General features: G+C 42.5%; 48 protein-coding genes, 2 pseudogenes, 2 riboswitches and 1 other annotated feature (2 of these 53 running past the window's edge). Of the genes and pseudogenes, 42 read left to right on the top strand and 8 right to left on the bottom strand.

Annotated features, from left to right (window positions below):
- Positions 1–593 carry the final stretch of a C4-dicarboxylate transporter DctA gene (dctA, locus tag ABR335_RS15400; RefSeq protein ID WP_061566194.1) on the top strand. The gene continues 676 nt to the left of window position 1, outside the view, so only the last 593 of its 1,269 coding nucleotides appear in the window; its start codon lies off the left edge, out of view; its stop codon occupies positions 591–593.
- A gap of 139 nt (positions 594–732) precedes the next feature.
- Positions 733–1,413, top strand: a complete 681-nt coding sequence (locus tag ABR335_RS15395) for a Crp/Fnr family transcriptional regulator (RefSeq protein ID WP_350346369.1) — start codon at positions 733–735, stop codon at positions 1,411–1,413.
- 501 nt (positions 1,414–1,914) lie between these two features.
- On the opposite strand, the gene ric is transcribed toward ABR335_RS15395, so the two are convergent.
- From ric to ABR335_RS15380, 3 genes are all read right to left on the bottom strand, one after another.
- Complete coding sequence (ric, locus tag ABR335_RS15390; RefSeq protein WP_265114482.1) at positions 1,915–2,619, bottom strand: iron-sulfur cluster repair di-iron protein; 705 nt, start codon at positions 2,617–2,619, stop codon at positions 1,915–1,917.
- Positions 2,620–2,814: 195 nt separating this feature from the next.
- The gene (locus ABR335_RS15385; protein WP_350346368.1) at positions 2,815–3,351 is read right to left on the bottom strand and encodes a YceI family protein; all 537 of its coding nucleotides are present in this window, start codon (positions 3,349–3,351) and stop codon (positions 2,815–2,817) included.
- 701 nt (positions 3,352–4,052) lie between these two features.
- Entirely contained in the window at positions 4,053–5,171 is a 1,119-nt protein-coding gene (locus ABR335_RS15380; protein ID WP_350346367.1) for an NADH-dependent flavin oxidoreductase, read from the bottom strand.
- A gap of 143 nt (positions 5,172–5,314) precedes the next feature.
- On the opposite strand from ABR335_RS15380, the gene ABR335_RS15375 reads away from it, so the two are divergent.
- The 4 genes from ABR335_RS15375 to ABR335_RS15360 all read left to right on the top strand — a co-directional run bounded on the left by ABR335_RS15375 (position 5,315) and on the right by ABR335_RS15360 (position 11,840).
- Positions 5,315–5,788, top strand: a complete 474-nt coding sequence (locus tag ABR335_RS15375; RefSeq protein WP_350346366.1) for a hypothetical protein — start codon at positions 5,315–5,317, stop codon at positions 5,786–5,788.
- A gap of 135 nt (positions 5,789–5,923) precedes the next feature.
- On the top strand, positions 5,924–6,946 hold the full coding sequence (locus tag ABR335_RS15370; protein WP_350346365.1) for an HD-GYP domain-containing protein: 1,023 nt from the start codon (positions 5,924–5,926) through the stop codon (positions 6,944–6,946).
- A gap of 240 nt (positions 6,947–7,186) precedes the next feature.
- Positions 7,187–7,368, top strand: a binding site (T-box leader).
- 85 nt (positions 7,369–7,453) lie between these two features.
- Positions 7,454–8,836 carry a glycine--tRNA ligase gene (locus ABR335_RS15365; protein WP_026684984.1) on the top strand — a complete coding sequence of 461 codons (1,383 nt, stop codon included), beginning with the start codon at positions 7,454–7,456 and terminating at the stop codon, positions 8,834–8,836.
- A gap of 924 nt (positions 8,837–9,760) precedes the next feature.
- Positions 9,761–9,910, top strand: a riboswitch (cyclic di-AMP (ydaO/yuaA leader).
- 109 nt (positions 9,911–10,019) lie between these two features.
- The gene (locus ABR335_RS15360) at positions 10,020–11,840 is read left to right on the top strand and encodes an APC family permease (RefSeq protein WP_046722022.1); all 1,821 of its coding nucleotides are present in this window, start codon (positions 10,020–10,022) and stop codon (positions 11,838–11,840) included.
- Between the two features lie 174 nt (positions 11,841–12,014).
- Here ABR335_RS15360 and ABR335_RS15355 read toward each other — a convergent pair whose 3' ends face one another.
- Entirely contained in the window at positions 12,015–12,851 is an 837-nt protein-coding gene (locus ABR335_RS15355; protein WP_013858270.1) for an undecaprenyl-diphosphate phosphatase, read from the bottom strand.
- Between the two features lie 174 nt (positions 12,852–13,025).
- On the opposite strand from ABR335_RS15355, the gene ABR335_RS15350 reads away from it, so the two are divergent.
- The 8 genes from ABR335_RS15350 (at position 13,026) to ABR335_RS15315 (ending at position 20,410) form a co-directional block, all read left to right on the top strand.
- Entirely contained in the window at positions 13,026–13,211 is a 186-nt protein-coding gene (locus ABR335_RS15350; protein ID WP_017551739.1) for a twin-arginine translocase TatA/TatE family subunit, read from the top strand.
- Between the two features lie 623 nt (positions 13,212–13,834).
- Complete coding sequence (locus ABR335_RS15345) at positions 13,835–14,860, top strand: AI-2E family transporter (RefSeq protein ID WP_017551741.1); 1,026 nt, start codon at positions 13,835–13,837, stop codon at positions 14,858–14,860.
- 268 nt (positions 14,861–15,128) lie between these two features.
- Complete coding sequence (locus ABR335_RS15340) at positions 15,129–15,929, top strand: amino acid ABC transporter ATP-binding protein (RefSeq protein ID WP_372510097.1); 801 nt, start codon at positions 15,129–15,131, stop codon at positions 15,927–15,929.
- Between the two features lie 564 nt (positions 15,930–16,493).
- The gene (locus tag ABR335_RS15335; protein WP_014096261.1) at positions 16,494–17,309 is read left to right on the top strand and encodes a transporter substrate-binding domain-containing protein; all 816 of its coding nucleotides are present in this window, start codon (positions 16,494–16,496) and stop codon (positions 17,307–17,309) included.
- A 65-nt stretch (positions 17,310–17,374) separates the two neighbouring features.
- The gene (locus tag ABR335_RS15330; RefSeq protein WP_014096260.1) at positions 17,375–18,028 is read left to right on the top strand and encodes an amino acid ABC transporter permease; all 654 of its coding nucleotides are present in this window, start codon (positions 17,375–17,377) and stop codon (positions 18,026–18,028) included.
- Positions 18,029–18,053: 25 nt separating this feature from the next.
- Positions 18,054–18,761, top strand: a complete 708-nt coding sequence (locus ABR335_RS15325; protein WP_014096259.1) for an amino acid ABC transporter permease — start codon at positions 18,054–18,056, stop codon at positions 18,759–18,761.
- 174 nt (positions 18,762–18,935) lie between these two features.
- A complete protein-coding gene (locus ABR335_RS15320) occupies positions 18,936–19,337 on the top strand; it encodes a GntR family transcriptional regulator (protein ID WP_017551743.1) in 402 nt (133 codons plus the stop codon).
- Positions 19,325–20,410, top strand: a complete 1,086-nt coding sequence (locus tag ABR335_RS15315; RefSeq protein ID WP_046722009.1) for a DUF1648 domain-containing protein — start codon at positions 19,325–19,327, stop codon at positions 20,408–20,410. The genes ABR335_RS15320 and ABR335_RS15315 overlap by 13 nt, the downstream gene beginning before the upstream one ends.
- Positions 20,411–20,453: 43 nt before the next feature.
- On the opposite strand, the gene ABR335_RS15310 is transcribed toward ABR335_RS15315, so the two are convergent.
- Entirely contained in the window at positions 20,454–20,777 is a 324-nt protein-coding gene (locus ABR335_RS15310) for a winged helix-turn-helix transcriptional regulator (protein WP_046722010.1), read from the bottom strand.
- A 360-nt stretch (positions 20,778–21,137) separates the two neighbouring features.
- On the opposite strand from ABR335_RS15310, the gene ABR335_RS15305 reads away from it, so the two are divergent.
- The 7 genes from ABR335_RS15305 (at position 21,138) to metH (ending at position 32,204) form a co-directional block, all read left to right on the top strand.
- The gene (locus tag ABR335_RS15305) at positions 21,138–21,320 is read left to right on the top strand and encodes a hypothetical protein (protein ID WP_276210880.1); all 183 of its coding nucleotides are present in this window, start codon (positions 21,138–21,140) and stop codon (positions 21,318–21,320) included.
- A gap of 715 nt (positions 21,321–22,035) precedes the next feature.
- Complete coding sequence (locus ABR335_RS15300; RefSeq protein WP_014096254.1) at positions 22,036–23,310, top strand: VTT domain-containing protein; 1,275 nt, start codon at positions 22,036–22,038, stop codon at positions 23,308–23,310.
- A 31-nt stretch (positions 23,311–23,341) separates the two neighbouring features.
- Complete coding sequence (locus ABR335_RS15295; protein ID WP_014096253.1) at positions 23,342–23,941, top strand: DedA family protein; 600 nt, start codon at positions 23,342–23,344, stop codon at positions 23,939–23,941.
- Positions 23,942–24,781: 840 nt separating this feature from the next.
- Entirely contained in the window at positions 24,782–25,741 is a 960-nt protein-coding gene (locus tag ABR335_RS15290; RefSeq protein ID WP_017550886.1) for an LCP family protein, read from the top strand.
- 66 nt (positions 25,742–25,807) lie between these two features.
- Positions 25,808–26,227, top strand: coding sequence for a hypothetical protein (locus ABR335_RS15285; RefSeq protein WP_350346364.1), 420 nt, complete (start codon positions 25,808–25,810; stop codon positions 26,225–26,227).
- A 248-nt stretch (positions 26,228–26,475) separates the two neighbouring features.
- A riboswitch (SAM riboswitch) is annotated at positions 26,476–26,577 on the top strand.
- 67 nt (positions 26,578–26,644) lie between these two features.
- On the top strand, positions 26,645–28,480 hold the full coding sequence (locus ABR335_RS15280) for a bifunctional homocysteine S-methyltransferase/methylenetetrahydrofolate reductase (protein ID WP_350346363.1): 1,836 nt from the start codon (positions 26,645–26,647) through the stop codon (positions 28,478–28,480).
- 259 nt (positions 28,481–28,739) lie between these two features.
- The gene (gene metH, locus ABR335_RS15275) at positions 28,740–32,204 is read left to right on the top strand and encodes a methionine synthase (RefSeq protein WP_350346362.1); all 3,465 of its coding nucleotides are present in this window, start codon (positions 28,740–28,742) and stop codon (positions 32,202–32,204) included.
- 726 nt (positions 32,205–32,930) lie between these two features.
- Here the strand turns inward: metH and ABR335_RS15270 are convergent.
- Positions 32,931–33,116 (bottom strand): CsbD family protein, encoded by a 186-nt coding sequence (locus ABR335_RS15270; RefSeq protein WP_017550938.1) that lies wholly within the window; start codon positions 33,114–33,116, stop codon positions 32,931–32,933.
- Positions 33,117–33,605: 489 nt separating this feature from the next.
- Positions 33,606–34,082 (bottom strand): competence protein ComK, encoded by a 477-nt coding sequence (locus ABR335_RS15265; protein WP_014096247.1) that lies wholly within the window; start codon positions 34,080–34,082, stop codon positions 33,606–33,608.
- Positions 34,083–34,371: 289 nt separating this feature from the next.
- Between ABR335_RS15265 and ABR335_RS15260 the strand changes: the two genes are divergently transcribed.
- Entirely contained in the window at positions 34,372–34,965 is a 594-nt protein-coding gene (locus ABR335_RS15260) for a sigma-70 family RNA polymerase sigma factor (RefSeq protein ID WP_104851703.1), read from the top strand.
- Between the two features lie 7 nt (positions 34,966–34,972).
- On the opposite strand, the gene ABR335_RS15255 is transcribed toward ABR335_RS15260, so the two are convergent.
- Positions 34,973–35,785, bottom strand: coding sequence for a hypothetical protein (locus ABR335_RS15255; protein ID WP_350346361.1), 813 nt, complete (start codon positions 35,783–35,785; stop codon positions 34,973–34,975).
- Between the two features lie 293 nt (positions 35,786–36,078).
- Here ABR335_RS15255 and ABR335_RS15250 point away from each other — a divergent pair, with 293 nt between their 5' ends.
- From ABR335_RS15250 to ABR335_RS15155, 20 genes and pseudogenes are all read left to right on the top strand, one after another.
- Entirely contained in the window at positions 36,079–36,816 is a 738-nt protein-coding gene (locus ABR335_RS15250) for a YveK family protein (RefSeq protein WP_350346360.1), read from the top strand.
- Positions 36,806–37,501 carry a CpsD/CapB family tyrosine-protein kinase gene (locus tag ABR335_RS15245; protein ID WP_350346359.1) on the top strand — a complete coding sequence of 232 codons (696 nt, stop codon included), beginning with the start codon at positions 36,806–36,808 and terminating at the stop codon, positions 37,499–37,501. The genes ABR335_RS15250 and ABR335_RS15245 overlap by 11 nt, the downstream gene beginning before the upstream one ends.
- Positions 37,502–37,626: 125 nt before the next feature.
- The gene (locus tag ABR335_RS15240; RefSeq protein WP_350346358.1) at positions 37,627–38,391 is read left to right on the top strand and encodes a tyrosine-protein phosphatase; all 765 of its coding nucleotides are present in this window, start codon (positions 37,627–37,629) and stop codon (positions 38,389–38,391) included.
- A gap of 336 nt (positions 38,392–38,727) precedes the next feature.
- Positions 38,728–39,624 carry a UTP--glucose-1-phosphate uridylyltransferase GalU gene (galU, locus tag ABR335_RS15235; RefSeq protein ID WP_350346357.1) on the top strand — a complete coding sequence of 299 codons (897 nt, stop codon included), beginning with the start codon at positions 38,728–38,730 and terminating at the stop codon, positions 39,622–39,624.
- A gap of 12 nt (positions 39,625–39,636) precedes the next feature.
- A complete protein-coding gene (locus ABR335_RS15230; RefSeq protein WP_350346356.1) occupies positions 39,637–40,335 on the top strand; it encodes a sugar transferase in 699 nt (232 codons plus the stop codon).
- A 47-nt stretch (positions 40,336–40,382) separates the two neighbouring features.
- Positions 40,383–40,847, top strand: coding sequence for a PssD/Cps14F family polysaccharide biosynthesis glycosyltransferase (pssD, locus tag ABR335_RS15225; protein ID WP_258922023.1), 465 nt, complete (start codon positions 40,383–40,385; stop codon positions 40,845–40,847).
- The gene (locus ABR335_RS15220) at positions 40,844–41,320 is read left to right on the top strand and encodes a glycosyltransferase (protein ID WP_350346355.1); all 477 of its coding nucleotides are present in this window, start codon (positions 40,844–40,846) and stop codon (positions 41,318–41,320) included. Before pssD ends, ABR335_RS15220 begins: the two co-directional genes overlap by 4 nt.
- Before the next feature lie 20 nt (positions 41,321–41,340).
- Positions 41,341–42,441, top strand: a complete 1,101-nt coding sequence (locus ABR335_RS15215) for a glycosyltransferase family 4 protein (protein WP_350346354.1) — start codon at positions 41,341–41,343, stop codon at positions 42,439–42,441.
- Between the two features lie 299 nt (positions 42,442–42,740).
- Entirely contained in the window at positions 42,741–44,015 is a 1,275-nt protein-coding gene (locus ABR335_RS15210; RefSeq protein ID WP_350346353.1) for an O-antigen ligase family protein, read from the top strand.
- Positions 44,016–44,029: 14 nt separating this feature from the next.
- Positions 44,030–44,956: a glycosyltransferase gene (locus tag ABR335_RS15205; protein ID WP_350346352.1), complete on the top strand. Its 927-nt coding sequence runs from the start codon at positions 44,030–44,032 to the stop codon at positions 44,954–44,956.
- A gap of 150 nt (positions 44,957–45,106) precedes the next feature.
- Positions 45,107–46,048: a polysaccharide pyruvyl transferase family protein gene (locus ABR335_RS15200; protein ID WP_350346351.1), complete on the top strand. Its 942-nt coding sequence runs from the start codon at positions 45,107–45,109 to the stop codon at positions 46,046–46,048.
- A gap of 16 nt (positions 46,049–46,064) precedes the next feature.
- Entirely contained in the window at positions 46,065–47,483 is a 1,419-nt protein-coding gene (locus ABR335_RS15195) for an oligosaccharide flippase family protein (protein WP_258922017.1), read from the top strand.
- A gap of 39 nt (positions 47,484–47,522) precedes the next feature.
- A complete protein-coding gene (locus ABR335_RS15190) occupies positions 47,523–48,860 on the top strand; it encodes a UDP-glucose dehydrogenase family protein (RefSeq protein WP_350346350.1) in 1,338 nt (445 codons plus the stop codon).
- A 28-nt stretch (positions 48,861–48,888) separates the two neighbouring features.
- On the top strand, positions 48,889–50,871 hold the full coding sequence (locus tag ABR335_RS15185; RefSeq protein ID WP_350346349.1) for a heparinase II/III domain-containing protein: 1,983 nt from the start codon (positions 48,889–48,891) through the stop codon (positions 50,869–50,871).
- A 77-nt stretch (positions 50,872–50,948) separates the two neighbouring features.
- Positions 50,949–51,229, top strand: a pseudogene (locus ABR335_RS15180) (transposase); the annotation flags it as partial.
- A 254-nt stretch (positions 51,230–51,483) separates the two neighbouring features.
- Positions 51,484–52,821 carry a UDP-glucose dehydrogenase family protein gene (locus tag ABR335_RS15175; RefSeq protein WP_350346348.1) on the top strand — a complete coding sequence of 446 codons (1,338 nt, stop codon included), beginning with the start codon at positions 51,484–51,486 and terminating at the stop codon, positions 52,819–52,821.
- A 196-nt stretch (positions 52,822–53,017) separates the two neighbouring features.
- Positions 53,018–54,187, top strand: coding sequence for a nucleotide sugar dehydrogenase (locus tag ABR335_RS15170; protein ID WP_350346347.1), 1,170 nt, complete (start codon positions 53,018–53,020; stop codon positions 54,185–54,187).
- Between the two features lie 442 nt (positions 54,188–54,629).
- Positions 54,630–56,255 (top strand): ATP-dependent nuclease, encoded by a 1,626-nt coding sequence (locus ABR335_RS15165; protein WP_350346346.1) that lies wholly within the window; start codon positions 54,630–54,632, stop codon positions 56,253–56,255.
- Entirely contained in the window at positions 56,242–57,309 is a 1,068-nt protein-coding gene (locus ABR335_RS15160) for a UvrD-helicase domain-containing protein (protein WP_350346345.1), read from the top strand. Before ABR335_RS15165 ends, ABR335_RS15160 begins: the two co-directional genes overlap by 14 nt.
- Before the next feature lie 221 nt (positions 57,310–57,530).
- Positions 57,531–57,671: pseudogene (locus ABR335_RS15155) on the top strand (ADP-ribosylglycohydrolase family protein) (it continues 778 nt past the right edge of the window).

Here is a 57,671-nt window from a genome sequence, read left to right as displayed (position 1 = left end):
ACCTGACGATGATCATTTTTATCGTGCTTGTCCTCGGCGGGATTGCGAAAGCGTTTGGGTTTAATATTTTCAAATTCATCGCTTATATAAAGGAAGAACTTTTACTCGTGCTCGGGACTTCTTCATCGGAATCGGCGATGCCTTCCCTGATGAGAAAACTCGAAAAATTCGGCTGTTCAAAATCCGTTGTCGGCCTTGTCGTTCCAACCGGCTACTCGTTTAACCTGGACGGCACCGCCATCTACTTGTCAATGGCTTCCATTTTCATTGCGCAGGCGTACAATGTGCACCTGACGATCGGGCACCAAATCATGCTGCTGCTGATTTTAATGCTGACATCAAAAGGGGCGGCGGGCGTGACCGGTTCCGGTTTCATTACCCTTGCTGCGACTTTGTCTGCGTTCCCGGTTATCCCGGTTGCGGGGATCGCACTGTTGATCGGCGTGGACCGGTTCATGTCCGAATCGCGCGCGCTCACAAACATTATTGGAAATGCCGTCGCGACGGTCGTCATCTCCAAAACAGAGAAAGAATTTGACGAAAAGGAAGCACCGGAAACGGTTGCCCATCCTACAGAATCGATTCCTTCTTAATAAGAGGCGCTCCGATTGGGGCCCTCTTCTTTTTTTACATTGGCTTTGGGCAGTGTGCTTATTTTTGTGTACAATAGAGTGTGTTGAAGGGATTTGTCCTGCAGGCCGCCTGCAGCTGCGTAATGAGGAAGTGAGCGCTTTGGAAAACCTGCGTAAAATGCCGCTTTTTAAAGGACTCGGGGATGCGGATCTGGCTGTGATCGCAGAAATATCCGTTAAAAAGCATGTCGAAAAGGGTGCGCATATTTTTTTCCAGGGGGACCCGCAGGAGGCCGTTTATTTTATTGAAAGCGGGGAAGTGAAAATTTACCGCACCGATGCGAACGGCAAAGAGCAGGTTGTCACACTGCTTCGCGATGGCGACATGTTCCCGCATGTTGGTTTTTTCCGGAAAATAAGCTACCCGGCGAATGCGATGGCGGTTGTGGACACGAATCTCGTTGCCATCCGGATTGCTGATTTTGAAAGCGTGTTGCTCAACAATCCGCAGCTGACCATGACTCTATACGGTGTGATGAGTGATGAAATCCTTGACTTGCAGGACCGCCTCGAAGCCCAGATTTTAAACAACGCTTACGAGCAAGTGGTCAAACTTTTTCTGCGCCTCGCCCGTACACATGGCGTTCAGGAAAAAGACGGGCTGGTCCTCGTGAAAACCCCGCTCAACAACTCAGACCTCGCCAACATGATCGGCGTCACCCGCGAAACGGTCAGCCGCACGATCCGCCAGCTTAAAGAAAAAAACCTCATTCTCCCGCAGGAAAAAGGCACGTACTTCATTCACCAGGAAAAACTGACAGAGGAACTGCTTGGGGAATAAAGAACTTCCCGCCGGTAAGAATTAAAGCAAAGAAAGACATGGGAGCAAAACGTCCTTCATCCGGGGTGATGAAGGACAAAAGACTGGCACCTGTGCAACGGAATGTCCTTCATCGAGGGTATGAAAGACAAAAGAGAGTCGCCCAGGCAGCGAAATGTCCTTCATAGAGGTGATGAAAGACAAAAGAGAGTTGCCAGGGCAGCGAAATGTCTTTCATCGGGGTGATGAAAGACAAAAGAAACGCCCGTAAGCAGTGAAACGTCTTTCATCGAGGGTATGAAAGACAAAAGAAGGGCACCTGTGCAACGAAATGTCCTTCATCGAAAGTATGAAAGACAAAAGAAACGCCCGCGAGCAGTGAAACGTCCTTCATCAAGATAATGAAGGACAAAAGGGGAACGAACGCGCAACGAGTTGTTCTTCCCCGAGGCCAGAAAAGAAAAATGAAATGCAAAACCGTCCCTTTTTAAAAGGCTGTCCTCCCAGGCAGCCTTTTAAAAGTCAAACGGCTTCTTCGAGCAACCGCTTGAATAGAATATTATTTTCCAGGTGAATGTGCTGGAATGTATCATTTTCAAAATTTTCAAGGCGTTGGTACACGAGCTGGAATGTACGGCATGCCCCTTCCGGCAATGTATAGTTATTGGTAATTTCGCGAAGCCGGTGCAAAATTTCCCCGACAGCGGCATGTTCTGTTTCAAGATCGGCCAAACCGGCTGTCGCGGCTTTCAGGTTAGCGGCAGATGGATGGCTTTCGTATGCACGAATGGCCGGGAATTGTTCAGCGTCTTCTTTTTCAGTATGCGCCAGCAGTTCTGCCTTTAATTGGCTAAACAGTTCATGCACTTCGATGAGATGCGGGTGGTTGCCGCCGTGGACGCGCATCACTTTTGTCACATACGGGCTCAAATTTGGCAGCTCCTCGCGCAAAAACGCATGGTGGGTGGCCTGAATGTGGTTGACAATTTCCGTATAGCCCGCTTCATTCCAATTTTGCCCAACGGCTTTTCCGGCATATTGGCCATAAAGGTTGCAAATGGCATCAACCAGTTCATCTGCTGACAGGTTGCGCTTTTCCGCTGCTTCTTTCACAGACACATTGCCGCCGCAACAAAAATCGATACGGTTTGCTTTAAACAGATCCGCCGCTTTTGGAAATAAAGTTACAATTTCCCCGACAGTCTGGTTTGTTGTAAAACGTTCCATTGAATTCACTCCTCCATTCCATTGCTGTCTTCATCATAAACCATCAGCACCCGCTTATTTGTGATGCACATCACAAAAAATGAGACAAGTTCTTATTTAGAAAAAAAGCATCCCAAAATATCCGGGATGTTTTGGCCATAAGAAGCATGATCTGACCAAAGAAAAAAGCGCCAATTTAAATTGGCGCTTCCGCAATTATTCTGCTTTGCTTGCTTCTAATTCCACCGTAAATTTGATTTCATCGCCAACGAGGACACCGCCTGTTTCAAGGGCTGCGTTCCAAGTAAGGCCGTAATTGCTCCGTTTTACGGTCCCTTCTGCACTAAAGCCGGCTGTTTCCGCGCCGCTCATCGGGTTTTTCGAAATCCCTTCAAATGTGACTTTAAAGGTTTCTTCTTTTGTCACGCCATGAATCGTTAAATCACCGGTAACGTTATAATCATTGTCCCCTGCCTTTGTAACCGACTTGGAAACAAATGTAATATTCGGATATTGTTCAGCATCTAAGAAATCTGCAGAACGAAGATGATTATCGCGGTCATCATTTTTCGTATGAATGCTGCTGGCATCAACAATAAAAGAAACTTTTGCATCCGTTAAATCTTGGGGATCAGCTTCGATTTCGGCTTCGAATTTTTGAAAAGACCCTTTTACTTTTGAAATCATCATATGTTTTACTGTGAAATCAATGGTGCTATGTGCATAGTCAACTGCCCATTTTGTTTTTGTCATCATGAATTCCTCCTGTCTTTAAAACTTACTTTTCGTAACTTAGTTTAATATTGTAAGTGAAAAAAGTCAAGAAAACCGAACCCTTTTTTTAAAAGGGTTCGGTTTCTGAATCAGCAGGTAGGCAGAACCCTGCATGTTAACAGTGCTTTTTGCACTTTCTTTCGCAGTATAGTGGTTCTTACACCAGGCAGAATCCTGCGTTGTTAACGGTGTTTGCGGGAACCAATCCGGGTACGCCGTAAGTCGCGCAAAAGCCGCGTGCTGAAAACCCGCAGCAATACGTGCCAGTCAATAACTGGAGAAGGTAGGTAATTCCAGCCCAAAAATTGCATGCCAACTTATATATAATGATGCCCATTCCATCGCATCTATATACTCTGGCTTTAGCTCTAGGCCAGATTGGACAAGTGCAGCCATTCATTCCTTGACCATTACATATGCTTCAATTCAGTTGTCAACCGAGCTTCGCGGCGCAGCCATTCATTCCTTGGTCATTACGTATACTTCAATTCGGTCGTCAACCGAGCCCCGCGGCAAAGCCATTCATTTCTTGACAATTGCGTATGCTCAATTCGATCGCCAACTGAGCCCCGCAGTAAGCCACTCATTCTTTGGCAATTACGTATGCTTCAATTCGGTCGTCAACCGAGCCCCGCGGCGCAGCCATTCATTCTTTGACAATGCCGTGCAACATGCAGATGTCATTCTGCAAACGGGAACCAGCCCGGCGTTGAGATGATCATCTTCCACAGCGGTTCCGGAATAACGAGCCGTTCGCGGTCGCCTTTTTGTAACGCGGTTTGAATCGCATCCTTTTGTCCGGCTTTGATTTTTTCCACCCAATGCGGTTCCATGACAAGCTCACGGCCGAGGGCAATAAGTGGCACGCCGGTTTCCATTGCTTTCAAAACCTCGTCTCCTGTGTGCAGGGAACCGACGCCGATCAAAGGCACGCGGCCTGCAGTATGTTCCACGATCTGTTCCATGCGCGGACGGCCGGGTTCACCGCCGCGGCGGGCTTTAGACCAGAAATGCTGCAGGGAAATATGCACGTAGTCGAGCTCTTTTTCCATCAGCGCATCCAACAGCGCGAACGTGTCATCCATCGTAATTCCCGGTTCGTACGGTTCTTCCGGGGACAAGCGGTATCCGACTAAAAACGGCCGATCTGCATATTCCTCCACCGCTTTTTTCACAGCATCAACGACAGCAAGCGGGAATGCAAGCCGTTTTTCCAGGCTGCCGCCCCACTCGTCTTCACGCCGGTTCGTATACGGGGAGAAAAATTGCTGAATCAGATAACCGTTTGCACCGTGAATTTCAACGCCGTCAAAACCGGCTTCGATCACGCGGCGTGTTGCTTCGCCAAATGCTTTCACAATTTCAGCGGTTTCTTCTCCTGTCAACGCGCGCGCATGGACGCTGCCGTCTGACGAATCTGTTTCACTCGCGCTCACAACATCCCCGCCGGGCACGAGTTCAGCCGGGCATTCGCGGCCGCCATGGTGGATTTGCACAACCGCTTTTGCGCCGTTTTGCTGAATCGTTTGTGCCAGTTTTTTCATGCTCTCAACCATTTCATCTGTATGCACGCCGGGTTGCCCGGTAAACGCTTTTCCGTTTTCCGTAACATTGGCACATGCTGTCACGACCATCCCCGGTCCTTTGGCACGTTCCGCGTAATAACGCAGCTCAGCATCGGAAATCGTGCCGTCATCATTCGAGGAATAATGGGTCATCGGCGCCATCACGATGCGGTTTTCCGCCCTGACGCCGCTTTTAAACGTAATGGGTTCAAACAGTTTATCGTATTTGCTCATGGTAGTGCTCCTTTCCTGTTTGCTTTCGCTTTTTTATTATGCTCCAATCTGCAAAAAAACGAAAACGAAAAGCACCGATTCAACCATGCAGGCATATCATATAGGAAAGTATTTTTTACATCATGAATTGGGAGACGTGAATGATGAGTGATGTCCTTTTACTGCTTCAAATGGTGGCAAAAAGGTTGAGTATCCTTTCGTTGATTACAGCGGTATTGCTGTTGTTGTCCCATTTATGGCTGTACGCTGTATTTGCGTTCATCATAATGGGCGGCCTGATTTGCGTTGACCGGATCATCAGTGAAAAAGGCCATTCACGGGCAGCGGAAAACCAGCGCTATTATACTTTGATCGTTGTGACAGATGAAGAGTGGTATGAAGAAGAGCATGTGCCGTTTCTTGAAATGGATCATGTCTCCTTGGAGCTGCATTATCAGTATGAAGATATCCGCCGCATCAATCCGCTGATCCAGCTGCAGGCGTTTCCCGGATTTGTTCTCGTCGAAACGGATGATACAAAAAGAATAGAGGAATTGTTGCAAAACCCGGCGCTCGTTACGGGAAACTATGCGGAAGTCGTACGTTTTCTGAAACAGGAAAGTGCGGTGGAAAACTGATGCCCGCTTGCAATGGGATGCCTGGCAGGTAGCGGAACATAAATGAACTTTTTAAGAAAAATCGGAAAGGCTTCCTCTCACGAACAATTCCTGTGTTAAAATGTAAAAAAAGTACGTTCAAGGGGAGCTTTTTCAATGTTTTTTCAAAAAGGGGAAAAGTTAGAAGAAGATTTGTACTCCAATAGCGGCGTCCTGTTGCTGCGGAAAGGGACGTTTCTTACAGAAAGGCTCGCTGCCATTTTAAATAAATATGAAGTCCTGCGCGATCCGGAATTGGACGGCAGGCGCATTGCCACCGAAGTGCCCGGGATCTTCCATGACTTATTATATGAGAGTATTTACCATGAAATGGAAGAACTCCAGCGCATCATTCAAGTGAAAACAACCCTTTGTGATGCAGAAGTGGAGAGTATGGAAAAAAATTTTCGCAAGCTTTACAAAGAAGTGTTTACGACCCGGACGTCTATTTTGGAACTAATGGAGCATTTCTCCGCTGACGAATATTTGTTCAAACACTGTATCCATGTCGGGCTGATCGCTGCCAATATTGGGAAAATTTTGAAGCTGGATCCTGAAAAGCAAAGCCTGCTGGCGCAAATGGGGCTTTTCCACGATATTGGCAAGTTCACCATTGACCCGCAAATTCTCAATAAACCGGGAAGACTAACAGATGAAGAGTTTGCCTTGATCAAGAAGCATCCGGAAGCGGGTTACCGGCTGCTTGAGAAAACATCGCTCGACCCGATGATTTTAAAAGGGACCCTAATGCACCATGAACGGCTGGACGGCTCAGGCTATCCGGATGGCAGGAAAACCATTCCTTTTCTTGTCAGAATTTTATCGGTGGCGGATACGTTTGACGCCATTTGTTCCAACCGCGCATACCGCAGGAGGCAGCCGGTGTTTTTTGCAATTGACGAATTAATGGCGGACGCCGATGCTGGCCGGCTCGATCGGGAAATTGTCCTCCCGTTTGCCAACTTTCTGATGGAAAATTACCGGAAACAGCCGATTACACTGCGTAACGGGGTGAAAGGGAGCATTATCCGTATCCATCCGCTTCATCCAAACCAGCCTGTTCTTAAAGTCGAAGGTTACCCGGTTTTAAACCTGATGGAACAAAAACTGACCTTGTTTCAAATCGCCAATCCTTATTAATCGGGGATTCTTATGTACCCCATGTAAAAAAGACAAAGCGTGTCTTTTTGGAGCCGGAAAGGTGAACCGGAGAGTACGGTCCGGTCCGCCCCGGTAGTTCAACAAAACATTCCCGGAAAGAGCGAAGGGTTTGGCAAAGCGCGGAAGCCTCTGTCACAATAACGCGATTACTACATTCATTCCAAAGCAAGCCGGGCATTGACTTGTCCTGCCCGGTTTTGGTATAGTATTTCTATTCAAATAGCGACGATGAAGGATCAATAGTAGCCGGAACTTTTCCTTTTAAAGCGAGCCGGGGGCGGTGGAAGCCCGGCAAGGAACCCGGTGAAACGGCAGTCCGGAGTTTTTTTCATGGAAAGTGGGTGCGAAAATTTCGCATCAACTGGGGTGGAACCGCGGGAATTCAAGCTCTCGTCCCCAGGCTGTTGCCTGGAGCCGGGAGCTTTTTATATGGAAACATTCCCGTCCCCAGGGGAAACCATTTCAATGAAAAAAGGAGAGATGACAATGAGCGTCACGATGGATCAAATCGTCTCGCACGCGAAACACCGCGGGTTTATTTTCCCGGGTTCGGAAATTTACGGAGGACTTGCCAACACTTGGGATTATGGCCCGCTCGGCGTCGAATTCAAAAACAACGTCAAAAAAGCCTGGTGGAAAAAATTCATCCAGGAGTCGCCGTACAATGTCGGCCTTGATGCTGCCATTCTGATGAACCCGCGCACATGGGAAGCAAGCGGCCACCTCGGCAATTTTAATGACCCGATGATCGACTGCAAACACTGTAAAGCCCGGCACCGTGCCGACAAACTGATCGAAAATGCCCTGCATGAAAAAGGGATCGACATGATTGTTGACGGCCTGCCGTTTGAAAAAATGGAAGCGCTGATTAAAGAGCATGACATCGCCTGCCCGGATTGCGGCAGCAAAGACTGGACCGGCATCCGCCAGTTTAATCTGATGTTCAAAACGTACCAGGGTGTAACCGAAGACAGCACGAATGAATTGTATTTGCGCCCGGAAACCGCACAAGGCATTTTTGTCAATTTTAAAAATGTACAACGGACAATGCGTAAAAAATTGCCGTTCGGGATTGCCCAAATCGGAAAAAGTTTCCGGAACGAAATCACCCCGGGGAACTTCATTTTCCGTACGCGCGAATTCGAGCAGATGGAACTTGAATTTTTCTGCAGGCCGGGCGAAGAGCTCAAATGGTTTGACTACTGGAAACAGTATGCGCGCGAATTTTTGCTGAATCTCGGCATGAGGGAAGAAAACTTGCGGCTGCGCGACCATGAAAAAGAAGAACTATCCCACTACTCGAACGCGACCACCGACTTTGAATACAACTTCCCGTTCGGCTGGGGCGAACTGTGGGGCATAGCCTCCCGTACCGATTACGACCTGAAACGCCATATGGAATATTCCGGCGAGGATTTCACTTATCTTGACCAGGAAACGAATGAACGCTTTGTTCCGTACTGTATTGAGCCGTCGCTTGGGGCGGACCGTGTAGCACTGGCATTTCTGATTGACTCTTATGCAGAAGAGGAACTTGAAGACGGCACAAGCCGTACGGTCATGCACCTGCACCCGGCCCTTGCGCCATACAAAGCCGCGGTTTTGCCGCTGTCGAAAAAATTATCAGCTGAAGCACGCGACATTTTTTCGGATTTGTCGAAAACGTTTATGGTTGATTTTGACGAAACCGGGTCGATCGGCAAGCGCTACCGCCGCCAGGACGAAATTGGCACACCGTTTTGCATCACATACGACTTCGATTCGCGCGACGACCATATGGTGACCGTCCGCGACCGTGACACAATGGAGCAAACCCGTGTGCCAATCACGGAACTTAAAGCCTTTTTGGAAGAAAAAATTAAGTTTTAAAAAAAGCCCGCAACTTGCGGGTTTTTTTCTTTGTTGGTGCGCCGGACAGCCATAAGCAAATCTATCCTGATCGTAATGGATTTTGGCGTTTGGAACGCCTAATTAGACCATAATTAGACATTTTTAACGGGTTTTACGCTTGGATTTGTCCAATTAGAACGCCTAACTAGACATTTTCAACGGGTTTTCGCCTAATTTGTCTAATTGGATGCGGCGTGTTTTGTCCTTTTGACAGGTTCAAAGGGACATTTCATTCCCGGATGCGGCATGTTTTGTCCTTTTGACAGGTTCAAAAGGACATTTCGGGCCCGGATGCAGCTCGTTTTGTCTTTTTGACGGCTTCAAAAGGACATTTCGGGCCCGGATGCAACTCCTTTTGTCCTTTTGACAGGTTCAAAAGGACATTTCGTTACCTGATGCAGCTCGTTTTGTCTTTTTGACGGCTTCAAAAGGACATTTTGGGCCCGGATGCAATTCCTTTTGTCCTTTTGACAGGTTCAAAAGGACATTTCATTCCCGGATGCGGCACGTTTTGTCCTTTTGACAGGTTCAAAAGGACATTTCGGGCCCGAATGGAGCTCCTAATTAGACAATTCCACCGGGTTCGCACCTCTTTTGGTCTTATGTTTCCAATTGATCCGCCTGCCCCAAGAGGTCATCTTTTCATCCCCAGGTTTTACCTTCCTAACTCTGTTTATCTCTTTACTCCGGATTTGCCGAAAAACCTTGTTTTTTGCATGCTTTAGGCACATTCGGATATTCTTCAAAAGAAGCATGATCGAAAATTAGGTACTGTGAATAAAGACAGTTTGCCCGGGGATATGGCGGGTAAAGATGGACATACCGAAACGCAATTGCGAAATAGTCTTTACAAACCATGGTAACGGGAGTAAGATAGGATGTCGTATGAAAAATTTGTGTTTCATAACTGAACCGCTTAATCCGGAAACGGAACGGGGGAACCAGGTTGGCGGCCGCGCGCCGCTTTGGGGTGAAACCTTTTTTTAAAAAGGCAGGGCCACTCTTATGCCCGAACCCGACAGCTAACCCCGTCAGCGTTATAAGAGAGGATGTGAAACTGTGATCGGGCAATAGACCACAGGGGAGATAAATTCTCTTTGTGGTTTTTCTTATTTTTGGGGAAGCATTTTTGAAACACTGCAGATAAAAGGAGACAATTCAAATGTTCACCACGATAAAACGATTGTTAATTGGGAGACCGCTGCGTTCAAATGAACTCGAAGGCCAGAAGCTGACCAAGTTAAAAGCACTGGCCATTCTGTCATCCGACGCACTTTCATCTGTTGCATACGGGCCTGAACAGGTGCTGATTGTACTTGCCACAGTGGGGACGCTGGCATTTTGGTATTCTATTCCAATTACAGTCGGCATTTTAATTTTATTGGCTGCACTTATTTTATCTTATCGCCAGGTCATTTACTCTTATCCGCAAGGCGGTGGGGCATACCTTGTCTCGAAAGAAAATCTCGGCGTCACCCCCGGCCTTCTTGCAGGCGGATCCTTGCTGGTGGACTACATTTTAACGGTGGCCGTTTCCGTCTCAGCCGGAACAGATGCCATTACTTCCGCGTTTCAGAGCTTGCATCCGTACAGTGTGCAGATTGCGGTTTTTCTCGTTCTGATCATTACGATTTTGAATTTACGCGGGCTGACGGAATCAGCCAATGTGCTCGCATACCCGGTTTACCTGTTCGTATTTGCATTGATTGTCATCATTGTTGTCGGTTTATTTAAAACCGTAACGGGGCAAGTTCCGCAAAACCTGCATCCGCATATCGGTACGCCGGTCGCCGGCATTTCACTGTTTCTTTTGCTAAAAGCTTTCTCATCCGGCTGTTCGGCATTGACAGGGGTCGAAGCCATTTCCAACGCGATCCCGAACTTTCGCGACCCGGCACCGAGAAACGCAGCCCGCACGCTTGCCATGATGGGTATCATTCTGGCATCGCTTTTAGCGGGCATCAGTTTTCTCGCATACTGGCTCGGCATTGCGCCGAAAGAAACAGAAACCGTTGTATCGCAAATGGCACACCGGGCACTTGGCAACGGTGTTTTGTACTATTTCGTCCAGGCAACTACGGCTTTAATTCTCGTGCTTGCTGCGAACACCGGATTCTCTGCGTTCCCGCAGCTCGCTTTTAACTTGGCGAGGGACAAATTTATGCCGCGCATGTTCACGATCCGCGGTGACCGGCTTGGTTACTCAAACGGAATTATTTTTCTCGGCGCTGCTTCCATGATTTTAATTGTCGCATTCCAGGGCAATACCGAGCGCCTCATTCCGTTGTACGCAGTCGGCGTGTTCATTCCGTTTACCCTTGCGCAATGCGGCATGATTGTGAAATGGGTCACTCAAAGACCGAGAGGCTGGGCCGGCAAAATGTCGGTCAACTTTGTCGGTGCCATTATTACATTTAGCGTCCTTGCGATTTTATTCATTACGAAATTCATGCAAGTATGGCCGGTTTTGATTTTCCTGCCGATCGTCATGTTTATTTTCCGGAAAGTGAACCGGCATTACGAGGCGGTCGGCGAGCAGTTGCGGATTAAAGGGGTGTTTCAGGAAGAAATCCACTCCAATGTGATCATTGTCCCGGTGGCCGGCATTACAACGGTCGTGGAACGGACGATTAATTATGCAAAGTCGCTCTCGGATCAGGTCATAGCAGTTTATGTCGCTTTTGACCATGAAGACGAGAAGAGAATGGAAGAAAAATGGAAAGAGTGGGACTGTGGTGTCCGCCTTGTCACCCTGCACTCGTCTTACCGGAGCATTGTCCAGCCGCTTGCCAAATTTTTGGAAATTATCCAGCGGAAAGCAAAAGAAAACAAGTACCAGGTCATGGTACTCATTCCACAGTTCATTCCGAAAAAACGCTGGCAAAACATTTTGCACAACCAGTCCGCGCTCCTCATCCGGATGCGCCTTCTCTGGGAAAAAGACGTTGTCGTTGCAACAATGCCCTACCATTTTAAAAAATAACAAATCTGGATGCACCATTTTCACTGCAATACGGCTGTATCAAAAAAGGCTGCCCGCCACGCGTTCGGCAGCCTTTTTTGATGAGCAGAACAAATTACCGTAGACGCTTCGTTCAACATCAAACGCGGCAAAAGCCAAAATAAAAAAGCCGCGCAACGCCGCGCAGCCAAAATCTTATCGGTTCCAAATCAAAAGAAGCAAAACAATCGCCAAAAGGATGCGGTATATCGCAAACGGGACCAGCTTTACCTTGTTGATCAGTGCGAGGAAAAACTTGATCGCGATTAAGGCGAAAATAAACGCGCTGATGAATCCGGTAATAAAGAACGGAATCGTCTCAGGTGTTACGGCACCCCAATGCTTTACAAGCGAAAGAAAGCTCGCGCCAAACATGATCGGCACGGCCATAATAAACGTAAAGTCCGCTGCCGCACGGTGACTCATGCCAAGCAAGACGCCGCCTGAAATCGTGGAGCCGGAACGTGAAAAACCCGGCCACAGGGCAAGACATTGAAAAAGCCCAACCACAAACGCCTGTCTATATGTAATCTGGTCGACCGTCTCCGTCTTCGGCCGACGTGGGCGCGTGAGATCCGCTACAATCATCAAAATGGCTCCAACCACCAGGGCAACAAGTACCGTATTCACCGAAAACAGATGGGCATCAATATAGTCTTCAAACAAAAAGCCGAGCACAGCCGCCGGAACGAGCCCGGTAATCACATGCGTCAATCTCAGCCGTTCACCGTACATCTGCTCTCTCGTAATATTTTTTTTCAGGCCAAGCAAATTTAAAAATCTGTCCCAAAAAACCACAACCATCGCCATAATGGACCCAAGCTGGATCACCACTTTAAATACATTTGCCGCTTCAGTGCCATAAAGATGATTCGATTTCAAAATCAAGTCATCCACAATAATCATATGGCCCGTCGAAGAAACCGGGGCAAACTCTGTCAGCCCCTCCACAAGGCCGAGAATTGCGGCCACAAACAAATTCCACAAATGCAAAAACGTCACCTCCAGACTACATTATTCTACCATGGACACCGGCCAAAACGAATAAATTTTTTACGAACCCCGCCATGCTTAATCAGAAAATAAATTGAATTCAAGTGATTATAAGTTGAAAATGTTTACAATACACTATAAGATAAAGATAAAGAAGCCCGGGGAGGGGAAAAAATGCCTGGAAATCTCAGCTTTGGCGAAGTTCTCATTATTCTTGTTGTTGCCCTATTAATTTTCGGCCCGTCGAAACTCCCGCAGCTTGGAAGGGCAGCCGGCCAAACATTGCGCGAATTCAAAAAAGGCGTGCGTGACGCCATTGACGAAGAAGAAAAGCCGCAAGTGAAAAAAAGTAAATCATAACCATAGGCCGCTGTAAAACGCAGCGGCCCATTTTTTGCATGCACCCCGCCATTTTCCGAACGCTTTTCATGGTAAAACACCGAAAGACGACCGCCCTGACACCTTCACGAGCCGTCGTGTAAAAATACGACCAGCATACTGCCACTTTTCATCTCATTGCCAGTGCTGCAAAAAATGTCTGATCCTTTTTGCGAAAAACGCAGCAGCCAGTTTTTTATTCGCGCTGCCGTCATCCGAACATTTTTCACGGTAAAACACCGAAAGACGACCGCCCTGACACCTTCACGGGCCGAAAATGCAGCCGTAACGCCCTGTCCCCGGGGACGGATTCAATTTTCCTGATCGTGCTATATAAGTTGAACCAAACATTAGTTGCCAGAAGCAATGTCTATCCTGATCGTAATTGATTTTGACGCGAAAAACTTAAGTTCTTTTTATATAGCAGCAGGAACGGAGGGCTCCCCATGGGCTGATTCATCTGTATGGTTTATTTCCTTTTATGGCAGGAAAAAATTTTACACATCCCTCGCCGGCTAAATTACTTGAACCGGCTATAAATGTGTTAAGATAAGGGTAAATAGAAAAATGGTTCCTTTGAATCCGGAGGGGGCAATAACAATACGATGGAAGACCGGCTGTTTTCATTATTTCAAAAACGGGGGGTCAGAAGGGTCCTTATCTTTGTGCTGATCACACTTATCCTGTATTTTCTGCGCAGCATGATGGACCTGATGCTGCTCACCTTTATTTTTTCCTATCTTGTCAACAGACTGCAAAAAATTGTGACAAGATGGTTTCCGATCAAACGCAGACTGGCTGTTTTAATCGTGTACATTTTGATTCTCGGCGGCCTCACACTCGGCGTGATCAAATATTTTCCGATCCTGGTCAATGAAATTACCCAGCTTGTTATGCAGATTTCCGATTTTTACACAAAACCTCAGCACAATGAAGTACTGAATTATATTGTGAAAAACATCCAGGAAAAGAAAATTGTCGACTACGCACAAAAAGGCGTTTCTATCCTGTTCGATTATTTTACAAGCATCAGCAAAGTCAGCATCCAGGTCTTCATGGCCATTATCCTGAGTTTGTTTTTCCTGCTTGAAAAAGAGCGGATCATCCGTTTTACAAAACAGTTTAAAAAGAGCAAACTTGCAGCGTTTTACGATGAAATCGAGTATTTCGGTGTCAAATTTGTAGGGACATTCGGGAAAGTGATCGAGGCCCAGTTCATTATCGCCGTTGTGAATTCCGTGCTTACCACGATCGGCCTCTGGATTCTCGGCTTTCCGCAGTTATTCGGGCTCGCCATTCTCATTTTTGCTCTCGGCCTTATCCCGGTCGCCGGCGTTTTCATCTCGCTCATTCCGCTCTGTATCATCGCTTACAGCATCGGCGGCGGAATGAAAGTACTGTATGTCCTCATTTTGATTGTCATCGTGCATGCCGTGGAAGCCTATGTGCTGAATCCGCAGCTGATGTCCTCAAAAACGAATATGCCTGTTTTTTACACTTTTCTCATTTTAATTTTTTGTGAGCATTTTTTCGGTCTGTGGGGGCTCATTCTTGGTATTCCCATTGTGATGTTCTTCCTTGATGTTCTTGAAGTTACCGGCCAAAGTACGGAGCCAAAGAAAAAAACATAATGTGCACCAGCCGTTCCGAAGTGGGTAAGCATTTTGGAATGGCTTTTTTTATTGAAAAAAATGGCAGCAGGGCAAGAAACCTTTATAAGCTGTTTCCTATTTATTTAAAAAAGCGTTCTTCCCGGAAATTGAATTCCATTCGCCAAAGAGAACGCCGAGATTTTTAATATTTTATAAAAATATCCTCCCAGGAAATTTACATTAAAAAACAGAAAAATACCTTCAATAAAAATATTGATGTTATCTGAATAGATTGATATACTCTAAAATAGGGAGTAATGGAAGGTTTCTAAATACTGGAAGCGCACACCAAAAAGATGAGCAGCCGGGAGGTGATGATGTGATTTCATTCCGTCATGTCAACAAATACTATGGTGATTTTCACGTTTTAAAAGATATTAACCTTGAAGTAAAAGAAGGGGAAGTCGTCGTTGTGATCGGGCCTTCCGGATCAGGGAAGAGTACAATGCTCCGCTGCATCAACCGTCTGGAAGACATCACGGACGGCGAGCTCTTCGTCCGCAATATGAAAGTCAATGACAAAAAAACCGATATCAACGATCTTCGCAAAAACATCGGCATGGTCTTCCAGCACTTCAATTTGTATCCGCATAGAACTGTCTTGCAAAATATCACGCTGGCGCCGATCAAAGTGCTGGGCCAAAGTAAGGAAGAAGCGGAAAAAAAGGCGATGCACTACTTGGAAAGGGTGGGCATTCCGGATAAAGCAAACGCCTACCCGTCACAGTTATCAGGCGGCCAGCAGCAACGTGTCGCAATTGCCAGGGGGCTGGCAATGGAGCCGGACATTATGCTGTTTGACGAACCGACATCTGCCTTGGATCCCGAGATGATCGGAGAAGTGCTCGACGTTATGAAAGCACTCGCAAAAGACGGTATGACGATGGTAGTTGTCACGCACGAAATGGGCTTTGCCCGCGAAGTGGCGGACCGCGTCCTTTTCATGGACCAGGGGAGAATCATTGAGGACAATACGCCGGAAGACTTTTTCAAAAACCCGCGTGAAGAACGCGCCCGCACCTTTTTAAACCGTGTGCTGAACCATTAACCACAGGCCATGGTACATACACTTGCAAAACATGTGTATCCGGGCAGGATGCTAAAAATGGAAGCAAACGACCGCGGCTATTGGGTACACGCATGTCGGCCGTCGATCGCCGGAAAGCCGGCTACGAATGGTGGCCAAACACCCTGCATCACGCCCGGGCAGGATGCCAGAAATCGGAAGCAAACGATCCGCGGCTATCGGGTGCACGCATGGCGGCATCACTGCCGGAAAGCCGTTTTCTCGTGGCGGCCAAATAACCTGTACCACGCGGGTCAGGATGCCAAAAAATGAAAGCAAACGATCCGCGGCTATCGGGTACACGTACGGTGGCCGTCAATCGCCGGGAAAGCCGGTTCCAGTCGCAGTCATAAACCATTTGCATCTGCATATACATTCATATCCGGGGATGGTGCGCAATCATGGCCATAAGCCAAGGAATGGTAGGTGCCGGCCCGCGGGAATACCGTGCTACTCAAAGCAGTACCAGCATAAAACATTTATCATTGGGGACTTCCGCAAAGCGCTTGCTTTCGCGGTGACCATAAATAAAAAAGGGGGATTCAAATGGGAAAGGTCAAAAAATGGTTAGCAGCAGGATTGGTTTTCATTTTGGCAGCAGCACTGGTTGCAGGCTGCGGCAAATCAAAATCGACAGGCGGATCCGGTTCTGCAAGCGATGATCCGATCAAAAAAATCGAAGACAGAGGGAAATTGGTCGTTGGAGTCAAATATGATACATATCTATTTGGCTACAAAGACCCTAAAACCGGAAATGTGGAAGGCTTTGATGTAGACATTGCCAAAGCGATTTCCAAGAAAATTTTCGGTGACAAAGTCAAAGTCGAACTGAAAGAAGTCACATCGAAAACCCGGATTCCAATGCTGCAAAACGGCGATGTTGACATGGTTGTCGCTACCATGACGATTTCGCCGGATCGTAAAAAAGTGGTCGACTTCTCGGATGTTTATTTTGACGCCGGCCAGTCGCTCCTTGTGAAAAAAGGAAGCAAGATTAAGAGCGTCAAAGACTTGACGAAAGGCACAAAAGTCTTGACGGTAAAAGGTGCGACATCTGGTGACAACGTCAGAAAAGCCGCTCCGGATACAACCGTGTTAGAGTATGAAAACTATCAAGAAGCATTCACGGCTTTAAAATCCGGCAAAGGCGATGCACTGACAACCGACAACTCGATTCTGTACGGCATGGCCGCCCAAGACTCGAACTACCAGGTTGTAGGTGGCACTTTCACGAAAGAACCGTACGGCATTGCCATGAAAAAAGGCAATACGAAACTCGTAAAAGCCGTCAACAAAGCTTTGAAAGAACTGAAAGACAGCGGGGAATACGACAAAATCAAAAACAAATGGATCAAAGAATAAGGATAAGGGGTGGGCAAAATCGCCCATCCCTTTCTCCTGATTAAACCGCAAAGGAGTGAAACAGCGTGCTTGATTTTTCCATCCTCACCGACAATATCGACTTATACATGAAAGGTTTTGTCAATACGATTAAAATCAGCATCATCGGCCTTGTCGCCAGTTTCATTCTCGGCAACCTCATTGCCGTGTTCAGGCTGGCCCCTGTGAAACTGCTGAATTTTATCGGCGCAGTCTACGTTGAAGTCATCCGCAATATTCCGTTAATCCTGACCGGTTTCTTTTTCTATAACGGGCTCAGCTATTTTCATATTAATTTAAGCGGCTTTATCGCGGGCACCATTGCGCTCTCCATTTACACCGCCGCTTTTATTGCGGAAGCCGTACGTGCCGGCATTCAATCGGTGGACAAAGGTCAGCTTGAAGCCGCACGGTCAACTGGTCTGACATATACCCAGGCGATGCGTTACGTCGTCCTTCCGCAGGCGATCAAAATCGTCATTCCGCCGATCGGCAACCAATTCCTGAACCTGGTCAAAAACTCTTCGATCCTCGGTGTTTTTGCGGGACTCGACCTCATGTACTACGCCGATCTCATTCATGAAAAAACATGGATCACTTTTGATACGTATATTTTCGTCGGCATGTTTTATCTCATTCTGACGATCCCGCTCAGCCTGCTTGTCAACTATCTTGAACGCCGGCTGGCCAGAAGCAGTTGAATCATATTTAAAGGAGGGAAATGCGATGGATTTTGCCGGAGCTTATTCAAGTGGAAACCTGGCGTATTTGCTGAAGGGTTTTGCGGTGACATTGGAAGTGGCTTTTGTTGCAATCGTGTTGAGTTTTCTCATCGGCTGTATTCTCGGCATCTTGCGTTACGCCAAAATTCCAATTTTATCGCCAATCGTGGCACTTGTTGTCGAAATCACCCGGAACTTGCCACTGATTTTGATTATTTTCTTTACATATTTTGCCTTGCCTGAAGTCGGCATGAAAATGAGCGTCACGGCAGCAGCCATTTCGGCGCTGACGGTGTTCGAATCCGCGATGATTGCTGAAATTGTGCGCGGCGGCCTGAACGCCATCCCGAAAGGCCAGATCGAAGCTGCCCGTTCATCCGGCTTGAAATATATCCAAACCTTGTGGTACATCATCCTGCCGCAAGCTTTGAAAAAAATGATCCCGCCGCTTGTGAGCCAGTTCATCTCGCTTTTAAAAGATACGTCGCTTGCGATCATCATTGCACTGCCGGAACTGTTACACAATGCAAAAGGGATTTACAACGGGGAAGGCGGATCAAAATACATCATCCCGATTCTGCTCATGGCAGCTTTCATGTATTTTGTTGTCAACTACTTGCTTTCGATTCTCGCGCGCCGGCTCGAAAAGCGCCTCGACCCGGACCGTTCCGCTGCCAAACAGCTTGTGAACACAACAGAAAATTTGCTCTAGGGGAACCTGTCCTGAGGTTCCTTTTTTTTGCGCAGCTTTTCTCATGATAGAGATGTTTGCGATTGCTGATTTTCATTCGCAAAGTTGCAAAATAAATCAAATCCCCATTGCTTTTTTGTGCTAATTGTTATACAATATATATAACAAATAACCCAAATAAAAGAGATGATGTTCATGCTCATGAAAATCGACCTTGAATCGAATGTCCCTATTTACCAACAGCTGCATAACAGCATCATTGAAGGCATTGCGTCAAAAGAGCTGGCACCGGGCGATTCACTTCCATCGGTAAGGGCGATGGCATCCGACCTCGGTGTCAACATGCACACGGTCAATAAAGCCTACCAAATCTTGAAGCAGGAAGGCTTTATCCAGATCCACCGGCAAAAAGGGGTTGTCATCCAGCCTGAACAGATGCCCCCGGCCGATGAACCGTATCTTGAAAGCCTTACGGGAAAACTGCGCCCGCTCATCAGTGAAGCGATCTGTCGCGGCCTGGACGAAAAGCAATTTTTAAAAATATGTGAAAAGCTATACAACGACATTCAAAAGGTGGGAGAACAATGGAAACCATAATGGTATTGATCTTTTTCGGTCTGGTTGCCGTCATGATGGCAATAACACCGTACATTACAAGGAGAACGGAAAGTTTTGGGGTCACCATCCCAGAGGCAGCCTACCTGGATCCTGAACTGAAAAAACTGAGGAAACAATACGCCGCAGTCATTATTGTCTTCAGCATCCTTCTGGCAGCCGCCCTGTTCATAGCTGTAAGCACAAGCCAGTTGCTTCAAACTGGTTTCGCTCTCGCAGTCCTTGTTGACATTGCCGGTAATTTTCTTATCTATCTTTATTTTCACCGAAAAATGAAGGCAATCAAGAAGACGCGGAACTGGGCAACTGGGAAAAAGCAGGCGATCATCGTCGACCCGAAATTCCGGAGCCAGAAACTCATTTTTTCCAACGCATGGTTTCTGATCCATGCAAGCGTGACAGCAGCCACTTTCCTGATGACATGGTTGTGCTACGGACGGATTCCGGACCGGATCGCCATGCATTATGATTTTAACGGTACACCGACAGACTGGGTGGAAAAATCGTACCGGACCGTGTTTGAACTGCCAACTGTCCAGCTGTTCTTGCTTATCCTGTTCATTTGGCTGAATACGATGATTGCAAGAAGCAAACAGCAGCTCAATGCCGAAAGACCGGAAGCCTCCCTCGAGCAAAATGTCCGTTTCCGGCGCAGATGGTCAGCATTTATGATCATTACAGGCTTGCTTATGATTTTACTATTTTTTGCCATTCAGCTTTCCTTTATTGTGCCGGTCCCGATTGCCTGGTTGTCGTACGGAGGCATGGGCGCGGTCCTGTTGATTGTGGCCGGGGCGGTTTTGCTCTCGGTTATCACCGGGCAGGGCGGCAGCCGCATCCGCGTAGGCAATGGTGCCGTTCAGGGCCGCTTCCAGTATGATGACGATGCGTATTGGAAACTCGGCGTTTTTTACTTCAATCGCAACGATCCTTCCTTATGGGTGGAAAAAAGGTTCGGGAGCGGCTGGACCCTTAACTTTGCGCACCCGGCAGGCTGGATTATCCTCGGGCTCATTATTCTGATTCCGCTTTTGCTTGGTGTTTTCTTTTCTTAAAAAACAAGGGGGCTGCTCCAAAGAATGGAAGCAACCCCTTTTATTATTCACTTTCAAGATCAACCCATTTGTCTGCCCAATTTTGCACTTCATCAAGGACCGGCTTGATCGCCTCGCCTTTTTCTGTCAACCGGTATTCGATCCGGACAGGGCTTTCCGGGTACACTTCCCGTACAAGAATGTCCTGGTCTTCCAGCTCCTTCAGCCGCTCCGAAAGCACCTTTTGGCTGATATGCGGGATAAGCTCCGCCATTTCGTTAAACCGCATCGGCCCATTAGAAAGGACACGGATAATCACGCCAACCCAGCGTTTTCCCAATAGCTGAAACGCCTTTTCGAAACGCGGACATAAACTTTGGTTTCCCATTTTTGTAACGCACCTTTCTTATCAACCCTGCATTCCGGGGCTATATCAACAAAACCCTTTTTAACCATTATACATGAATTGTGAACTTACTAAAAGTAACTAGCTAACAATCTCTGTCCAGGGGAACTGCTGTGCTTCGCTGAAAAAGCTGGCAAACCCGTGACAGAAATGGCCCTAAAAAATCCCCAAATAAAGACGAAAAAATGAAAATGAGAGGAAATGCACAGTGAAACGGTGCCACCCCCAAACAAAAAAAGTAAAATGAGAAATGTTCCAATGGGTCCCCGGTCGGGTAAAGTTCTTCCAATCCATTGAATTTTCATATAAAATAGAGGGAGTAAAGAAAGGGAGGTTTTTAAGGTGAAAAAATTACTTTTCTATACGGTAGTAGGCTTTGCCGGCTACCAATACTTCAAATCAAAAGAAAACCGTGAAAAAGCGGCAGATGCCTTGAACAAGTTTTATGGAAACGTGGAAAAATGGCTCTCAAATTTTCAGCAATCAAATCGCAGCGGAAACAGGCAATCCGGCACACAAGCCTAAAGGCAGACAGTGATTGGGCGTAGTTACCATTGCGATTCAGTCAGGCGAATGCTTGAAATGATCTCCCACCTGCTCTTTGGCCATGAGGATGGGAGACTTCTTTCATAAATCCGTTAAAATGGACTTGATCATTCACGCCCTCTTCTAATCCCCGTTCACCCACAACTGTAAAATTTTCCCTGGGCCATCACAACAGGGAAGTCGTGAACCTTCCAAATCTCAAATAAAATTTACAGGTGTAAAAACCATACGGAGACGGGTGAAGTATCATGGCCGAAAGCGGATAAAATAAATACTGAATCTTGATTGTTCCCTGGCAAAATACGGAAACCGAAACAATAAGCCTCATGTAAAAAACTCCCCAAAGCCTGGTGAATATATAAAATGAACCTAAATTTTTCGCGTTAAAATCAATTACGATGGCTACACATACAGAAGTAGGAATGTTTAGTTCAACTTATACAGCAGCCGAAAGCAGAAAACGTGATTCTTAACTTAACGAAAAACGGGTGCGGGAACACGCTGGGTCCGGGAAAGAAGCTGGTTTTAAACCTGGATGGTTCCCTGCAAAGTGCCTATCATAAAATTGACAAATATCAAGTTTTAACCTTTTTGACAAACCCATCCTCATGCCCGAAAATGGCTGTAAGAAGAGTGAACTTTATGCAAACAAAAGCGGTCGTTTTTATTGACGCCGTTTAAGAGAGGGATACAAATGTCAGTGACATCATACGTCGATCAATATGGATATATTGTGCTGCTTTTGGCACTTTTGCTCGAAATGATTGCAGTTCCGCTTCCAGGCGAAGTGCTGATGAGCTATGCCGGTTATATGGTGCACCAGGGGCAGCTCAACTGGATCTTGAGCATTCTCATTGCCGCCACCGGTACATCTGTCGGCATGACAACGGCCTATTTTATCGGGCAGCGGCTCGGCGGCCCGTTTTTACATAAATACGGCCATTTTATCCATCTCGGCCCGTCCCAGCTTGAAAAAACATCGCGCTGGTTTAATAAATATGGGAATAAATTGCTTATCGTCGCGTATTTTATACCAGGTGTCCGCCACATCACCGGCTATTTTTCCGGAATTACGAAACTGCCATTCCGGTCATTTGCCACTTTTGCCTATTCCGGCGCTTTGATTTGGACAAGCACGTTTATTTCCCTCGGGAAGCTGCTTGGCCCGCAGTGGGAGCAGTTTCACGAAGCGGTCAAAAAATATCTCGTCATAGGCGGTATTGTAAGCGCCGGTTTAATCATCGCGTATTATGTGTTCCGCTATTTCCATAAGCAGATTTTCTGGGCGATGATGGCGGTGCTCCGGCGCGTTTTCATGATTTTCCGCAGCCGGGTCCGCGCCGAGTTTGTGATCATCGGCACCACGCTGGTGACATTGTTTTTGATTGTGTTAATGATCACAATGATTCAAAACCTTTTCAGCGAAGATTTCAGTGACTTTAACGAGGTGACCTCTTTAATCGTATCGCTTTTGTTCAAACACCATTGGGCAGGCGTCATGAAAGGGATGCTGGCGCTCAGCTCGCGGCAGGCGCTCATTCTCGTCATGGTGTTGACGGTACTTTGGATCATTTGGAAAGGCAAAGACCGCACGCACGAGTTTTTGATTATGCTGCTCGTCACAATCGGCGGGGAACTGTATCAAAATGTGCTGCATGAAGTGTTCCACCGGATGTCGGAAACGGAAATTCCGACGTTTTCCCACTTTGTCTTCTCATTTCCGAGCGACCAGGCGATGATGATTCTGATCATTTACGGCTATTTTACATATCTCGTTGTCCGGCACGCTGAGATGTTTTGGGTCCATACGTTTATGGATGTACTTCTTTTAGCTGTTCTGTTGTTCGCAGCTGTCAGCCATATTTATTTCGGCCTTGAAATCCCGAGCAACATTGCGGGCGGTTACGTATTCGGCGGCGTCTGGCTTGGCTTAAATATTTTATTGCTGGAAATTTTCCGTATGATATGATGGATAAGAAAGCAAATGTTGGAGGGGAAACATGTTCTCAGACTTTGTCACACAAATTTTAACAGCACTCGCTGATCTGGGTTACTTCGGTGTTGCGATCGGGCTTGCGATTGAGATTATCCCGAGCGAGATTGTCCTTGCCTATGCCGGCTATTTAATTTCCCGGGGAGAGATCAATTATTTCGGCGCCATTGCAGCGGGCACACTTGGCATTTTGATTGCCCAACTGATTTTATACTGGATCGGTGCATACGGTGGGCGCCCGTTCTTGCTAAAGTACGGCAAATATTTGCTGATTCACGAAAGGCATCTCGATGTCGCGGAAGAATGGTTCAACAAGTACGGCGCCGGTGTTATTTTTACGGGCCGATTCATCCCGGTCATCCGCCAGGCCATTTCGATCCCGGCCGGCATTGCCAAAATGTCGTATTTCAAGTTCATTTTTTTCACGCTGCTTGCGACCATTCCGTGGGCGGTGCTGTTTATCTTTCTCGGTGAACGTCTCGCATCAAACTGGGCACAAATTGATGACGTCGCGGCTCCTTATGTCAAGCCGGTGACCATTATCGCGATCATTATCATTGTGCTTTATATCGCTTACTCGATGTACCGCAAGAAAAAAAAAGCCTGACCCTCTATTTAGGGGGCCGGGCTTTTTCCATAGATGAGGGAAGAATGGAAACAGTGCGGTTCGGATCCCAAGAACGGCTAACTCCCACTAAATCAAAGATACAGATTAGCTGCTATAATTGTTCAAAATCCTTAACCAAAAAAACCGCCTGCACAAAGCAGACGGCCAAAAAGGGGGTTAACATGGATGAAAAAGCAAGCCGGATTTTCATCTTGCCTGATTACAAGAAAAAGGATAACGCCGAAAGCTTAAAACAATCTTAACAGGCCGAAATTCCGAAAAGAGGCAGGCTTGCCCACTTTGCCCAGAAAAAAACCGCCTGCACAAAGCAGACGGCCAAAAAAGGGGGTTAACATGGATGAAAAAGCAAGCCGGATTTTCATCTTGCCTGATTACAAGAAAAAGGATAACGCCGAAAGCTTAAAACAACCTTAACAGGCCGAAATTCCGAAAAGAGGCAGGCTTGCCCACTATGCCCAGAAAAAAACCGCCTGCACAAGGGCGGCCTAAAAAAGGGGGCATATAAAAAAGTAGGTTGTAAGCTCTCTTGCAAAGAAAAAGATACCTGCCGAAACTTAATAAATGCTTAAGACCTCCACGTCTCCGGCCATAAAAAAACGCCTGCACAAAGCAGACGAACCAACAAAAGCTCTTACCTGATGACAAACATCAATATACCGCTGGAAAATAAAAAACGCCTTAACTTTGGATGAAAGTTATGTGAAATCCCCCACAAATTATGATCTCGACAAAAATAACAAAATTTCATCAAAATCTTCGTGACAAATTGCCGCTTTTAGATAATAATAATGAAGACAGACTACTAAAACGAGGGATTCTATGGAGTCAAGAGTAGCGAAAAAAAAGAAAAAACGGTCAAGAGTCCGCTGGCGCAGAGTGTTCCTTATGCTCTTTTTACTGCTCATCGTCGCCGGCGCGGGTTACACAGCCTATCAATACTACGCTGGCGTTCATCAGACAGACCCGAATGATGCCTTAAATATGGACAATCTGGAATTTAACGGTAAAAAGGATGCAAATGGCCGCACCAACATTCTCCTTCTTGGAATTGATCGGCGCGGGCAAGAAGATTCAAGAACCGATACCATCATGATTGCCCAATATGACCCGAAGAATAACCAGGTGAAGCTCATTTCGATTATGCGTGACATTTATGCCGAAATCCCGGGGTATAGAAACTATAAAATTAACACAGCCTATTATCTTGGCAATCTGAAGAATCAAAAAAAGGGTGTTGAATTGCTGCGTCAAACACTCAAAGCCAATTTTGACATTGATGTGCAATATTATGCACTTGTCGATTTCCAAGGCTTTGTTAAAATTGTCGATACCCTGGCGCCTCAAGGCATTGAAATGAACGTGGAACATAAAATGTCGGAAAACATTGGCTTGACGCTTTATCCTGGCAAACAGCTGATGCATGGGAAACAATTGCTCGCCTACGCACGATTCAGACATGACGCACAAGGCGACTTTGGCCGGGTTGCCCGCCAGCAAAAAGTGCTTAAAGCGCTCCAATCCGAAGTTTTCAGCGTGAACGGCATCGCCAAAGCACCGAAACTGCTCGGAACCATCCAGCCGTATATTGCCACCAACATGAGCAAAATGAACATTCTTGCACTCGCCAAAGACGCCGTCGGAGGCAACCTCAAGGTAAAAACAATGACCGTACCGGTTGCCGGCACCTATACCAATGTCAGCTATCCGGGCGTCGGCGCCGCACTCGAAGTGGACAAAGAAAAAAATATAGAAGCCATCAAACAGTTTTTGGATGAATAACAGGGGCCGGTTCCGGCTCTTTTTTTTGTAGCAGACAGAAAGCCGTACCGGGAGCAAATTGTCTTTTTGGAGAGCTCAAAAAGACAAAAGAGAGCCGTACCGGGAGCAAATTGTCCTTTTGGAGAGCTCAAAAAGACAAAAGAGAGCCGGACCAGGAGCAAATTGTCCTTTTGGAGAGCTCAAAAAGACAAAAGAGAGTCGGATCAGGGGCGAATTGTCCTTTTGGAGGGCTCAAAAAGACAAAAGAAAGCCGGACCAAGAGCAAATTGTCTTTTTGAAGGGTTCAAAAAGAAAAAAGAGAGCCGTACCGGGAGCAAATTGTCTTTTTGGAGAGCTCAAAAAGACAAAAGAAAGCCGGACCAAGAGCAAATTGTCCTTTTGGAGAGCTCAAAAAGACAAAAGAAAGCCGGACCAAGAGCAAATTGTCTCTTTGGAGGGTTCAAAAAGACAAAAGAAAGCCGGACCAAGAGCAAATTGTCCTTTTGAAGGGCTCAAAAAGACAAAAGAAAGCCGGACCAGGAGCAAATTGTCCTTTTGAAGGGTTCAAAAAGACAAAAGAAAACCGTACCAGGAGCCAATTGTCCTTTTGGAAGGCTCAAAAAGACAAAAGAAAGCCAATTAGACAATAGGGGCGAAACCGCATCCAATATGAATTTCAATTTCCCCCTTGTCATGTCACCCGACAAAGTGTAAAGTATAAATAAGTCAAAATTTTAAGTACGTTCAATCGAATAGCCTTATCAAGAGAGGCGGAGGGACTTGGCCCGATGAAACCTCAGCAACCAGCCCATACGGCCCGGTGCTAAATCCAACAGGTATACCTGAAAAGATAAGGAGCATGTTATCATCTTGCCTCCTTTTCCGGGAGGCTTTTTTCATATCATTCAAAGGGAGTGTAAAAATTTGGACCTTCTCGAAACGTTAAAAAACCGCATCCTTGTTGCGGACGGGGCAATGGGGACACTGCTGTATGCATACGGCGCCGACACATGCTATGAGTCATTCAACCTGACCCACCCGGAAGACATCCACGCGATCCACCGCGCCTATATCGAAGCAGGTGCATCGGTCATCCAGACAAACACATACAGCGCCAACTATATCAAGCTTGCACAGTATGGCCTGGAAGAAAAAGTAAAAGACATCAACAAAGCGGCCGTCCGGATTGCAAAAGAAGCGGCAAACCGTGACACATTTATACTCGGCACAGTCGGCGGTATCCGCGGCCAGCGCAAAACCGAAGCAACACTTGCCGAAATCAAGCGTACGTTCCGCGAGCAGATTTTTCACCTCCTGGACGAAGGAGTTGATGCCCTGCTTTTGGAAACGTATTTTGACGCGGAAGAACTGTATACGGTCGTTGACATTGCGAAAAAAGAAGCGGATGTCCCGGTCATCGCCCAGTTCTCGCTTATCGAACCGGGCGTGCTCCAAAACGGAACCCCGGTCCGTGATGCATTCAAGGAACTTGAAAACCGCGGCGCCGATGTGACCGGCCTGAACTGCCGGCTCGGCCCGCACCACATGATCCAGGCGTTCGAAGAAATCCCGATACCGAAGCGTGCCTTTTTGTCCGCATACCCGAATGCAAGTCTTTTAGATTACGAGGAAGGCCGGTTCACATTTACGAATAACGCCGATTATTTTAAAACATGCGCCGAAAAACTTGTCGAACAGGGTGTGCGCCTGATCGGCGGCTGCTGCGGCACAACGCCGGCCCACATCAAAGCAATCGCAGAAGGGGTGCAGGGGCTTTTGCCTGTCACAGAAAAAACGGTCCGCCCGCCGAAAATCGAAATCGCAGCCGCTCCGGCGCAGTACGAACCGCCGTTGCATGAAATTGTAAAAAAACGCCGCTCCGTCATTGTCGAATTGGACACACCGAAAACGCTGAACACGGCCCGCTTTTTCGAAGGGGCAAAAGCGCTGCAGGCATCCGGCATTGATGCCCTCACAATGGCCGACAATTCGCTTGCGAGCCCGCGCATCAGTAACACAGCGATTGCCGCGATTTTAAAAGAGAAACATGGCATCCGGCCGCTCGTTCACATTACATGCCGTGATCGTAATTTGATCGGGCTGCAGTCGCATTTGATGGGCCTTGCCGCGCTCGGGATCGATCAGGTGCTTGCCATCACGGGGGATCCGACGAAAATCGGCGACTTCCCGGGAGCCACGAGCGTATACGATTTGTCATCCATGGAACTGATCGCAATGATCAAGCAATTCAACGATGGCATTTCCCATTCCGGCAAATCGCTTCAGCGGAAAACGAATTTTTCCGTCGCGGCTGCATTTAACCCGAACGTCCGCAATCTCGATAAAACGGTCGGGAGGTTGGAACGCAAAATCCGCCACGGTGCCGATTATTTTATCACCCAGCCTGTGTTCAGCACGGAAAAAATCGAGCAAATCCATGAAGCAACGAAGCATTTGGACGCGCCCATCTATCTTGGCATTATGCCGCTTACCAGCTACCGGAACGCGGTCTTTCTGCACAATGAAGTGCCGGGCATCAAACTGACGGATGAAATTTTGGCGGCGATGGAAAAAACAAATGGCGACCCTGCAAAAGCGCGTGAAGAAATCCTTGCGATCAGCCGTACCCTGATCGACGCGGCCCTCGGCTATTTCAACGGCATTTACCTGATTACGCCGCTCGAACGCTACGAACTGACGGTGGAATGCACGCGCTATATCCACGAAAAAACAGCAGTGCAAGGCGCAGGCATTGTCTGAGACTGCAACGAAAAAAGTACAGGCGGATTCATTAAAGTGAAACTTTGATAGCACTGTCCAATTGCAAGATTAAGAAAAGAGCTCAAGAAGGCAAAACGAAACCTTGGCCGGCTTCAGCCCCGGCGAGATGCATGCACTTTAAACTCAATCAAAAGTGGCACCGGCGCCGCCAGCATCGGAACGCGACCCAGCCAGGTACCAAATGTTACCGTACGTCGCAATCTCAATATCAAACGTACAACCAAAGGGGGAATTTTTCATGGGGCAAACGTTATTTGAACAGCAGCTTGCAAACCGCATTCTCATCCTTGACGGGGCGATGGGGACGATGATCCAGCAGCAACACCTTACCGCGGCGGATTTTGGCGGCGAAGCATACGAAGGCTGCAATGAATACTTGAATCTCACAGCGCCCGATATCATCCGCTCGATCCATGAAGCATATCTCGAGGCGGGGGCCGATATCATCGAAACTAATACCTTTGGCGCAACGTCCATCGTTCTTAACGAGTACGGCCTCGGGCACCTTGCTGAAAAAATCAACATCGAAGCCGCGCGCATCGCCAAGCAGGCTGCCGAAAAATATTCCACACCCGGCCGGCTGCGGTTTGTCGCTGGTTCGATGGGTCCGACAACAAAGACGCTCTCCGTCACAGGCGGCACCACTTTTGACGCGCTCAAAACCGCTTACCAGGAACAGGCTTGCGGGCTCATAAAAGGCGGCGCCGACGTGCTTCTCCTCGAAACATCGCAGGACTTGCTGAACGTCAAAGCCGCTTTTCTTGGCATTACGGATGCATTCAACGAAACCGGAAAAAAACTGCCGCTTCTCATCTCCGGCACCATCGAACCGATGGGCACAACGCTTGCTGGTCAGAACATTGAAGCATTTTACATTTCCGTCGAGCATATGCAGCCGGCCGCAGTCGGGCTTAACTGCGCGACCGGCCCGGAGTTCATGGCCGACTCGATCCGCACACTCGCGGGGCTCGCCAAAACGGCAGTGAGCTGCTACCCGAACGCCGGGCTTCCCGACGAAGAAGGGCATTACCACGAAACACCGGAATCGCTCGCTGTCAAAATGAAAGGCTTCGCCGAAAAAGGCTGGCTCAACATCGCAGGCGGCTGCTGCGGCACAACACCTGCCCATATCAAAGCACTGAATGAAGCACTTGCCGGGCTCCCGCCGCGCCAGCCTGCAAAACAAGAGCACCACGCCGTCTCCGGCATCGAACCCTTTATTTACGATGACCCGTCCACCCGCCCGCTTTTTGTCGGCGAACGCACAAACGTCATCGGTTCGCGCAAGTTCCGGCGCCTGATCGCGGAAGGCAAATGGGAAGAAGCGAGCGAAATTGCCCGCACCCAGGTTAAAAACGGCGCACAGATCATCGACATCTGCCTCGCCGACCCGGACCGCGACGAAATCAGTGACATGGAAAACTTTATTTCGATCGCCGTAAAAAAAGTGAAAGTACCGTTTATGATCGATTCCACGGACGAAAACGTGATCGAAAAAGCTTTTACATACTGCCAGGGAAAAAGCATTGTCAATTCCATTAACCTTGAAAACGGGACGGAACGGTTTGAAAAAGTCGTGCCGCTCCTCAAAAAATACGGGGGCGCCGTTGTCGTCGGCACGATCGATGAAGAGGGGATGGCTGTCACTGCCGACCGAAAACTTGAGATTGCGCGCCGCTCTTATGATCTGCTCGTCGATATGTACGGGCTCAACCCGCGTGATCTTATTTTTGACCCGCTCGTGTTCCCGGCCGGCACTGGCGACAAGCAGTATTTTGGCGCAGCAAAAGAAACAGTCGAAGGCATCCGCCTCATCAAAGAAGCAATGCCGGAATGCCAGACGATCCTCGGCGTCAGCAATGTTTCATTCGGGCTGCCACCTGCCGGGCGTGAAGTGCTAAACTCAGTGTTTCTCTACCACTGTACGAAAGCCGGGCTGGATTACGCCATCGTGAACACAGAAAAACTCGAACGCTTTGCGTCCATCCCGGAAGAGAACGTGAAAATGGCCGAAAAACTGTTGTTTGAAACGAGTGACGAAGCCCTCGCCGCGTTCACCGAATATTACCGCGGCAAAGTGCAGGAGAAAAAAGCGCCAAAGAGCACGATGACGCTTGCCGAACGGCTTGCGAATTATGTTGTCGAAGGGACGAAAGAAGGCCTCATCCCGGATCTTGAACAGGCTTTGAAGGAATACCCGGATCCGCTCGCCATTATCAACGGCCCGCTTATGGACGGGATGGCGGAAGTCGGTCGCCTGTTTAACGACAACCAGCTCATTGTCGCAGAAGTCTTGCAGAGTGCGGAAGTGATGAAAGCATCCGTCGCATTCCTTGAGCCTTTTATGGAAAAAAATGAAACAAGCACAAAAGGGAAAGTGCTGCTCGCAACCGTGAAAGGCGACGTCCATGATATCGGCAAAAATCTGGTCGACATCATTTTGTCGAATAATGGCTATAAAGTGGTCGACCTTGGCATCAAAGTGGCGCCGGCTGATCTTATCCATGCCGTCCGTAAAGAGAAACCGGATGTAATCGGACTATCCGGCCTCCTTGTCAAATCCGCCCAGCAAATGGTCGTCACTGCCCAGGATTTGCGGGAAGCGGGCATCCGCCAGCCGATACTGGTCGGCGGTGCAGCCCTGTCGCGGAAATTCACGGCAAATAAAATCGCTCCGCAATATGAAGGGCTTGTGCTGTATGCAAAAGACGCAATGGAGGGCCTCACGCTTGCGAACAAATTGCAGGATGAATCGGAACGCAGCTCGCTCGAAACGGAACTTGCCAACCAGCGCAGCGGCGGGACAAGGGTGGCGGCCGTGAATGCCGGCGGAGCACCGGTTGCGACTTTACCGCGCCGTTCTTCGGTATCCCCGGATGCGCTCGTTTACCAGCCGGCGGATTTGAAGCGGCATGTGCTGCGCAATTATCCGCTTGCCCATATCGAGCCCTACGTGAACATGCAAATGCTCCTCGGCCACCATTTAGGATTGAAAGGCCGCGTCGAAAAGCTGCTTGCGGAGGGAGACGAACGCGCCCTCAAGTTGAAACAGCAGGTGGATGAACTGCGCGAATGGGTGATGAAAGAAAAATTGCTTCAGCCATCCGCTGTATACCAGTTTTTCCCTGCCCAATCGGATGGTAATGATTTGATTCTTTACGAACCGGCTGGAGAGCCTGGTACATTAGATCCGAAATCTTTATCCGTCCTAGAGCGGTTCACGTTCCCACGCCAGGCAAAGCCGCCGTATTTGTGCCTTGCCGATTATGTCCGGAGCGTGGACAGCGGGGTTGTGGATTACGTCTGCATGTTTGCGGTCGTCGCCGGCAAAAACATCCGCCATCATGCACGCTATTTGAAAGAAGCGGGCGAATATTTCAAAAGCCATGCCCTCCAGGCGCTTGCTCTCGAAACGGCAGAAGGCTTTGCCGAGCGACTGCACGAACTGTTGCGCAGCCAATGGGGCTTCCCGGACCCGGCTGATTTCACAATGCAGCAGCGCTTTGCCGCCAAATACCAGGGCCAGCGCTACTCTTTTGGCTACCCGGCCTGCCCGAACCTCGAAGACCAGGCCAAACTGTTTAAATTGTTGCAACCGCAAAAAATCGGCCTCCACTTGACCGAAGGCTACATGATGGAACCCGAAGCCGCCGTCACCGCGCTTGTATTCTCCCATCCTGAGGCAAGATATTTTGCGGTATAACTCCCGAAGCGGGCCCTGGCCCGCTTCGGTTTTTTAAACCATTTACGACTTTTTCAGAGTCCAGTGCCATGTTGCTTTTTACAAAAAACCAAATGATTCGACAAAATCTGCGCTAACCCGATTTTTCTGTTCCGCCCTCAATGTTCCACGGGAAACATTCCACTGAAAACTGTGCATGTTGAACAGGATTTTCTGAACAAATTCCACTTGCCAGCAAGCCCTTCTTCGATATGATAGAAGAATAGACGTACGAACATGCTTGACCCGCTTTCTTTCTATATAAAATAACGCCATGCTTTCACCTACCACGTTCCCTGTGGCATTGAACGTCTACGCTAAATCAACGCCGGCTGAATAAAACCTGTACATCTCAAATTCGGCCAGTGCTGTCATCATCCTTGCATAACTTAACATTCCCAATGGCTGCGAATATTGACGTTTTTGGTGGCATGACAAGATGACAAGATACGATTCATCTCGACAAAACCAGCAATATTTCCACGGAAATACCCATATAAAAAAGCCCGAATACCGAAATCCGGGCTTTACATCCATCTATCTAAAAATGTGCGGCGACTGCGGCTAATTTTCATTCTTCCACTCATGCCGTATCCTTTACGGCATGAGTGGAAAATCCGCATTGAGCCGTTTCGTTCTTTTCTGTTCTTAGCCAATGAAAGTCCAAAAGCTCCATTGCTTTCTAGCAACTTACCAAATGCAAATGGCTTACTTACGGGAGAGGCGGTCTTTTGCACTACCGACCGAGTCCTGGGCCTCGCCTTTCAATTTGTCCATTTTGCCTTCAGCTTGTTTTTCCGCATCGCCGGTGATTTCACCCCACGTATCTTTTGCTTCGCCTTTCAATTTGTTCCCTTTTCCTTTGAGCTTGTCCTTCGTGGAGTCTTGATCCATTTTCATTCCTCCCATTCATATTGTTCATCTTTCCTATTCCCTGATCACAGGCCGATAAACGAAAAATGCAAAAGAAATAAATGGACAGGCTAGTTATCCGACCGGCGCAGATCATTTGCGCAAAATTTGACCTATCACGTCCAAAAGCAAAAAAATAAAGGGCCAAAACCAAATCAAATAGGGGCACCGCCACAACCAAAAATACACCTATTACAACAGGAGAAAGAGATAGAGTTCAATATAAAAAGATTGCAACAAGGCGATATCCATTTGCAAAAAGCAGGCAACAGAGCTGTGATATTTTGTGGAGCGTGGGTAATCGGTGGGGAAAGGGAGCGCATGCGCATCATCTCCGTCCAGCTTCAAAACTGGAATGAAGGAAACGCATGCGTACATAAGTTGGATGGTGTTGCAGAGTGGATGTGCGTTCGGCGTAACGCCCAATTTCAACGATTGCACGCCCGTTCTCAAAGCACCTGAAAACAGCCCCTAGATCATTTTCTTCCATGGTATGTATTTGCCGAGGCCATGGTAATAGCTGGCACAAATAATCGTGCGGCTGAATTGTTTCTGAAATGTATGCACGGAGCAGTTCAGTTTCAGCTGCTGCTGATTGGAAAAAGTAACATAAAGGCCGTCCGCCGTGGCATCAAAGTCTATTATGTTTGCCAGGAAAATGAACTGGCAGTCATACGATCTCGGGGATTTTGTCGGTGTTGCAATCAAACCATCCCCCACCACAATCGGTGCCTTATTAAAGTTAAAAATTTGTTTTGTTCCCTTGAGAACGCCTTCAAAATCGCACATCCGGTAATGGATGCAAGCGTCCCGTAATAATTCAAGCTTGCTCTTCCGTGAGCGAAAAACGCCGTCCTGATCATAAATGACTGTTTGATATTCCGGATCAAATGCGGTATCCAGCGCCATCGTTTCTTTCCTGATTAGGTAGTCAATTTTTTCTGTCACAAAAAATACCCCCTCATGTTAATTTGTGCTTTCCCTCCCGCTTCACTTTCAGGGGCAGAATTGCCAGGGGTGCCATGTCTTGCTGCCATCAAAGTATCCTTCCCCAAAAGAAGAGGGATATCATTGATTTTTATAGTCCTATTATACTATAAATTTCTAAAAAATAAAGCATGAATTTACAATTTTGTTATTATTTTTAATCCATGTAAATCTTGGCCAAAATTTCACGTTTTCCCTTAAAAAATATCAAATTTTCCCGCGGAAAACAGGATGTTTTGGAAACGAAAAAATGACGATCGCCGGTTCGCCCTCTTCCTTTGAACCTGTTATTTTACAATCAACCCGGGAATTCAAGGAAAGCGCGCTTTCCAAAAGGGGAAGCAAAGTGGAAAATTTTGAAGAAGTGCTCAGGCAATACCGGCCGATGATTTTTCATATGATCCGCAAACTCCGCATTTACAAAAACATCGATGAGTTCGAGCAGATCGGTATGATTGCGCTGTGGGAAGCGTATCAGAACAGGCAGGACGACAAAGGGTCATTCACAAGTTACGCGTACAACACGATCCGCGGGAAAATGCTGTCCGAACTCACGAAAAGGCGGAGGGAGGAAGAAATGTTTGCATTTCCGAAAGAGGGGTTTTGGAATGTTGAAGTGGACGAGTCGCTTCGTCCCCCGCTTGAGCTTGAAACATTGCTGTCGTATTGCGACGGCCTTACGGAAAAAGAGAAAAAATGGGTAGTGGCTACTTTTTATGAACAATTGAAACAAGGTGAAATCGCATTTCGCGAAGGCAAATCCGTCGAGGCGGTAAAAAAATGGCGGAGACAAGCCCTTGAGAAAATCAGAAAGAATATGGAACAAAAAGAGAGGAAGCGTTGATGCTTCCTCACTCTGCGATGAAAAACTTGCGCAAGTAGTCATACCATGCTTTTGTGCCTTTGTTGCTTGGGGCGGTTTGTTCGCCATTTTGAAAGGTGACATACGATTTGAATGCGTCACTGTCCGGGTCCGGCCAGTTTTTCCAATGATCCAGGTATGTGTAACCTTCTTTTTTTGCGTACAACGCTAGCTCTTTCACCTGCGCCGGATAATTCGCTGCCTTGTAGAGCGGGTATGACGGCTGAATCATCAGCACGGCATCATCCCAGGCAGCAGCCGCCGTTTTGATATCATCAAGCTGATTGTCCATCGCCACAGCTCCGTTGTTGATTAAAATAAACGGCTCAAACAAAATCAGATCCGGTTTGAAATGGGCGACATCTTTATACTTGCCTTCGCGGATAAACTCGTCGGAATTTAAATGGTAAGAAAAAAGGGAAACCGACACATGGCTGCCGTATGTATCATTCAACGCCTGCTTCAACTGCGGCCCCCAGCCATGCTTATCCGCACCCATCGCATCCGAACCGACAATCGCAATTTTGTAGGCCCGCTCCTTGGAAAGTGCGGTTTTAAAATCCGCGCGGGCTTTTTTCGGCCAGTTTTTCGTGTAAGCCACTAGGGAAGTCTCCGGCTGGTCCGCTTTGTTTACCGACCGCTTTTTCCCCGTGGCCGGTTCTGCCTTTGCCTTTTCCGCTTTTACTGCTACAGAATCCGGCTTGAACCGGCTTGGATCCGTTTTATACCCCCAGTACAGGTGCCCAGCTACCAATACGGCAATGACGACAACAGCCGACAAAATCGCCGTGAATATTTTCATACATCATACCTCCGCTCATCATCACTTATGAAACGCCCGTGCAAACCTATAAAAAATTATGACAAAAAAAGACAAATTGCACAACCAAAATTGAAAGAAAATCCGCCAAAGGTAAATACAGGAAGATTATCTAACCGGTTTCTTTCTGCAAAATATTGTGGTTTAATACAAAGTGTATCAAATTGTTTAAATTTATTTCAGTTTCCCGCAAATTTCGGGATGATCTATGATATAATGTATGATAGTTTTCTATCTATTTCGCATTTGTGCTGCAGATCTAAAGGGAGGAACTTATGGAAGACACAATTAGTTTAAAAGAATTGATGCAGGTGCTGCGCAAACGGCTTTCGATGATCGCGCTGATTACACTGGGGGCGATGATTGTGACAGCCATTGTAACCTATTTTGTGGTAACGCCTGTCTATGAATCTTCGACACAAATCCTTGTCAATAAAGCAAGCGATGACCAATCGATGTATACCACGAATGCCGTACAGACAAACGTTCAGCTGGTCAATACATATAATGTGATTATTAAGAGCCCGTCAATCTTAGATAAAGTGATTGACGAACTGAAACTCAACATGACAACAGACGAACTGAACGATAAAATTGAAGTCAGTACAGAGCAAAATTCACAAGTCTTTACCTTGACAGTAAAAGATACAAACCCGTATATGGCTGCAAAAATTGCCAATAAAATCGGGGAAGTGTTCAAAAAAGAAGTCAAAAACATTATGAAAGTCGACAATGTGACTGTTATTTCGAAAGCACAAGTGCCTACGGGACCTGTTAGCCCGAAACCATTCCTGAATATTGCGATTGCACTTGTTGTCGGCCTGATGGTGGGTGTTGGGATTGCCTTTCTGCTTGAATACCTCGACAACACGATTAAAGATGAGCAGGATATTGAACAAATGTTGGAATTGCCTGTCCTTGGCGTGATTGGGCAGATTGACGATCAAGAACTGAATGGTTTGAACCGCGCAGGAAAAAAAACAAAAAGAAAGGTTGAGACGGTTGGCGCCTAAAAAAACAAAGCTGTTGAACACAAGAAGAAAATTAATCTCAAAGCTAAATCCAACGTCACCGATTTCCGAACAATTTCGGACGATCCGTACAAACATTAGTTTTTCTTCCGTCGACAATGACCTGCAGCTTTTGATGGTCACTTCAAGCGGGCCGGGAGAAGGAAAATCGACTATTACCGGGAACCTCGCTGTCGTCTTTGCCCAACAGGGGAAAAGGGTTCTACTTGTCGATGCCGATTTACGCCGCCCGACTGTCCATTATACATTCGGGATGACGAATACATTCGGTTTAACAACCGTGCTGACAAAACAGGGCACGCTCGAGGAAATGGTGGCCAAAACAGATGTGGACCATTTGCATGTCCTGACAAGCGGCCCGATTCCGCCAAATCCGGCAGAACTGTTAAGCTCAAAGGCAATGAAGGAATTTTTAAAAGAAGCAAAAGAACAATACGATATCATTTTACTGGATACGCCGCCGGTTTTGGCTGTCACCGATGCGCAAGTGTTAACCAATCAGTGTGACGGCACGATTCTTGTCGTCTCAAGCGGGAAAGCGGAAGTAGATGCTGTCAAAAAATCGAAAGAATTGCTGGAATCTGCAAATGCCAATCTGCTTGGAGTCGTCTTAAACAACAAGAAAACCCAAAATACGCATTATTATTACTATTACGGAAAAGATTGACAACACTTAAGTGAAAATTTTCCAATTACTATTGAAAAATGATAAAAATGCACTATAATTTTGTATAGAGTTTGGTTTTCATTGAAACGAAATTTCATTTTTTCACATGTTTGGAGGGGTACGGGATGATGGATATTCATTGCCATATTTTGCCGGGAATTGACGACGGTGCGCAAACCATATATGACAGCCTTGATATGGCAAAACAAGCCGTCTCCCAGGGGATCAAGCAGATTATTGCTACCCCTCATCATATGAACGGAAAATATGAAAACCGCAAAACAGAAATCGTTCAAAAAGTCAATGAACTGAATGAAAGATTGAAAGAAGAACAAATTGATCTGGAGATTCTGCCAGGGCAGGAAAACCGGATTTATGGCGAAATTTTGGAAGACTATGAAAAAGGAGAAATTCAAACGCTGGCCGGCACTTCTTACCTGTTTATCGAGTTCCCCTCGGGGCATGTGCCGCGCTATGCGGAAACCCTTTTATATGAGATACAAGTGAAGGGCTTAATGCCAATTATTGTTCATCCGGAAAGGAACGCGGAACTGATCCAGCATCCGGATCGGTTGTATGAAATGGTGAATAATGGTGTGGCAACACAAATTACAGCCGCAAGCTTAACGGGTGCTTTCGGGAAAAAGATTAAAAAATTCACTGAACAGCTGATAGAAGCAAATCTCACCCATTTTCTTGCATCAGACGCCCATAATGTAAAAACGCGTGCTTTTAAAATGGATGAAGCAGCGGACGAAATTGAAAAGAAATACGGTGCGGATATGCTCTATTTCTTTACAGAGAACGCCGAACTGCTTGCAGGCGGCCAATCCATATACAGAGAAATTCCGCAGCCAGTAAGACAAAAGAAATTGTTTGGTTTGTTTTAACTGACTTTCTTTTTAAGTATTTTGAGAAAAGCATCAAGGGGATATGAAGGAAACTATGGGGGCTACTCTGCTGTTTTTAGCAAGCAGTTTTATCCAGCATTTCTTGATTTTGGAATAGCTATTTCGGGTATGTCTCTCATCCGTTATCGTGCGAGGCACTCGGCCATGCTGTGGGTGTGTGTGCACCTTAGACGCCTGTCGTCAAGAGTATGGTGTGAGGGCGGGTTAGATGCCCGAACATTTATTTTTATACTCGAATGTTGGAAGAACAAATATCGATTGTTTTTATCGTACTGCGCAAATCTTAAAAATCAATTAGAATAAGGAGGAATTTACGTGAAAAAAGTGAGAAAGGCAATTATCCCGGCTGCAGGCCTCGGAACAAGGTTTTTGCCTGCTACGAAAGCCATGCCAAAAGAAATGTTGCCAATTGTGGACAAGCCTACGATCCAATACATAGTCGAAGAAGCCGTTGAATCCGGTATCGAAGACATCATCATTGTAACCGGAAAAGGAAAACGCGCGATCGAAGACCATTTCGACAACGCCTGGGAACTCGAACAAAACCTTGCTGAAAAAGGAAAATTCGACCTCTTAGATAAAGTCCGCTATTCTTCAAATTTAGCCAATATCCACTATATCCGACAGAAAGAACCACTCGGCTTGGGGCATGCCGTTTGGTGTGCACGCAACTTTATCGGCGACGAACCATTTGCGGTCCTTTTGGGTGACGACATCGTCCAAAACGATCCGCCATGCTTAAAACAACTCATTGATCAGTACGAAGAAACCCGTTCTTCCGTTATCGGCGTCCAGCAAGTCCCGGAAGAAGAAACACACCGGTATGGCATTATCGCACCCGCTTCCAAAGAAGGCCGCCGATATCAAGTTGACAAATTTGTCGAAAAGCCAAAACAAGGCACTGCACCATCCAATCTGGCCATCATCGGACGCTATTTACTGACACCAGAAATCTTTATGTTCCTGGACAAACAAGAAAAAGGGGCCGGTGGCGAGATCCAATTAACAGATGCCATCCAGCAGCTGAATCAGATTCAAAGAGTATTTGCTTACCAGTTTGAGGGCAAGCGGTATGATGTAGGGGAAAAGCTTGGATTTATTCAATCCCAAATTGAAATGGCTTTACAAGACAAGACAATCAGCCAAGACTTGTTAAAAATAATGAAAGGAATTATTGAAAAAACAAATACAAGTGTATTGGAAACGAAATAGGGGGTATTTGAAGTGGCTGACACCAGTTATGCTTCCAGTTCGGTTGTAAGGTCCTCTGCTACCCAGAAAATAGAGACCACAAAAAAGATTGAATTTGAAGAGAAAAAAACCTATACAATGATAAAACGTGGGATGGATATAATTGGTGCGAGTATGGGGCTCATTTTTTTATCATGGTTATTTTTAATTGTTGCTGTTCTCATAAAAATTGAAGATCCTAAAGGGACAGTCTTTTTTAAACAAGTACGAGTTGGAAAAAATGGCAAGACCTTTTACATGTATAAATTCCGCTCCATGGTGTCCGATGCGGAAGAAAAACTAAAAGACCTTTTGAAATATAATGAAATTGAAGGTGCTATGTTTAAATTAAAAGAGGACCCAAGAGTTACAAAAATTGGCAAGTTTATCCGAAAAACAAGTATTGACGAACTCCCCCAACTTTGGAATGTGTTAAAAGGTGAAATGAGTTTAGTCGGGCCAAGGCCACCGTTGCCGAGAGAAGTTAAACTCTACTCCGAATATGATAAACAAAGATTATTGGTAGTGCCAGGATGTACAGGATTGTGGCAAGTAAGTGGAAGAAGTGAACTCAATTTTAGAGAGATGGTTGAGTTAGATATAAAATATATCCAGAATAGGTCACTGGGTTTTGATGTTTTAATTTTATTAAAAACGGTAAAAATATTTTTGATACCCAATAGTGCTTATTAATATAACAAAATGTAGTGTATAATTATAAGGTTGTGAGGGGTTGAAATTTGAGAATAACTGTAATCAGTTCAACGGGTGGCCATTGGACACAATTAAATGAAATTATAAAAAAAATTAATGAAAATAAAAAGAAAAATGACATACTATATATTGTAACAGAAAAAAATATGATTTTAAAAAATCGTAATGATATCTTTTTTTTAAAACAGCAGGATAGAAAGAATATCTTGTTTTTTTTAACTATGATTTCAAATACAATTAAATCTTTGTACTATGTATTGAAACATAGACCCAACTATGTTATTTCAACTGGTGCCGGAGTCACTGTTCCTTATTTGATTTTTGCTAAAATATTTAAGTCAAAAATTATATTTATTGAAAGTTTTTCCAAAACAAGAACTCCTACAATTACTGGGCGAATAATTTACAAATTTGCTGATTATTTTTTTATCCAATGGCCGACAATGCAGAAAATATATCCAAAGGCAATTTATAAGGGGAGTTTATATTGATATTTGTCGTTTTAGGTACTCAACGTTTTCCTATGAATAGAGTCATAGATAAAATCGATAATTTGATTGAGATTGGGTTTTTAAACAAAAATAAGATTGTAATACAAAATGGTCATAGCAAGAATTCAAAGTACGCTGAAAATTTGGGCATGATTGACGAAAGTGCATTTAATAATTATATTAAAAATAGTGATATTGTAATAACACATGGTGGAACGTCCTCAATTATAAAGGCTTTAAGAAATAACAAGAAAACAATTATAATCCCTAGGAGAGCAGATTTGAGGGAACATGTGGATAATCATCAGTTTGAAATAAGCGATATGTTCAAAAATAATGGATACGCAGAAGTGGTACTAGACATTGAAGATTTAAAAGAGGCAATTATTAATATCGAACAAAAAGAATATAAAAAACTAAGTCTTCCTAATGGCTTGGCAGATTTTTTGATAAATGATATTTTGAAATTATGAATAGAAATGGGTTACTTAAAATGAAAATGTTATTAATTTCCAATATGTACCCTTCGAAAAAGTACCCTTCTTATGGTACTTTTGTTAAGAACTTTATTGAGATATGTAATGACAGGAATATAGATGTTGAAACTGTTGTGCTCACTAAAAACAGCAATTTTATTTCAAAGATTATTAATTACGTTAAATATTATTTTAAAATTTTCTTTTTCGTCTTAACAAAAAATTATGATATAGTTTACGTTCATTATGCTGGACAAAATTCATTGCCGTTCCTCTTTTTGACAAAATTGAAGCAATTTAATCTAGTATTTAATCTACACGGTAGTGATGTGTTTCCTGAAAAAGCTATTCATAAGTTTTTTTTAAAAATTACTAATCAAGTTTTAAAAAAATGTAGGAAGATTGTAGTTCCTTCTGATTATTATAAAGAGTGTGTATCTGGTATTTTTAAGGTTGAAAAAGAAAAAATTTATATTTTTCCTTCTTCAGGTATTAATGAAGAAGTCTTCCACCCTAAATCGAAAATAAAATGCAGAGAAAGTGTGAATATTAATTTATCACCCGCAATGAAAGTGGTTGGTTATATTGGTAGAATAGATAATGGTAAAGGTTGGGATGTAATTTTAAATTCTATATTTAAATTAAAGCATAAGGGTATAATTAATGCAGGAAACTACAAATTTATATTTATAGGGGATGGGAGACAAAATAAACAATTTGATAAAATGGTTAAAGAATTATCAATAAGTGAATTTGTAATTAAACTGCCAGCTGTAGCTCAAGAAAAATTAGGTACATATTATAATGCCTTTGACGTTTTTTGTTTTCCCACACTAAGAAAATCGGAAAGTTTAGGGTTGGTTGGTCTAGAGGCATTAGCTTGTGGGATTCCAGTCATTGCATCAAATTATGCTGCCCCAAAATATTATATTAGAGATGGTCATAACGGATATAAATTTAATTTTGGATCGTCTGATGATTTATCTGAGAAATTGCAAATGTTTTTTAATCTTAGTGATGAAAAAGTCAATGAAATTAAAAATAACTGTGTTAGATCTGTCATAAAGTACAAAAAAAAATATATTAAAAAAATGTTAATGGAAATTCTTTTAAATTAAGAAAAGAGTTTCTAAAAGAGTTTCCTTTGTATGTATAAACTAAGGTCTAAAGTATAGCTTTTAAGAGGAATATATCTAAATTCCCTTAAGTATTGCAAACACTTATAAGTTTTCGTAATCACATATTTTTTTTACTGGAGACTGGTAGAATCTCTATCCGAACCACCGTATATAATAATGATAGTCAAAGACTAGGCGAAACTGCAGGTACTTTGTCACTCGATCTGTAATATTTAAAAATACTTTTTTGTGACACATATTAGAATCTTGAAAATAAATTGATTATCCAAAGTGAAGAAATGAGTTTTATTGAAGGAGTGCATTTTCTTTTAATGTTACGGCTAAAAAAAGATATAATAATTAAAAGTTTTTATTGTTTTTTAATCTTACTACCATTTGTTGATTTTTTTAATGGCGTAGTTATGCTTTCCCTTAATATACAAATTGTTGGCATTGCCTACAGAGCTTTATTTTTTCTTTTTATGATCCTTAGCATTTTGATTTACTTTAAAGTTAATCAAAGTATCTTAGTAGTGTATAGTATAACAGCACTTCTCTTTTCCTTGCTTTTTCTCCAAACTGCTATTAATGGAGATATTAATTATTTATTTAATGACGTTTCAACCTTGCTCAAATTATTATTATCTGTATTTATTATAGAGTTTAGTAAGAAATTTATAGTAGGAAAACAGGAAAATTATATAAATAGAATTGTATTCTTATATTCCGTCTTTTTTCCAATTTTGCTACTTATACCTTATTTTTTAGGGATGGGTAATAGTACATATAATAACGGCGGTGGGTTTAAGGGCTTTTTTACTGCCACAAATGATATAACTGTGGTTTTTATATTTTTAAATATATATATGGGAGATCTATTTTTTAAATCCTTTAATAAAAAACAAAGTTATTTAAAAAACGGACTGGTTTACCTCTTGAATATTGCATGTCTAGTACTAATAGGAACAAAGACAGGAATTATTTTTTGCCTACTGTGGTTTTTATTTCTTTTTTTCAAAGAGGTTATTTTAAATATAAAGATTACGCTAATTAGCAGATTGAAAATATTATTTGTCTCGGTTTTTTCATTAGTATTTATTGTTTTTATTATTTTAAGATTTTTTAGCGTACCGCTTTTGAATACCTATAATAGAGTTCTTTACTTTTATAATTTATACTCTAATAACTTTGTCCAATTTTTGACTAGTTCTAGGAGTGTTTTTTTTGAAAGTGCATTATATTTTTCAAAGCATACCGAGAATCCTTTTTTGAAGTTTATTATAGGTAATGGCTTTAAATACAGAGAGGAAAAGTGGGGGATAGGTGGATTAATAGAAATGGATCTTGCGGATACTTTTTTTTCTATTGGGATTATAGGATTAGTAATTGTTTTACTCTATTATTTCAAATTCATCGTTTTATCAATTAAATCTCTTAATAGTAATATATTTTCGGTTTCTTTTTTGGTAATGTTTTTATATTCTGTTTTTGCTGGCCATGTTTTATATTCTGCGTTATCATCTACTTTATTAGGCATAGCGTGTACTTCTCTACTTAAAAATAGTAAAGAGTAATGGAGGCTTTTTAAGTGAAAGAAACAATTATGATTTCTGTTATATTGCCAGTTTATAATGTTGAACGTTACCTCAGGAAATGTCTAGATTCACTCTTGCAACAAGTGTATAAAAATTTTGAAGTGATTGCGGTAAATGACGGAAGTACTGATACAAGTTTAATAATTCTTGAAGAATATAAGAATAAATTTCAACACTATTTAATTATAAATCAAGAGAATCAAGGGTTGTCTGAAGCAAGAAATCAAGGATTGAAATACGCTCAAGGAAAATATATCTATTTTTTGGATTCAGATGACTATATTATTCCTGAGATGTTTTTGAATTTAGTTGATCTTGCTGAGTCTAATCAATTGGATTTAATTAAATTTGATGCAAGACCTTTTTGTGATATTCCTAATAGCAATATTTCAATGAGTAATTATGATACGAAAGACACTCTTATTGAAAACAAACTATATACAAGAGAAGAATATGTTCAGTCCGTAAAAAAAAAGTTTATGCCTCCCGTATGGTTGTATTTTATTAAAGCCTCAATTATATTTGAAAATAACTTGGCTTTTAAGAAGGGACTGCTTCACGAAGATGAACTTTTTACAGTACAGCTATTAAAGCATTGTAAAAGAATCATGTACGACTCCCACCGATATTTTCAGCGCAGATATAGGGTAAATTCTATTATGACTAATAGTATAAATTCTAATCCTAAATCGTACAGCTCCAAAATAGAGATCATTAAGATATTTAGTGAGCTACAAAAAAACGAACTTAATAAAACGAATTTTAATTTATTTCTACAAAAGAGGAAAAACTGTTTGTTTACTACACTGTTTTTTTATAAAAACAAACCGAAGATAGAAACTTTAAAATTACTTAAAACAGAAAAAGTACAATGTGACTTAAGGACATTCTTACGAGAAATGAAAAAAATTTTAATGTAATAAGAGAGGTAAATCGTGAAAAGTCAAACTTCATTCGATTATTTTAAGTTTAAACTAAAATATTTTTTGAAATATTTATTGTTAAACCGAATTAAAAAAACGAGGACTAATGAATATATACAATTTAAAGATACAAGGAAGTTTATTGTTATGCAGACCCCAACTCATGGAAATTTAGGGGATCAGGCCATAGCTTATGCACAAAAAGAGTTTGTAAAAGACAATTTTAAGGATTATAAATACGTAGAAATTCCATTGGAAAAAGTCACCGCCGATTATAAAAAGATAAAAAAGGTTTTAACAGAAGAAGATATTATTGGAATTCATGGCGGGGGCAATATGGGCGACATGTATTTATTGGAAGAGTATATTAGGCGGTTTATTATTAAAAAATTTAAGGACAATTTAATAATTTCTTTTCCTCAAACTTTAAGTTTTAGTAACACTATTATTGGTCAAAAAGAATTAAAAAAGACCGTAAAGACATATAACAAGAATAGTAACTTAATTATAGTTGCTAGAGAATTACAGTCATATAATTTAATGAAGAAATATTTTGTCTCTAAAAAAGTGATTCATACGCCAGATATAGTACTATATCTCAATCAATATCAAATAAAAGCAAGGAAAGGAGTAATAACATGTTTTAGAAGTGACCAAGAAAAATCAATTGACGATTCATTAAAAGAAAGATTGATTGATTATTTATCTAAAAATTTCAAGGACATATATCATACAGATACAGTTGTAAAAAGAAAGATATACCCTGAAAATAGACTAAAGGAATTAAAGAAAATTTGGAGTGAATTTAGTTCTGCAGAACTTGTGATAACGGATAGATTACATGGAATGATATTTTGTGTGATTACAAATACACCTTGTATAGTTTTTGGAAACTTTAATCACAAAATAGAAAGTACCTATAATAAATGGTTAAAAAATATAAAATTTATTGCCTTTGTAAAAAATAATGAGATTAAAGATGAAAATGAGTTTAAAACCCTAGTTGGAAATTTAGTCAAAAATTCACAAGAATTTCAAAGACATGATATGACACAGCATTACCATAAAATAATCGAATCTTTGTCTTAAAATAATGGGGATAAGAATGAATAGTTATAAAAAATTAGCAAGTAATTCAATTATATTTGCAATAGGAAATTTAGGCACAAAATTTATTTCATTTATTTTAGTACCGTTATATTCATATACTTTAAATACAAGTGAGTATGGATTAACAGATATGATTACAACTACAACAAATATGTTAATTCCTTTAATTTCCCTTAGTATATATGATGCAGTGCTGCGCTTTGCAATGGATAAGAATTCCGATCACAAGGAAGTCTTATCCAATGGTTTAGTTGTTATGTTTACTGGTTTTCTGATTTTTATTTTATTAGCGCCTTTTCTAGCCCATATACAGCCATTTAGCAATTATATTATTCAATTTTATTTATTACTTTTTTTTCAAATGTTAAACACCTTATTTTTGCAATTCATGAGAGCTATAGGACAAATAAAGTTGTTTGCACTTTCAGGGATAATTAGTTCTATTGTAACATTAATATCCGCTTTTATACTTTTGTATATTTTAAGTACGGGTATTGTAGGCTACTTTACCTCATTAACTATTGCAAATGTCATTAGTTGTATTATGATTATAATTTTTGGAAAAATCCTTGGTTATATTGATATAAAGCGGCTACAATTAAAAGTGATAAAAATGTTGATAAAATATAGTATACCACTAATGCCTAATTCTTTTATGTGGTGGGTCATGAATGCGTCTGACCGTTATTTAATATCATATTTTCTTGGGTTAAGTGCAAATGGTATTTATGCAGTCGCTAATAAAATTCCTAGTTTATTAAATATTGTAAATTCTATTTTCTTTCAAGCCTGGCAGCTGTCTGCAATAGAGGAAGCAAATTCAAAAGATAAGTCTCTATTTTATTCAAAAGTATTTAATATGATTTCAGCTGTAATGTTTTTGACCACCTCATTTCTTTTACTATTTTTAAAACTAATAATGCGTTATTTTGTCTCTGAAAATTATTATGTGTCTTGGAGGTACTCTCCATTTTTATTTTTAGGCGTAGTTTTTTCATGTTTTTCGGCTTTTATAGGAACAAATTACATTGCGAATAAGGATACTTACGGTGTATTTAAAACATCGGTTGTGGGTGCTATAATTAATTTTGGATTAAACTTGATTCTCATCCCAATGCTTGGAATTAATGGTGCATCGATATCAACAATGGTAAGCTTTGCAACAATATGGGTTTTAAGAATTGTGGATACCAGGAATTTTGTCAGGATAAAAGTTGAAATGAATACATTTATTTTAAATATATTAATTGTTAGTTCACAAATCGCTCTGTTATATTTGGTTCCAAACAGGTTTGCTTATATATGCCAGGCTGCTTTGTTTTTATTAATGTTATTTGTGAATAAAAGTATAATGTACCTTATTTATAAGTTGACGCTTAAAATTACAAATATTATAAGACATAAATTCGCTTAAATATATCTCGTTTAATCAAATTTATAGGGGATGTTTAAATTGGCCAGTATTACTGTAGCTGGAACAGGATATGTAGGTTTAGTAACCGGAGTTTGTTTAGCAGAAGTCGGGCATCGGGTCACTTGTGTAGATAATAATGAGGGCAAAATTAACTTACTTCGACAAGGTATTTCTCCAATCTATGAACCAGAGCTAGATAAGTTGATTGTTAAAAATATGGAAAAAGGGAATTTGACATTTACTACAGACTATAAAAGTTCATATGCACGTTCGGATGTAATTTTTATTGGTGTTGGGACTCCGGAGAATGAGGACGGCTCAGCAAATTTAACCTATGTTTATGCAGTAGCGAAAGAGATAGCTGGATCGGTTGAGCATGATTGTCTGATTGTTGTTAAATCTACTGTTCCGATTGGGACAAATGATAGAGTTGAGACCTATATTAAAGGTCACCTTAAGAACAATGTAAAAGTTGAAGTTGCTTCAAACCCGGAATTTTTAGCTCAGGGAACTGCTGTACGTGACACGCTTTATGCTCCCAGAATTGTCATTGGAACTGAAAGCGAGGCTGCAAAACAAACATTAATAGAAGTTTACGAACCATTCAAACAACCGATTCTTCATATGAATCGGCGAAGTGCAGAGATGGCGAAATATGCATCCAACGACTTCCTGGCATTAAAAATCTCATTTGTGAATGATATTGCAAATTTTTGTGAGCGGGTTGGTGCAAATATTGAGGACGTTACAAATGGGATGGGCTATGATGAGAGGATTGGAAACCGCTTTTTAAATCCCGGTACCGGATACGGAGGCTCTTGCTTCCCAAAAGATACAAAAGCTTTGCATTGGCTTGCTGAAGAACATGGTTATATTTTAAGAACTGTAAAAGCTGCGATAGATGTCAATGAAAAACAGAAATATACATTAATCAAAAAGGCTCGCAATGATTTCCAAACATTCGGCGGCAAAAAAGTAGCTGTTCTGGGTCTGACTTTTAAGCCTGGAACGGATGACCTCCGCGAAGCACCGTCCATTCCAAATATCCGTTTACTATTGAATGAAGGTGCTAAAATTCAGGCGTTTGACCCAGTAGGCATCGAAAATTACAAGAAACTATTCCCTGATCAAATTGTTTATAAACACTCTATTGAAGAAGCTTTGGAAAATGCTGATCTTTGTTTTATCTTTACTGAGTGGCCGGAAATCAAAGAAATTGATCTTCGACTATTTAAAGTGAAAATGAAAACACCTTATATCTATGATGGGCGTAACTGTTTTGAATCTAGAGATATGAAGAATAAAGGCATTAATTACTATTCAATTGGGCGTCCTGCCATTTTGGAATACGGAGTATACGACAAAGTTCACGTTTAACTGATACCCAAAAAGAAGAGCACACAGTATGGAAATGAGACCTTTTATATGCAAATGGCTTTCTTATTTAAATCTGATGGAAAAAATTACAGGGGAAGTAGAAAAGTTGAAAAAGAAAAATATTTATCTATTTCTAATTTTGTTCTCCGCAGTTGTCATAGCATTTTTCTTTTATCATTATAATAAAAAAGATGGCGAAAAACAAAGCAACACAGAAAAACAATTAAGTTCAAATTATCCATCATCGAAAGAGATTTTGGATGATTTGAAAAAAAATTCTCCGGATAAAATACACCCACGATTAATGGCAAAAAGCACAGACTTTCAGAATATAAAAGGTTCATTGAACTCCGATATTTATTTAAAAAAGTGGTACGGCCAATTAAGTAAAAGTGCGGAAAATTTGTTGAGTAAACCAACAGTAAAATATGAAAAAAATGATGGCAAGAGGCTTTTGCCAATAAGTCGAACAGTGCTGAATAGGACTGTTGTTCTTTCAATGATGTACAGATTGAGTGGAAATCGGAAATATGCGGAAAGAGCATGGACAGAATTGAAAGCTGCTGCTTATTTTCCAGATTGGAACCCCTCGCACTTTTTAGATACTGCAGAAATGGCAAACGCAGTTGGGATCGGGTACGATTGGCTGTATGATTATTTAAGTCCTGAACAGAAGGAGATTTTGCAACGTGCTTTAATTCATAAGGCTTTTTATCCGGCTTTAGAAGTATATCATCATTCCAAAAGTATAAGTGGGGTACCTTGGAATACTGCCTTTAATAATTGGAATACTATTGTAAATGGTGGATTAATTACAAGTGCATTAGCTATCGCAGATGAGTCACCGTTGACAGAAAAAGTATCTGGTGAAGTATTAAAAAATGCAATTAAGTCCGTGCAACATTCATTAAATTTCTATTCAAAAGACGGAGGATTTGCTGAAGGGCCCGATTATTGGGTGTATGCAACAAAGTATGTTGCTTTTTTTCTATCCTCTTTAGATAGTTCCCTCGGGACAGACTATGGCTTGTCACAAAGTCCTGGATTATCGCAAACAGGTTATTATTATATTTATATGAACGGTCCTGGAGGATTATTTAATTTAGGAGATTCCTCAAACAGGATTAATGATTTATCCCAATTATTATGGTTTTCAGATAAGTACCATAATGAAAAATTTGCTTATCCTGCATTAAAGCTTTATAATCCGATGAATATCATTTGGTATAAAAAAACAATAAAAAACAACACAGATAGTTCTGATCTTCCACTAGATAAATTATTCCGTAGAAAAGATATTGGAATTGTCACCATGAGAAGTTCATGGGATGATTTGGGTGCCATGTTTATTGGTGTACATGCCGGGAGCAATAAGGCTAATCATGGCGATTTGGATATAGGCACTTTTGTTCTGGATGCTTTAGGTGAAAGATGGGCCGAAGATCTCGGTGCAGATAATTATAACTTAACCGGTTATTTTGATACGAAAAAAAAGAGGTGGACTTACTATCGAAAGAGCACGGAAGGACAAAATACTTTGGTTATAAATCCTTCAACTCAGCCAAATCAAAAGGTAAATGCTAGTGGAAAGATTGAACATTTTATTTTTAAAAGTAATAAAGCAAGTGTAACGGTAGATCTTACAAATGCATATATGGATGCTGAATCTATTGAAAGAAAAATATCACTGGTTCGTAATCGTAAAAAAGCTATCGTAGAGGATCACATCAAGCTTATGAAGGATTCCGATATATACTGGTCTATGCATACTAGAGCGAATATTTTTCTTTCAGCGAATAAAAAATCTGCCGTATTGACACGAGATGATAAAGTTCTTTTTGCAAAGATTATATCTCCTTCAGAGGCTAATTTTTCCCACACAGATGCCAAACCTTTGGAGATTTCGGATGAAATAAAAAATCAAAATAATAACCAGGGCATACGTAAATTAATGATTAATTTACAACATGTTAAAAGCACAAAAATTATCGTAGAGTTTTTTATAGAGTAATCAGAAATTCCTGGACCAATGGTAAAGAGTTTGCTCAAATAATGTTTCATAATGAAATTCGAGTTATACGTTATAAGATTGAGCAACTCGGCTGGGAAATCACAATGAAGGGACCACTCTTAGGGAATCTGTTGAGAACTACTACAACCGGTTCTAATTTTATCCGGAAACGATTTTGACAGATAAAAACTACCGAAACAGTGATGATCTGGCATACTGCAAATCTCTTGGCATTCTTCTGAGCGGGCAAAGGTAGGGACGTCCACCCAAAACGGAAGAAAAAAACCTTGGAACACGTGGCAAGGCAGGATGCTCTGAACGTAATGCCTTTGAAGGCGAATTTGGCGAAGGTAAGCGCTGGGCTAGACCTTAATTTGAGCATGCCTTCAGGATACTAGTAAAACAGTAGTAACCTCTAATTCCTCATACTGAATCGGGGACGGAAGTACAAGGCTATTTTTTGTATTTCTGAACAGGTATATTTTGATAACCAGATTTAGTCTTGTATCTAATTCGTTCAGTTAGCCCTAATTGGGATCCTATTAATATAAAAATTTATTAATATAATAAAAAAGAATACTAAATATGATATGATATTAGGAGATGTACAAATTGACCAAAATTACAGTAGCTGGAACTGGTTATGTTGGATTGGTAACAGGTGTTTGTTTAGCAGAAGTTGGCCATCAAGTGACTTGTGTTGACAATAACGATGAAAAAATTTATCTGCTCAGGCAGGGAATTTCTCCAATCTATGAACCAGGGCTTGATGAACTGATTGTCAAGAATACCGAAAATGGAAAATTAGCTTTTACGACGGATTATCAAAGTGTCTACGCCCACTCAGATGTTATTTTTATCGGTGTTGGCACGCCGGAAAATGAAGATGGGTCGGCTAATTTAAATTATGTCTTTACTGTTGCGAGAGAGATTGCGGAATCCGTTGAGCAGGACTGCCTGGTTGTTGTAAAATCTACTGTGCCAATTGGAACGAATGATAGAGTGGAAGCGTATATTAAAGAACATTTGAAACATAATGTAAAAATTGAACTGGCTTCCAATCCCGAATTCCTTGCACAAGGAACAGCGGTACGCGATACGCTCTATGCATCCCGGATTGTCATTGGAACGGAAAGCGATGAAGCGAAGCAAATTTTAATGGATGTTTATGAACCTTTCAAACTTCCAATTCTTGCTATGAATCGCCGAAGCGCAGAGATGGTAAAATATGCTTCGAATGACTTTCTGGCTTTGAAAATTTCCTTTATCAATGATATTGCAAACCTATGTGAAAAGGTTGGTGCGAACATTGAAGATGTCACAAATGGGATGAGCTACGATGAAAGAATTGGCAACCGATTTTTAAATCCGGGGATTGGTTACGGTGGCTCTTGCTTCCCGAAAGATACAAAAGCGTTACACTGGCTTGCGGAAGAAGAAGGATATATTTTAAGAACCGTGAAAGCAGCCATTGATGTGAATGAAAAACAAAAATATGCACTCATCAAAAAAGCACGCAATGATTTTCCAACTTTTAACGAAAAAAAGGTGGCGGTATTGGGGCTCACCTTTAAACCCGGAACGGATGATTTACGTGAAGCACCGTCCATTCCGAACATCCGCCTGCTGCTAAATGAAGGGGCGCGTATACAGGCATTCGATCCGGTTGGGATAGAAAACTATAAGAAACTGTTTCCTGATCAAATTGCTTATAAACACTCTATTGAAGAGGCTTTGGAAGATGCCGATCTTTGCTTTATCTTTACTGAATGGCCGGAAATCAAAGAAATGGATCTGGATTTGTTTAAGAAACAGATGAAGACTCCGTATATCTATGATGGCCGGAACTGCTTTAGCCTGAGTGAAATTGAAAATAAAGGGATTAATTACCATTCAATTGGCCGCCCGAGTGTCGTTGAATTCAGCGTACTCGATGAAGTTCAGGCGTAAATTTAAAATAGAGCACCTCAAATCAGGGTGCTCTTTTTTTCTGCATTTATTCTATAATTTGTCAAATTTTTTTCGGAAAATAGCGGGAAGGGTTGATAAAATAAAAGAGAAAACAATGATCTGTATGTTTTTTAAAAAATGAAAGCGGAAACAGATCTGTAGTCGCCTATCTGAACAACTTTAGGAGATGTTTTCATTGACAAAAATTACAGTTGCAGGAACAGGCTATGTAGGTTTATCAAATGCAGTGCTTTTGGCGCAACATAACGAAGTCATTGCGCTTGATATTCTTCAGGAAAAAGTGGATATGATCAATAACAAGCGGTCGCCTATTGTGGACCATGAAATCGAAGAATATCTTGCAACAAAAGATTTAAATTTAGCGGCGACAACTGATAACTATCTTGCTTATAAGGATGCTGAGTATGTCATCATTTCTACCCCGACAAACTATGATCCTGAGAAAAATTATTTCAACACGAGAACAGTGGAAGCTGTAATCGCCAATGTGCTTTCAATTAATCCAAATGCCATTATGGTGATTAAATCGACTGTACCGGTTGGATATACTGAAATGATAAAAGAAAAGTTTGAAACAGACAATGTGATCTTTTCTCCTGAATTTTTACGTGAAGGCAAGGCTTTGTATGATAACTTATATCCTTCGAGAATTATAGTGGGAGAGCAATCAGAACGGGCTAAGGTTTTTGCGGGCTTATTGGCTCAAGGTGCAATTAAAGAAGACATCCCTGTATTGTACACAAATTCAACAGAAGCAGAAGCTATTAAACTATTTGCCAACACTTATCTTGCCATGCGGGTTGCGTTTTTCAATGAGTTAGACTCATATGCGGAAGTTAGGGGATTAAGTACGAAACAAATCATTGAAGGAGTCGGCCTTGATCCGAGGATCGGCAGCCATTACAATAACCCATCGTTTGGCTACGGCGGCTACTGTCTTCCTAAAGACACAAAACAACTACTCGCTAATTACGAGAACGTTCCGAACAACATCATGCAAGCCATCGTCGATGCGAACAGAACAAGAAAAGACCACATTGCCGAAATGATTATCAAGAAAAACCCGAAAGTCGTCGGCATTTACCGCCTCACCATGAAAACTGACTCCGACAACTTCCGAGAATCCGCTATCCAAGGCGTCATGAAACGAATCAAAGCAAAAGGTATTGAAGTGGTCGTATATGAACCCGTCCTGCATGAAGAGAAGTTCTTTAATTCAAGTGTAGTCAATGACTTGGAAGAATTCAAACAGGTCAGCGATGTCATAGTGGCAAACCGGTTATCAGATGATCTGATTGATGTGGAGGAGAAGGTGTATACGAGGGATTTGTTTAGCCGGGATTGAGGGATTATTGGGAGCCGGATTCAGCTGGAGATATGATGAAGTATATAATAGAAGACTGCTTATCAGAATGATAAACGGCTTACGGGATTATGCTTCAACTGAATTCAGGACACAGTATTACAATTATACGGAAGCTATATATCATGTAATTTTAAAACAAGGAAATGCTTGGGATTATTTTTTATCTGGTCATGAAACATCTCTTGTCTGATACCAATTACGAACGTTCTGATTTTTCGGTACTTAGAAAAATATATACCTGAGAAATTAAAACGTATACAACGGCTTATAAGTAACTGCAGGATAATCATATAACCGATTTCTTCTATTTTAATCGGATGACAAGAGAAAAGATAAATGGTTGGGAATACTGATGAACTAAAGGATATATAACAAAACCGGTTAAGACGTAGAATACTTTTCTTAAGGAGAGACATAAATAATGAATATTGAGAAAATAGTTGTTAAAAATTATAAGCAATTTAAGGATTTGGATATTACTTTTAACAAGAATTTAAATATACTAATTGGAAATAATGGAGTAGGTAAGTCTACTGTACTTGAGTTGATCCACCTCGCCTTAACTGGAACAATTCGAAATAGGCCGATATATTACGAACTAAATCCATATTTATTTAATGTGCATACGACTAAGCAGTTTCTAGATGATGTTGAGCAATACGGACTTGGCAGACTAGAGGTGGTTTGTCCTCCCGAGATTATAATAGAAATATACTTTACGGATACAGATGATAGCGATTTAAATGAATTATTGGGAACTGAGTGTTCACAGCCAGGTGAACATTGTGGATTAACTTTTCGAATAAAATTTTCAAGTAAATATGAAAAAGAATTTATTTCATACATAGAAAAAGAAGATGTTGCCTTTATTCCGACTGAATATTATGAAGTTGAATGGGTTACCTTTGCTGGTAAGAATATCACACCGAGAAATATTCCCATAAAGTCTCAACTGATTGATTCCTCAGGAGCAAATATGAATGGTGTTCCTAAAAAGTATTTTTTGGGTTTGGTTAACGACACCTTAGATGAAAAACAGAGAGCAAATTTGTCTGTATTATATAGGAGTTATAAAGAGAAGTTCGCGCAAAATAAAGACATATCTAATTTAAATATGGAGTTAAATGGAAAAAAGAAAGATTTTTTGAATGATGAAAGAGAGGTTGCATTATCTTTAGATATTAGCAATAAAACAAGTTGGGAAACAGCCATCAATGCATATATAGACGGTATTCCATTTGAGAATATTGGTATGGGAGACCAGAATATCTTAAAAACAATTTTTGCAGTCACGGGGAGAAAACCCAAACAAACCATTATTTTAATTGAGGAGCCTGAGAATCACCTTTCTTTTTCTAACATGAGAATATTATTAGATAAGATACAAACAATAGCAGAGGGCCAACAGATATTTATATCAACACATGAGTCCTATATTTTAAATAAGTTACAACTTAATAACCTTATACTGATTTCTCAAAATGGTACAATGAAAATGAAAGAATTACCACAATCTACAGTCCAGTATTTTCAAAAGCTGCCTAACTATAATACATTAAGATTTATTTTATCCAAAAAAGTTATTTTAGTGGAAGGTCCCGCTGATGAATTGATAGTGAGTAAAGCCTTTTTAGATATACATAATGGCAAATCACCATTAGATTGTGGAGTTGACATTATTAGTGTGAATGGCCTGTCATTTAAACGATTCTTAGATATAGCCATGCTAATAAAAATCAAGACATTTGTGGTAACAGACAACGATGGAGATTATGATAAAAATATTACAGAAAAGTATAAAAATTATAACGCCGATAATATAGAAATTTGTGCTAGTTCTAATAATTCTTTAAACACTTTGGAACCGCAATTTTTACATGAAGCCTCTAATTATGAGAAGCTTAAGAAAGTATTGGGGAAAAATACTTCAATTGAAGACTTAAATACTTATATGACCAACAACAAGGCTGATTGGGCACTGAAAGTTTACCTAGATGAGAAACAACAATTTAATTATCCGGAGTATATCCTAAATGCAGTACGTTAAAAGAATAATTCAGGCTGGCGCAGGAACTGGGAAAACAAAATTACTAATTGATAATGCCTTACAACTTGTCAATCAGGGAAAAGTCTTATATCTGACATATACAAAGAATAACCTGAAATCAATGAAACAGGATATTATTCTACAAGAAGGAATTGTCCCTCAGAAAGTGGTATGCAAAACTTGGCAGGAGTTTCTTTATAATGAACTAGCAAAGCCTTATAGAAAGATGGCTGAAATGCCAAAAATAGAAGGGCTTGACTTTAGGGTGGAAGGCAAAATTCCTAGAAGGCGTGGAGTCACAAAAGATTCCTTTCTTTACTATTTTAACTCTAAAAATGAATTGTACTCCGAAAGGTTGGCTCAATTTTGTTGTAAGGTAAATGAAATAGTTGACGGCAAGGTTTTTAATAGATTACAAAAAATATATACAACAATTTTAATAGATGAAATCCAAGATATGAATGGTTACGATTTAGATATTCTTCATTGCATTTATAATTTAGATTGCAATGTGATTATCGTCGGTGATAACCGACAGGCAACATATTCTACAAATCATAGTAGAAGACATACCCAATACAAAAATGATAAAATATTTAACTTCTTTAGACAAGTAATGGGAGTACACGAAATTGAGAAACTAGAAATATGCTATAGATGTAACCAGGAAATATGTGACTTTGTCAACCAACTTTTTGAAAATCTAAATTTAACATCCGCTAGAACAGAAATATTATCAAAAGAAAATGGTATTTTTATCATAAAAACCGTTGATGAATTAGTAGCTTATATTCATCGATATATGCCTACAATCTTAAGTTATAACAAAAACGGATTAAAAAAAATAGAAACACTAGAGCTGGAGGTTTATCCTGAAACAATGACTTTTGGAAGCTCAAAAGGTTTGACTAGAGATAGAGTTCTCATATTGCCTACAGCTGAAATGAAAAAGCATGCATTAGGGAAAAATTTTAATTTATCACCTACAACTCTGGCAAAATATTATGTCGCTGTAACGAGAGCAAGAAACTCAGTGGCTATATATGTAGGTTAGAATTTGGTTTGATGGTGTTCTCCTACCTAAAACTAGCAAAATCTCTACAATTTCTTTATAAAATAAGCTAAAGGCACCAAATCCTATTGTCAAGACGCTTATTTAATTTTTAAACAGCTCCCTCCTTCCCTTTATGGATAGGTAGAACTAAGAAATGTGTGGACTTATATCCAAGGAGATGGAGGAGGGTGAGCGATCGTGAGTTGTGTGGATATTTACACATGGTTATATCCTTTGTAATATACAAGACTTCCGGGAGTGTAGGAATGCTTGATAAAATTGAAGGCGGTTTATTTGGACTGGCAGTAGGAGATGCATTGGGTGGAACAACGGAGTTTATGTCGGAATGCGAAATTAAAGAG

It is taken from the genome of Heyndrickxia faecalis (assembly GCF_040267745.1).
Taxonomy (GTDB): Bacteria; Bacillota; Bacilli; order Bacillales; family Bacillaceae_C; genus Weizmannia; species Weizmannia faecalis.
Note: the sequence above shows the minus strand (reverse complement) of the source record. Positions and strands in the feature narration are given on the sequence as shown.

What these genes read in the sequence shown, in the direction of transcription:
- ric (WP_265114482.1), bottom strand. Translation starts at nt 2,619, where the DNA reads ATGGAACGTTTTACAACAAACCAGACTGTCGGGGAAATTGTAACTTTA.
- ABR335_RS15385 (WP_350346368.1), bottom strand. Translation starts at nt 3,351, where the DNA reads ATGACAAAAACAAAATGGGCAGTTGACTATGCACATAGCACCATTGAT.
- ABR335_RS15380 (WP_350346367.1), bottom strand. Translation starts at nt 5,171, where the DNA reads ATGAGCAAATACGATAAACTGTTTGAACCCATTACGTTTAAAAGCGGC.
- ABR335_RS15375 (WP_350346366.1), top strand. Translation starts at nt 5,315, where the DNA reads ATGAGTGATGTCCTTTTACTGCTTCAAATGGTGGCAAAAAGGTTGAGT.
- ABR335_RS15370 (WP_350346365.1), top strand. Translation starts at nt 5,924, where the DNA reads ATGTTTTTTCAAAAAGGGGAAAAGTTAGAAGAAGATTTGTACTCCAAT.
- ABR335_RS15365 (WP_026684984.1), top strand. Translation starts at nt 7,454, where the DNA reads ATGAGCGTCACGATGGATCAAATCGTCTCGCACGCGAAACACCGCGGG.
- ABR335_RS15360 (WP_046722022.1), top strand. Translation starts at nt 10,020, where the DNA reads ATGTTCACCACGATAAAACGATTGTTAATTGGGAGACCGCTGCGTTCA.
- ABR335_RS15350 (WP_017551739.1), top strand. Translation starts at nt 13,026, where the DNA reads ATGCCTGGAAATCTCAGCTTTGGCGAAGTTCTCATTATTCTTGTTGTT.
- ABR335_RS15345 (WP_017551741.1), top strand. Translation starts at nt 13,835, where the DNA reads ATGGAAGACCGGCTGTTTTCATTATTTCAAAAACGGGGGGTCAGAAGG.
- ABR335_RS15335 (WP_014096261.1), top strand. Translation starts at nt 16,494, where the DNA reads ATGGGAAAGGTCAAAAAATGGTTAGCAGCAGGATTGGTTTTCATTTTG.
- ABR335_RS15325 (WP_014096259.1), top strand. Translation starts at nt 18,054, where the DNA reads ATGGATTTTGCCGGAGCTTATTCAAGTGGAAACCTGGCGTATTTGCTG.
- ABR335_RS15320 (WP_017551743.1), top strand. Translation starts at nt 18,936, where the DNA reads ATGCTCATGAAAATCGACCTTGAATCGAATGTCCCTATTTACCAACAG.
- ABR335_RS15315 (WP_046722009.1), top strand. Translation starts at nt 19,325, where the DNA reads ATGGAAACCATAATGGTATTGATCTTTTTCGGTCTGGTTGCCGTCATG.
- ABR335_RS15310 (WP_046722010.1), bottom strand. Translation starts at nt 20,777, where the DNA reads ATGGGAAACCAAAGTTTATGTCCGCGTTTCGAAAAGGCGTTTCAGCTA.
- ABR335_RS15300 (WP_014096254.1), top strand. Translation starts at nt 22,036, where the DNA reads ATGTCAGTGACATCATACGTCGATCAATATGGATATATTGTGCTGCTT.
- ABR335_RS15295 (WP_014096253.1), top strand. Translation starts at nt 23,342, where the DNA reads ATGTTCTCAGACTTTGTCACACAAATTTTAACAGCACTCGCTGATCTG.
- ABR335_RS15290 (WP_017550886.1), top strand. Translation starts at nt 24,782, where the DNA reads ATGGAGTCAAGAGTAGCGAAAAAAAAGAAAAAACGGTCAAGAGTCCGC.
- metH (WP_350346362.1), top strand. Translation starts at nt 28,740, where the DNA reads ATGGGGCAAACGTTATTTGAACAGCAGCTTGCAAACCGCATTCTCATC.
- ABR335_RS15270 (WP_017550938.1), bottom strand. Translation starts at nt 33,116, where the DNA reads ATGGATCAAGACTCCACGAAGGACAAGCTCAAAGGAAAAGGGAACAAA.
- ABR335_RS15260 (WP_104851703.1), top strand. Translation starts at nt 34,372, where the DNA reads ATGACGATCGCCGGTTCGCCCTCTTCCTTTGAACCTGTTATTTTACAA.
- ABR335_RS15255 (WP_350346361.1), bottom strand. Translation starts at nt 35,785, where the DNA reads ATGAAAATATTCACGGCGATTTTGTCGGCTGTTGTCGTCATTGCCGTA.
- ABR335_RS15250 (WP_350346360.1), top strand. Translation starts at nt 36,079, where the DNA reads ATGGAAGACACAATTAGTTTAAAAGAATTGATGCAGGTGCTGCGCAAA.
- ABR335_RS15240 (WP_350346358.1), top strand. Translation starts at nt 37,627, where the DNA reads ATGATGGATATTCATTGCCATATTTTGCCGGGAATTGACGACGGTGCG.
- ABR335_RS15215 (WP_350346354.1), top strand. Translation starts at nt 41,341, where the DNA reads ATGAAAATGTTATTAATTTCCAATATGTACCCTTCGAAAAAGTACCCT.
- ABR335_RS15210 (WP_350346353.1), top strand. Translation starts at nt 42,741, where the DNA reads ATGAGTTTTATTGAAGGAGTGCATTTTCTTTTAATGTTACGGCTAAAA.
- ABR335_RS15200 (WP_350346351.1), top strand. Translation starts at nt 45,107, where the DNA reads ATGCAGACCCCAACTCATGGAAATTTAGGGGATCAGGCCATAGCTTAT.
- ABR335_RS15195 (WP_258922017.1), top strand. Translation starts at nt 46,065, where the DNA reads ATGAATAGTTATAAAAAATTAGCAAGTAATTCAATTATATTTGCAATA.
- ABR335_RS15185 (WP_350346349.1), top strand. Translation starts at nt 48,889, where the DNA reads ATGGAAATGAGACCTTTTATATGCAAATGGCTTTCTTATTTAAATCTG.
- ABR335_RS15165 (WP_350346346.1), top strand. Translation starts at nt 54,630, where the DNA reads ATGAATATTGAGAAAATAGTTGTTAAAAATTATAAGCAATTTAAGGAT.
- ABR335_RS15160 (WP_350346345.1), top strand. Translation starts at nt 56,242, where the DNA reads ATGCAGTACGTTAAAAGAATAATTCAGGCTGGCGCAGGAACTGGGAAA.